The sequence below is a fragment of the Thermoflexus hugenholtzii genome, assembly GCF_018771565.1.
Lineage (GTDB): Bacteria > Chloroflexota > Anaerolineae > Thermoflexales > Thermoflexaceae > Thermoflexus > Thermoflexus hugenholtzii_A.
The window spans coordinates 1-54,750 of sequence record NZ_CP076326.1 but is presented as its reverse complement, the minus strand read 5'-3'; the positions used below and the strand labels follow the sequence as shown (position 1 = coordinate 54,750).

At 68.0% G+C, this 54,750-nt stretch carries 54 protein-coding genes, 1 tRNA gene and 1 riboswitch (1 of these 56 only partly in view); of the genes, 34 read left to right on the top strand and 21 right to left on the bottom strand.

Annotation, left to right across the window (positions count from 1 at the left end; translation table 11 throughout):
- From gcvPB to KNN16_RS00250, 4 genes are all read left to right on the top strand, one after another.
- Positions 1-772: the 3' portion of an aminomethyl-transferring glycine dehydrogenase subunit GcvPB gene (gene gcvPB / locus KNN16_RS00265; RefSeq protein ID WP_299282274.1), read on the top strand. 713 nt of this gene lie to the left of the window's left edge; the window shows 772 of its 1,485 coding nt (coding positions 714-1,485); its start codon lies off the left edge, out of view; its stop codon occupies positions 770-772.
- A 142-nt stretch (positions 773-914) separates the two neighbouring features.
- Positions 915-1,244, top strand: a complete 330-nt coding sequence (locus KNN16_RS00260) for a hypothetical protein (RefSeq protein ID WP_303897991.1) — start codon at positions 915-917, stop codon at positions 1,242-1,244.
- A gap of 16 nt (positions 1,245-1,260) precedes the next feature.
- On the top strand, positions 1,261-2,889 hold the full coding sequence (locus KNN16_RS00255; RefSeq protein ID WP_303897989.1) for a M2 family metallopeptidase: 1,629 nt from the start codon (positions 1,261-1,263) through the stop codon (positions 2,887-2,889).
- Between the two features lie 43 nt (positions 2,890-2,932).
- Complete coding sequence (locus tag KNN16_RS00250) at positions 2,933-3,736, top strand: hypothetical protein (RefSeq protein WP_303897988.1); 804 nt, start codon at positions 2,933-2,935, stop codon at positions 3,734-3,736.
- 9 nt (positions 3,737-3,745) lie between these two features.
- Here KNN16_RS00250 and merA read toward each other — a convergent pair whose 3' ends face one another.
- A complete protein-coding gene (merA, locus tag KNN16_RS00245; protein WP_303897987.1) occupies positions 3,746-5,398 on the bottom strand; it encodes a mercury(II) reductase in 1,653 nt (550 codons plus the stop codon).
- Positions 5,399-5,552: 154 nt separating this feature from the next.
- Here merA and KNN16_RS00240 point away from each other — a divergent pair, with 154 nt between their 5' ends.
- From KNN16_RS00240 to KNN16_RS00230, 3 genes are all read left to right on the top strand, one after another.
- Complete coding sequence (locus KNN16_RS00240) at positions 5,553-7,697, top strand: hypothetical protein (RefSeq protein ID WP_303897986.1); 2,145 nt, start codon at positions 5,553-5,555, stop codon at positions 7,695-7,697.
- A 112-nt stretch (positions 7,698-7,809) separates the two neighbouring features.
- Positions 7,810-8,502, top strand: coding sequence for a metal-dependent transcriptional regulator (locus KNN16_RS00235; protein ID WP_299282261.1), 693 nt, complete (start codon positions 7,810-7,812; stop codon positions 8,500-8,502).
- Positions 8,471-8,860: a metallopeptidase family protein gene (locus KNN16_RS00230; RefSeq protein WP_299282259.1), complete on the top strand. Its 390-nt coding sequence runs from the start codon at positions 8,471-8,473 to the stop codon at positions 8,858-8,860. The genes KNN16_RS00235 and KNN16_RS00230 overlap by 32 nt, the downstream gene beginning before the upstream one ends.
- 1 nt (position 8,861) lies before the next feature.
- Here KNN16_RS00230 and KNN16_RS00225 read toward each other — a convergent pair whose 3' ends face one another.
- From KNN16_RS00225 to KNN16_RS00215, 3 genes are all read right to left on the bottom strand, one after another.
- The gene (locus tag KNN16_RS00225; RefSeq protein ID WP_088571348.1) at positions 8,862-9,434 is read right to left on the bottom strand and encodes an elongation factor P; all 573 of its coding nucleotides are present in this window, start codon (positions 9,432-9,434) and stop codon (positions 8,862-8,864) included.
- 75 nt (positions 9,435-9,509) lie between these two features.
- Positions 9,510-10,193 (bottom strand): response regulator transcription factor, encoded by a 684-nt coding sequence (locus tag KNN16_RS00220; protein WP_299282253.1) that lies wholly within the window; start codon positions 10,191-10,193, stop codon positions 9,510-9,512.
- The gene (locus KNN16_RS00215; RefSeq protein ID WP_303897983.1) at positions 10,162-12,801 is read right to left on the bottom strand and encodes an ATP-binding protein; all 2,640 of its coding nucleotides are present in this window, start codon (positions 12,799-12,801) and stop codon (positions 10,162-10,164) included. The genes KNN16_RS00220 and KNN16_RS00215 overlap by 32 nt, the downstream gene beginning before the upstream one ends.
- Before the next feature lie 136 nt (positions 12,802-12,937).
- Here KNN16_RS00215 and KNN16_RS00210 point away from each other — a divergent pair, with 136 nt between their 5' ends.
- The 9 genes from KNN16_RS00210 (at position 12,938) to KNN16_RS00170 (ending at position 19,234) form a co-directional block, all read left to right on the top strand.
- Positions 12,938-14,272, top strand: a complete 1,335-nt coding sequence (locus KNN16_RS00210; protein WP_303897982.1) for an amino acid ABC transporter substrate-binding protein — start codon at positions 12,938-12,940, stop codon at positions 14,270-14,272.
- 115 nt (positions 14,273-14,387) lie between these two features.
- Positions 14,388-15,248 carry a branched-chain amino acid ABC transporter permease gene (locus KNN16_RS00205; RefSeq protein WP_299282247.1) on the top strand — a complete coding sequence of 287 codons (861 nt, stop codon included), beginning with the start codon at positions 14,388-14,390 and terminating at the stop codon, positions 15,246-15,248.
- 26 nt (positions 15,249-15,274) lie between these two features.
- Positions 15,275-16,243, top strand: a complete 969-nt coding sequence (locus tag KNN16_RS00200; protein WP_299282245.1) for a branched-chain amino acid ABC transporter permease — start codon at positions 15,275-15,277, stop codon at positions 16,241-16,243.
- Entirely contained in the window at positions 16,240-17,001 is a 762-nt protein-coding gene (locus KNN16_RS00195) for an ABC transporter ATP-binding protein (protein WP_303897980.1), read from the top strand. The genes KNN16_RS00200 and KNN16_RS00195 overlap by 4 nt, the downstream gene beginning before the upstream one ends.
- Positions 16,998-17,708 carry an ABC transporter ATP-binding protein gene (locus KNN16_RS00190; RefSeq protein WP_299282241.1) on the top strand — a complete coding sequence of 237 codons (711 nt, stop codon included), beginning with the start codon at positions 16,998-17,000 and terminating at the stop codon, positions 17,706-17,708. The genes KNN16_RS00195 and KNN16_RS00190 overlap by 4 nt, the downstream gene beginning before the upstream one ends.
- 147 nt (positions 17,709-17,855) lie before the next feature.
- Positions 17,856-18,050, top strand: a complete 195-nt coding sequence (locus KNN16_RS00185) for a zinc ribbon domain-containing protein (protein ID WP_299282239.1) — start codon at positions 17,856-17,858, stop codon at positions 18,048-18,050.
- Positions 18,051-18,100: 50 nt separating this feature from the next.
- Positions 18,101-18,370 carry a metal-sensing transcriptional repressor gene (locus KNN16_RS00180; protein WP_299282238.1) on the top strand — a complete coding sequence of 90 codons (270 nt, stop codon included), beginning with the start codon at positions 18,101-18,103 and terminating at the stop codon, positions 18,368-18,370.
- 23 nt (positions 18,371-18,393) lie between these two features.
- Positions 18,394-18,657: a hypothetical protein gene (locus KNN16_RS00175; protein WP_303897976.1), complete on the top strand. Its 264-nt coding sequence runs from the start codon at positions 18,394-18,396 to the stop codon at positions 18,655-18,657.
- A 76-nt stretch (positions 18,658-18,733) separates the two neighbouring features.
- Positions 18,734-19,234 (top strand): OsmC family protein, encoded by a 501-nt coding sequence (locus tag KNN16_RS00170; RefSeq protein WP_303897975.1) that lies wholly within the window; start codon positions 18,734-18,736, stop codon positions 19,232-19,234.
- A gap of 28 nt (positions 19,235-19,262) precedes the next feature.
- Here the strand turns inward: KNN16_RS00170 and cax are convergent, their stop codons facing one another.
- The 4 genes from cax to KNN16_RS00150 all read right to left on the bottom strand — a co-directional run bounded on the left by cax (position 19,263) and on the right by KNN16_RS00150 (position 23,387).
- Entirely contained in the window at positions 19,263-20,297 is a 1,035-nt protein-coding gene (cax, locus tag KNN16_RS00165) for a calcium/proton exchanger (protein ID WP_303897974.1), read from the bottom strand.
- Between the two features lie 236 nt (positions 20,298-20,533).
- Entirely contained in the window at positions 20,534-21,790 is a 1,257-nt protein-coding gene (locus KNN16_RS00160) for a hemolysin family protein (RefSeq protein ID WP_303897973.1), read from the bottom strand.
- A 10-nt stretch (positions 21,791-21,800) separates the two neighbouring features.
- Positions 21,801-22,475 (bottom strand): response regulator transcription factor, encoded by a 675-nt coding sequence (locus KNN16_RS00155; RefSeq protein WP_303897970.1) that lies wholly within the window; start codon positions 22,473-22,475, stop codon positions 21,801-21,803.
- An 18-nt stretch (positions 22,476-22,493) separates the two neighbouring features.
- Complete coding sequence (locus tag KNN16_RS00150; RefSeq protein WP_299287383.1) at positions 22,494-23,387, bottom strand: patatin-like phospholipase family protein; 894 nt, start codon at positions 23,385-23,387, stop codon at positions 22,494-22,496.
- Positions 23,388-23,565: 178 nt separating this feature from the next.
- Here KNN16_RS00150 and KNN16_RS00145 point away from each other — a divergent pair, with 178 nt between their 5' ends.
- Positions 23,566-24,720 (top strand): hypothetical protein, encoded by a 1,155-nt coding sequence (locus KNN16_RS00145; RefSeq protein WP_303897968.1) that lies wholly within the window; start codon positions 23,566-23,568, stop codon positions 24,718-24,720.
- On the top strand, positions 24,717-25,376 hold the full coding sequence (locus KNN16_RS00140; RefSeq protein ID WP_303897966.1) for a nucleoside triphosphate pyrophosphatase: 660 nt from the start codon (positions 24,717-24,719) through the stop codon (positions 25,374-25,376). Before KNN16_RS00145 ends, KNN16_RS00140 begins: the two co-directional genes overlap by 4 nt.
- 103 nt (positions 25,377-25,479) lie before the next feature.
- Here the strand turns inward: KNN16_RS00140 and thiE are convergent, their stop codons facing one another.
- The 7 genes from thiE to KNN16_RS00105 form a co-directional block, all read right to left on the bottom strand.
- Positions 25,480-26,109, bottom strand: a complete 630-nt coding sequence (thiE, locus tag KNN16_RS00135; protein WP_303897964.1) for a thiamine phosphate synthase — start codon at positions 26,107-26,109, stop codon at positions 25,480-25,482.
- Positions 26,106-26,876: a thiazole synthase gene (locus KNN16_RS00130; protein WP_303897963.1), complete on the bottom strand. Its 771-nt coding sequence runs from the start codon at positions 26,874-26,876 to the stop codon at positions 26,106-26,108. The genes thiE and KNN16_RS00130 overlap by 4 nt, the downstream gene beginning before the upstream one ends.
- A gap of 190 nt (positions 26,877-27,066) precedes the next feature.
- Positions 27,067-27,294: a sulfur carrier protein ThiS gene (thiS, locus tag KNN16_RS00125; protein ID WP_299287505.1), complete on the bottom strand. Its 228-nt coding sequence runs from the start codon at positions 27,292-27,294 to the stop codon at positions 27,067-27,069.
- Positions 27,295-27,298: 4 nt separating this feature from the next.
- Entirely contained in the window at positions 27,299-28,450 is a 1,152-nt protein-coding gene (thiO, locus tag KNN16_RS00120) for a glycine oxidase ThiO (RefSeq protein WP_299287507.1), read from the bottom strand.
- Positions 28,451-28,569: 119 nt separating this feature from the next.
- Positions 28,570-28,684: riboswitch (TPP riboswitch) on the bottom strand.
- Positions 28,685-28,725: 41 nt separating this feature from the next.
- On the bottom strand, positions 28,726-29,976 hold the full coding sequence (locus tag KNN16_RS00115; RefSeq protein WP_303897960.1) for a hypothetical protein: 1,251 nt from the start codon (positions 29,974-29,976) through the stop codon (positions 28,726-28,728).
- A 66-nt stretch (positions 29,977-30,042) separates the two neighbouring features.
- Entirely contained in the window at positions 30,043-31,725 is a 1,683-nt protein-coding gene (locus tag KNN16_RS00110; protein ID WP_303897959.1) for a methylmalonyl-CoA mutase, read from the bottom strand.
- A gap of 130 nt (positions 31,726-31,855) precedes the next feature.
- Complete coding sequence (locus tag KNN16_RS00105) at positions 31,856-32,422, bottom strand: nitroreductase (RefSeq protein WP_299287513.1); 567 nt, start codon at positions 32,420-32,422, stop codon at positions 31,856-31,858.
- A gap of 443 nt (positions 32,423-32,865) precedes the next feature.
- Between KNN16_RS00105 and KNN16_RS00100 the strand changes: the two genes are divergently transcribed.
- The 7 genes from KNN16_RS00100 (at position 32,866) to KNN16_RS00070 (ending at position 40,762) form a co-directional block, all read left to right on the top strand.
- A complete protein-coding gene (locus KNN16_RS00100) occupies positions 32,866-33,603 on the top strand; it encodes a metal-sulfur cluster assembly factor (RefSeq protein WP_303897957.1) in 738 nt (245 codons plus the stop codon).
- Positions 33,600-34,631: an amidohydrolase family protein gene (locus KNN16_RS00095; protein ID WP_303897955.1), complete on the top strand. Its 1,032-nt coding sequence runs from the start codon at positions 33,600-33,602 to the stop codon at positions 34,629-34,631. The genes KNN16_RS00100 and KNN16_RS00095 overlap by 4 nt, the downstream gene beginning before the upstream one ends.
- A 102-nt stretch (positions 34,632-34,733) precedes the next feature.
- Positions 34,734-35,777 carry an NAD(P)-dependent alcohol dehydrogenase gene (locus KNN16_RS00090; RefSeq protein ID WP_303897954.1) on the top strand — a complete coding sequence of 348 codons (1,044 nt, stop codon included), beginning with the start codon at positions 34,734-34,736 and terminating at the stop codon, positions 35,775-35,777.
- 15 nt (positions 35,778-35,792) lie between these two features.
- The gene (locus KNN16_RS00085) at positions 35,793-36,677 is read left to right on the top strand and encodes a xanthine dehydrogenase family protein subunit M (protein ID WP_303897952.1); all 885 of its coding nucleotides are present in this window, start codon (positions 35,793-35,795) and stop codon (positions 36,675-36,677) included.
- A gap of 51 nt (positions 36,678-36,728) precedes the next feature.
- A complete protein-coding gene (locus KNN16_RS00080) occupies positions 36,729-37,283 on the top strand; it encodes a (2Fe-2S)-binding protein (protein ID WP_303897950.1) in 555 nt (184 codons plus the stop codon).
- Between the two features lie 28 nt (positions 37,284-37,311).
- A complete protein-coding gene (locus KNN16_RS00075) occupies positions 37,312-39,663 on the top strand; it encodes an aerobic carbon-monoxide dehydrogenase large subunit (RefSeq protein ID WP_303897949.1) in 2,352 nt (783 codons plus the stop codon).
- 109 nt (positions 39,664-39,772) lie between these two features.
- Positions 39,773-40,762 carry an XdhC family protein gene (locus tag KNN16_RS00070; protein ID WP_303897947.1) on the top strand — a complete coding sequence of 330 codons (990 nt, stop codon included), beginning with the start codon at positions 39,773-39,775 and terminating at the stop codon, positions 40,760-40,762.
- A 14-nt stretch (positions 40,763-40,776) separates the two neighbouring features.
- Here KNN16_RS00070 and KNN16_RS00065 read toward each other — a convergent pair whose 3' ends face one another.
- The 5 genes from KNN16_RS00065 to KNN16_RS00045 all read right to left on the bottom strand — a co-directional run bounded on the left by KNN16_RS00065 (position 40,777) and on the right by KNN16_RS00045 (position 46,887).
- Positions 40,777-42,510, bottom strand: a complete 1,734-nt coding sequence (locus KNN16_RS00065) for a Rieske 2Fe-2S domain-containing protein (RefSeq protein WP_303897945.1) — start codon at positions 42,508-42,510, stop codon at positions 40,777-40,779.
- Positions 42,511-43,884 carry a dihydrolipoamide acetyltransferase family protein gene (locus KNN16_RS00060; protein WP_299287516.1) on the bottom strand — a complete coding sequence of 458 codons (1,374 nt, stop codon included), beginning with the start codon at positions 43,882-43,884 and terminating at the stop codon, positions 42,511-42,513.
- Between the two features lie 34 nt (positions 43,885-43,918).
- On the bottom strand, positions 43,919-44,902 hold the full coding sequence (locus KNN16_RS00055; RefSeq protein WP_303897944.1) for an alpha-ketoacid dehydrogenase subunit beta: 984 nt from the start codon (positions 44,900-44,902) through the stop codon (positions 43,919-43,921).
- 71 nt (positions 44,903-44,973) lie between these two features.
- The gene (locus KNN16_RS00050; protein ID WP_303897942.1) at positions 44,974-46,065 is read right to left on the bottom strand and encodes a thiamine pyrophosphate-dependent dehydrogenase E1 component subunit alpha; all 1,092 of its coding nucleotides are present in this window, start codon (positions 46,063-46,065) and stop codon (positions 44,974-44,976) included.
- Between the two features lie 21 nt (positions 46,066-46,086).
- Positions 46,087-46,887 (bottom strand): DUF169 domain-containing protein, encoded by an 801-nt coding sequence (locus KNN16_RS00045; RefSeq protein WP_303897940.1) that lies wholly within the window; start codon positions 46,885-46,887, stop codon positions 46,087-46,089.
- Positions 46,888-47,435: 548 nt separating this feature from the next.
- Here KNN16_RS00045 and KNN16_RS15050 point away from each other — a divergent pair.
- The 9 genes from KNN16_RS15050 to KNN16_RS00010 all read left to right on the top strand — a co-directional run bounded on the left by KNN16_RS15050 (position 47,436) and on the right by KNN16_RS00010 (position 52,104).
- Positions 47,436-47,735 (top strand): DUF6883 domain-containing protein, encoded by a 300-nt coding sequence (locus KNN16_RS15050; RefSeq protein ID WP_369685865.1) that lies wholly within the window; start codon positions 47,436-47,438, stop codon positions 47,733-47,735.
- The gene (locus KNN16_RS15045) at positions 47,662-47,880 is read left to right on the top strand and encodes a DUF6883 domain-containing protein (protein WP_369685864.1); all 219 of its coding nucleotides are present in this window, start codon (positions 47,662-47,664) and stop codon (positions 47,878-47,880) included. The genes KNN16_RS15050 and KNN16_RS15045 overlap by 74 nt, the downstream gene beginning before the upstream one ends.
- 3 nt (positions 47,881-47,883) lie before the next feature.
- A complete protein-coding gene (locus KNN16_RS00040) occupies positions 47,884-48,114 on the top strand; it encodes a DUF4926 domain-containing protein (RefSeq protein WP_088571385.1) in 231 nt (76 codons plus the stop codon).
- A gap of 89 nt (positions 48,115-48,203) precedes the next feature.
- Positions 48,204-49,007: an enoyl-ACP reductase gene (locus tag KNN16_RS00035; protein WP_303897938.1), complete on the top strand. Its 804-nt coding sequence runs from the start codon at positions 48,204-48,206 to the stop codon at positions 49,005-49,007.
- A 130-nt stretch (positions 49,008-49,137) separates the two neighbouring features.
- A complete protein-coding gene (locus tag KNN16_RS00030; RefSeq protein ID WP_303897937.1) occupies positions 49,138-49,539 on the top strand; it encodes a hypothetical protein in 402 nt (133 codons plus the stop codon).
- 8 nt (positions 49,540-49,547) lie between these two features.
- Positions 49,548-49,622: transfer RNA gene (locus KNN16_RS00025), tRNA-Pro, on the top strand.
- A gap of 75 nt (positions 49,623-49,697) precedes the next feature.
- Entirely contained in the window at positions 49,698-50,399 is a 702-nt protein-coding gene (locus tag KNN16_RS00020) for a TVP38/TMEM64 family protein (protein ID WP_303897935.1), read from the top strand.
- A 69-nt stretch (positions 50,400-50,468) separates the two neighbouring features.
- Positions 50,469-51,404, top strand: coding sequence for a malate dehydrogenase (gene mdh / locus KNN16_RS00015; RefSeq protein WP_299288495.1), 936 nt, complete (start codon positions 50,469-50,471; stop codon positions 51,402-51,404).
- A 4-nt stretch (positions 51,405-51,408) separates the two neighbouring features.
- Positions 51,409-52,104 (top strand): hypothetical protein, encoded by a 696-nt coding sequence (locus tag KNN16_RS00010; RefSeq protein WP_303897933.1) that lies wholly within the window; start codon positions 51,409-51,411, stop codon positions 52,102-52,104.
- Between the two features lie 2 nt (positions 52,105-52,106).
- Here the strand turns inward: KNN16_RS00010 and mutS are convergent, their stop codons facing one another.
- Complete coding sequence (gene mutS, locus KNN16_RS00005; RefSeq protein WP_303897931.1) at positions 52,107-54,737, bottom strand: DNA mismatch repair protein MutS; 2,631 nt, start codon at positions 54,735-54,737, stop codon at positions 52,107-52,109.
- Positions 54,738-54,750 lie beyond the last annotated feature (13 nt).

Genomic DNA, 54,750 nt, shown 5'->3' with positions numbered 1-54,750 from the left:
GGACGGGGCCAACATGAACGCCCTGATGGGGATCTGCAAGCCCGGCGCGATGGGCTTCGACGTCATGCACTACAACCTCCACAAAACCTTCAGCACCCCCCACGGCGGCGGCGGCCCCGGGGCCGGCCCCATCGGGGCCAGCGAGCGGCTGGCCCCCTATCTGCCCGGGCCCATCGTGGCCATCGATCGGGAACGAACGGTGCGGCCGGACGAACCCTTCTACACGTTCGTCTGGCCGGAGCGGAGCATCGGCCGGGTGCGGGCCTTCCACGGCCACTTCGGGGTCTTCGTCCGCGCCTACACCTACATTCGGATGCACGGCCCGCGCCTGCGGGAGGTCTCCGAGGCGGCGGTCCTCAACGCCAACTACCTCCTCGCGCGGCTGCGGGGGATCTACCCGGTGCCCTACGACCGGCTCTGCAAGCACGAGTTTGTGATCATGGGGAAGATCCCCGGCACCCCCATCCGGGCCCTCGACATCTCCAAGCGGCTGATGGATTACGGTTTCCACCCGCCGACGAACTACTTCCCGCTGATCGTCCCCGAAGCCCTGATGATCGAGCCGACGGAGACCGAGAGCAAGGCCACCCTGGACGCCTTCGCCGAGGCGATGCGGCGCATCGCCGAGGAAGCCCGGGAGGACCCCGAACGGCTGCAGCGGGCTCCGCACACCACCCCCGTCCGCCGGCTGGACGAGGCCCGGGCGGCCCGGAACCTGGTGCTGCGGTATGCGCCCGCCCCGGCCCCACAGCCCGCCTCCGAGCCGCGATAGGCTGCGGGCGGAGAGGGGGTCCCACGCTCCAGGCACTGAGGTGTTCCCTTCGTCAGAAATGGGCCTGCAGGCCGTGGTAAAATGTTTTAACCGGATATGGAAATCGGAAGATCCGAAAGGGGGTGGGGGAAGGATGCGGTGGATGGAGCCGGAGTGGATCACTGTCGTGGAAGGGCCGGCGCCGCAATTTCAACCTGCCCGGGAGGTCTGGGCGTTCTCGATCTACGAAGGGCCCACGCCCCAGCCGGTGGCGGTGTGCCAGATGCGGACCTTCAACGGGGAGAAGATGCTGGAGCGCTGCCGTCGGGCCTGGGGGGAGGGACGCCCGGTGCAGCTGGATTTCCCCGCCCCGTCCGGAGAACGGCGCTGGGCGGACGTGATCGCCGCCCGGGTGGAGCGCTGGCCGGAGGGCGACGTGCTGGTCCTTTGGGTGCGGCGCCCTCGCCCCATGGAGCATCCGGAGAACGCATAGAAAAGGGAGCGGAACCGTGAGCCATGCGCTGCAAGCGTTCATCGAGGCCCACACCCGGCAGGTGGAGCCGCTGGTCGTCGCCCAGTCGGAAGCCTACTGGCGGTTCACCACCACCGGCCGCAAGGAGGATGAGGAAGAATACGCCCGGCTGACCGCGGCGCTGCGCAAGGTTTACGCCGACCGGGAGGCCTTCGCCCGGCTGCGCCGGCTGATGGAGGAGGCCGGGCTCCTCAAAGACGGCGTCTTCACCCCGAACCCCCAGGTCCCCCCTCTGCTCGCCCGCCAGGCCCGCATCCTCTATGACGACTTCCGCGGCCTGCAGATCGACCCCGCCCTGATCGATGCCATCACCGAGCTGGAGAAAGAGGTCGAGGGCGCCTTCAACACTTTCCGGGCCACCCTGCGGGGGCGGCCGGTCACCGACAACCAGATCCGCCAGATCCTGCGGACCTCCGAGGACCTGGCCCTGCGGCGGGAGGCCTGGGAGGCCAGCAAGCAGATCGGGGCGCAGGTGGCCGAACGGCTGCTCCGCCTGGTGGAGCTGCGCAACGAAGGGGCCCGCCAGGTGGGCTTTGACAACTTCTACACCATGAGCCTGGCCCTGGCCGAGCAGGATGAGGGGGAGCTGTTCCGGCTGCTCGATCAGCTGGATCGGCTGACCCGCCCCCTGTTCGCCGCCTATAAGGCGGAGCTGGACGCGGAGCTGGCCCGGCGGTTCGGCGTGGAGGTCGCCGACCTGCGCCCCTGGCATTACAGCGATCCCTTCTTCCAGGAGCCGCCGGAAGCCGGGGATGGGATCAGCCGCCTGTTCGAGGGCCGCGATCCGGTGGCCCTCTCGCGGGCTTTTTATTCGGCCATCGGGCTGGAGATCGAGGACATCCTGGCCCGCAGCGATCTCTACGAGCGGGAGGGAAAGCAGCAGCACGCCTACTGCATCCACATCGACCGCAAAGGGGACGTGCGGATCCTGGCCAACCTCCAGCCCGACGCCTACTGGGCCGAGACGATGCTCCACGAGCTCGGCCATGCGGTCTACGACAAATACATCGACCGGGACCTCCCCTTCCTGCTGCGCACGCCGGCCCATATCCTCTCCACCGAGGCCATCGCCGTGCTGATGGGCCGCCTGATCCATCACCCGGCCTGGCTGCGGCGCTACCTGGGCCTGGAAGAGGGAACCCTTCGGGAGGTGCTGCCTCAGGCCCTCCGGCGCCACCGGGCCAAGCTGCTGATCTTCACCCGCTGGGTGCTGGTGATGGCTCACTTCGAACGCGCCCTGTATCAGAACCCCCGGCAGGACCTCAACCGCCTGTGGTGGGACCTGGTGGAGGAGTTCCAGATGGTCCGGCGCCCGGAGGGGCGGGATGCGCCCGACTGGGCGGCGAAGATCCACTTCAGCATCGCGCCGGTTTACTACCACAACTATCTGCTGGGGGAGCTGGCGGCCTCCCAGCTGCTGATGACGCTGCGGGCGCGGATCGGGGAAGATGAGGCATGGATCGCCTCGCCGGAGACGGGGGCCTTTTTGATCCGGCGCTACTTCCGGCCCGGACGCTCCGTCGACTGGAACACCCTGATGGTGTTCGCCACCGGTTACCCGCTCTCCCCGGAGCCTTTCGCCCGGGATCTGGAGCCGGCGGCGTGAGGGGAGGACAAGCAGCCCGGATCTCTCCCTCCAAGAGGAGCGGATGAACACAGGGGTCCCTTGGCTTTCGGCGCTGACGGGGATCGGGGTGATCGGGGCGCTGCTGGCCCTGATCGGAGCCGCGTGGGCATGGCGGGAAGCCCGCCGCACCCGCTATCTGATCGTGCGCCGCGCCGCGGAGCGGCGGGCGCGCCGCTGGTTCTGGCTGGCCCTCGGGCTGGCCCTCGGCACGGGCGCCCTGAACGCTTTCGCCCGCTCCGGCTTCCACTTGCCCTTCGAAATCCCTCCGCCGGGATGGCCCGGGCCGGCTTCCCCTTCCCCCACACCCTTCTTGGAGGTCCTTCCTTCTCCATCCCCCACACCTCTTGAAGAGATCCCACCAACACCTACATCCCGGCCGACGCCCTCCCCGTCGCCCACCTCGCCGCCGTCTCCCCTCCCCTCGCCGACGCTGCCGTATCCGCCCACCCTGCTGACCCCGCTCCCCTCCGCCGTCCCGGCGCCGCCGAACGCCCGCTTCACGGATCTGGCGCTCACGGACGCCTGCGACGAGCGCGGGCGGCCCCTCCGGATCCCTGTGCCGCCCCCTACGGTCTTCCCCACCGGGACCACTCGGATCTGCGGGCGGTTCCGCGTGGAGAACATGCCCGTGGGGGCGCCGTGGACGGTGGCCTGGTATCGGGAGGGCGCCCTGGAGGACAGCAGCACGCTGCTCTGGGACGGCCGCCCAGGCCAGCCCGGCTACATCTACAACACCCGGCCGGACGGCTTCCCGCCCGGACGATGGGAGGTCCGCCTCTACATCGAGGACCGCCTGCAGATCCGCCTGGAGTTCGAGGTGCGCTGAGGGATCGGTCTATCCCGCGCAGCAGCTCAACCGGGCTACATCCCGCGTGAAGGACTGGGCGCCCAGCCGCAGGCCCTCCGACCAGGTGAGATACGGGAAGAGGGTGCGACCGAGGTCCTGGACCGTGTATCCCGCCTGGAGGGCGATCACGCCGGCGGCGATGGCCTCCCCCGCCTGGGGCATCACGAGATGGACGCCCAGCAGCCGGTCGGTGTTCGCATCGGCCACCAGCTTGATCACCCCGCGGGTCTCGAAGGCGATGCGCGCCCGGGGCACCGCCTCCAGCGGGAGCAGGACGGCCTTCGGCGTCTCCCCTCGCTCCCGCGCCTGCGCCTCCGTCCATCCCACCGAAGCCACCTCGGGATCGGTGAAGGTCACGCGGGGGACGGCGGTGAGATCCAGCGTCCGGTGGTTGCCCAGCAGGGCGTTCTCCGCCGCCACCGTCCCGCTGGCCGCGGCGACGTAGACGAACATGGGCAGGTCCGCGCAGTCGCCGGCGGCGTAGATCGAAGGGTTCGAGGTTTGCATATAGGGGTTGACCCGGATCTCCCCCCTCGGCCCCACCGCCACCCCGGCCGCCTCCAGCCCCAGGTCCTGGGTGTTCGGACGGCGGCCGGTGGCCATCAACAGCTGCTCCGCGGAGACGATGCGGGTTTCCCCGTCTTTCTCGAAGGACACCTCATAGCGGCCGTCGGATCGAGCCGCCCAGATGATCTTCACGCCGGTGTGGAAGACCATGCCCTCTTCCTCCAGGGCGCGCTGCAACGCCTCGCTGATCTCCGGCTCCTCGAAGGGGACGATGCGGGGGAGGGCCTCGAGGACCGTCACCGCGACGCCGGCACGGGCGAAGACCTGGGCCAGCTCCAGCCCCACCGCGTTGGCGCCGACCACGATCATGGAGCGGGGCAGCTCCCGCAGGGAGAGGGCCTCGGTGCTGGTGAGATAGCCCGCTTCGGCCAGGCCCGGGATGGGCGGAGCCCACGGCCGCGCGCCGGTGGCCAGGATCACCCGTCCCGGCGCGTAGGTCGTGCCGTTCACCACCACCGCCCCGCCTTCGGCCAGGCGGCCACGGCCCTGGACCCGGGTGATCTGGGGATAGGCGGCCAGGACTTCTTCATATTTCTCCCGGCGCAGATCCGCGACCAGCGCTTCCTTCTGGGCGATGAGGGCGGCCCAGTGCAGCGCCCCCCGGGCGGTGCTCACCCCCCGGAAGCCATGGGCACCCGCCCGATGGTAGACCTCCAGGGCGCGGATCAGGAACTTCGACGGAACGCAGCCCACGTTCACGCAGGTCCCCCCCAGGGTCCCTGCCTCGACGAGGGCCACGCGGGCGCCCAGCTCGGCGGCGCGGATGGCCGCGGCGAAGGCCGCCGATCCCCCGCCGATGATCAGGAGATCGAACCGGCCATCGCCCCGCAGGGCTGCGGGAGCCTCCGGGAGCTCCGCCCGGACCACCCGGGCCCGATAGCCGGCGCGGGCGACGGCCTCCTCCATCGCGGAATCAGGGACCTCTCCCTCCACGATGGCCTCGGCCTTCCCGGAGGACCAGTGAGGGACCCGGGCGGAGAGCACCCCGGGCACCGAGCGGAGCGCCCGCTCCACATGCCGGGCGCAATCGTCACACGTCATCCCCTGCACCTCCAGCTCCACGCGAACCCGCATCTGATCCCTCCTTCTCCATATCCCCCTCCCGGGGATGGGGATATGCGCTCTCCAGTATAAACCCGTGGGAGGGGGTTGTCAAGCGGAGGGAGGTCCATCGCGCATCGTGCTATCATGGAGGCGTTCGTGCCCAACCCTGAAAGCGCGCGCCCGTATGGATCCCCGGCTGGGAGCGCTGACCCGGCGCATCGGAGGCTGGCTGATCCCGCTGTGGGTCTGGTTCCTGTGGCTCCACCAGGCCTGGCCTGCCCGGGTCTTCTTCACCCGCGCCCCCGCCGGGGAGGACACCCTGGAGGTGATGTGGGCCCTCGCCTGGTATCGACGGGCCCTCTTCGAGCTGCACACCTCCCCGCTCTTCCATCCGCTGGCCTTCGCCCCTCCAGGCTGGCATGTGGCCAAGCTGCACCATGGCCCTTTCCTGATCGCCCTGATGCTCCCCGCGGCCCTGCTGGGCGGGGACGCCTTTGCGGTCCACTTCTTCGGGTGGCTGGTTTACTCCCTGGCCTTCCTCGGCGCCTTCCGCCTCGCCTATCTGCTCTCCCGGGATCGGGGGCTGGCCACGGCGGCGGGGATCGCCTACGCCCTGTTCCACGGCAGCCACGCCGCCATGCGGATCTACGGGGATTACCTGCCGGTCGCGTGGGGTGCCGCCAGCCTTGCTTGGATGGCCTGGGCCTTAGAGCGGGCCCGGGCGATGGGATGGTCCCCCCGGGCGCTGCGTCGGGCCGGGATCCTCTGGGGGCTGGGGATCGCCGGCACCCCTTACCTCATGCTCCTGGGCGGGGCGCTGGCGCTGGTTTACATATGGGGAGCCTGGCGGCGGAAACGCCTCGGGCGCTTTCTGCTCTATGGGGTCGGAACCGCCGTGGCCATCGGCGGCCCGTGGGTGGGCCTCTGGGTTCACGCCATCCGCCAGGATCAGATGCTGGGCCAGACCCTGGAGACCGCCCGGGGCAACGGATATCCGTGGGCCGATGCCCTGACCTGGAACCCCTACCATCCCGGTTCCAGACACCTCCCCCGAACCGATCGCCCCGTTCTCACCCTGGGGCTCGTGCCGGCCGGGAGCAGCCTGATCGGCCTGGGGTGGAGCCAGCTCGCGGGCCGGCGGCTGCGGAGCCGCCGGCTGCTGCGGGCGGCGGCCCTTGGGGCGCTGCTGGCCACCGGGATCGCCCTTCGGGCCGACGCGCCCCTTTCGATCCCCGAGATCCCTGCGGTGCGAAGCGTTTACGAGGGGATCTGGCGCATCGGCCACATCCGCAAACCCGAGCTCTTCCGGGAGCCCTCCCTCCCGGAGGAATGGGCCCGTCAGGCCCTCACCCCGCTGCTGTTGCTGTGGGCCGTGGTGCCGTTCTACGAGGCGGCGGGGACCGTGTGGCGGTTCATCGCCCTCACCGCCCTGGGGCTGTTCATCGGCGGCGCGGAGGCCTGGTCCCGCATCGCCCCGCGGGGGTTCCGGTGGGGATGGGCGGCCCTCTGGCTGGGGGAGGCGCTGATGCGTCCGATCCCCACCCTCCCCTGGCCCTACGCCGTCCATCCTGCCTTCGAGTGGTTGCGGCGGAACCCGGAGCCGGGGGCGGTGATCGACGTCTTCGCCGATCACACGCCGGGGCTTCACCTTTCGCGGGTGACGGTGATGGCCACGGAGTATCACCGGCGCCCGACCCTTTCCGGCTTTCCCCCCTTCCATCCCCGCTGGATCGAGGCGCTGCAACGGGGGCGCGGGCTGCTGTTCCGGCATCGGCCGGACTGGCTGGGCCGCCATGGTTTCCGGTTCCTGGTGGTCCATCGTCCCCCGCCGGACTGGCGGAAGTGGGGCTGGCCCTTTTCCCTGGAAGGATGCTTCGAGCCGCCGTCGGTCCCCTCGCCGTGGGACTATCCGATCTGCATCTTCCGCATCCCGGGCCGCGGGGAGCCGGAGATCACCAACCTCCTGTTGCTCGGCGGCTGGTCGGGTCCGGAGGCGTGGGGGATCTGGGCCGAGGGGACGGAGGCGGAGGCGCTGTATCTGGCGGAAGCGGGGGGAGGGCCGGCCACGCTGGAGCTGGAGGCCTTCCCCCTGTGCCGGGCCGGGGAGCCTCAGCGGCTGGAGGTCCTCTTCAACGGACGGCGTCTGGGGGAGGAATCGTTCCCCGATTGTGGGGAGCGGCGGATCCGCTGGGAGATCCCGGCGGGGGCGATCCGGCGGGGCGTCAACGAGGTGCGCTTCCGGTTCGCCTACGCGGCGCCTCCGCCCGCCGGGGATGCCCGATGGCTGGCGGTGGGGTTCCGGCGGATCTGGATCGCTCAAGGGCCATAGCCGTTCGAGGGAAGACACACAGGGCTTCACAGCTGGAGCTGGCTTTTATGTTAAGATGAAGAGGGGATTCTATAAGGGGGCCGAACGGGGCATGCCCCGGTTGAGCGCTTCGATGGAGGATTATCTGCGGGCGATCTACATCCTGGCCGAGCGGGAGGGGGCGGTGAGCACCACCCGGCTGGCCGAATACCTGAACGTCTCCCCCCCTTCCGTGACCGGGATGCTGAAGAAGCTGGCCCGGCTCCGCCTGGTCCACTACACCCCCTATCGCGGAGTGGCCCTCACGCGCGCCGGCCGCCGCATCGCCCTGGAGGTGATCCGGCACCATCGCCTCCTGGAGCTCTTCCTGATGGAGGCCCTGGGCTACGATTGGGACGAGGTCCACGCGGAGGCGGACCGGCTGGAGCACGCCATCAGCGAGGCGCTGGAGGAGCGCATCGCCGCCTTGCTGGGCCACCCCGCCTACGACCCCCACGGCGATCCCATCCCCACCCGCTCCGGCGAGATCCCCGCTCCCCTCGCCTGCCGCCTGAGCGAGGCACCCCTCGGGGTGGCCTGTGAGGTGCTGCGGGTGACGGATGAGGTGTCCACGCTGCGCCAGGCCGCCCGGGTCGGCCTGCGGCCCGGAACCCGGGTGACCGTCGAGGAACAGGAGCCCGGGGCCGGCCTGCGGATCCGAGTGGGGGATCAGACCCACCGCATCCGACGCCGCCTGGCCGACCGGATCTTCGTCCGCGTGCCGATCCCCGAACCCTTGGAGGAACCCCCACCGGATGCGGCGGCGACGCCTTCGGATCACCCCTGAGCTGGTGGAGCGGATCTGGACGGAGGTGCTGGAGAGCCTCCCGGCGGACCTGCGGGAGGCGGTGGATAACGTGGCGGTGCTGCTGGAGGAGGAGCCCTCCCCGGCGCAGCGGGCGGCGCTGGGGTTGCCCCCCGGGGAGAACCTCTACGGGATGTTCGAAGGGCCCACCCGCGGGGAACGGGAGCGCATGCACATCGCCTGGCCCTCCCGCATTCGGTTGTTCCGCCGCCCCTTAGAGGCCGACTTCGGCCACGACCCCTTCCGGCTGCGGGCGGAGATCCGCCGCACCCTCCTGCACGAGCTGGGGCATTACTTCGGGCTGAGCGAGGAGGACCTGCGCCGGCTGGGGATGGAATAGATCAGGCCCCCCGCTTCCCCACGCGGTCCACGTAGGCCCGGGTGTAGACGTTGATCCGGACGATGTCCCCTTCCGCGATGAATTGGGGGACCAGCACCTCCAGGCCGTTCTCCAGGATGGCAGGTTTGTAGACATGGCTCTCCCGTTCGCGCAGGGGCTGGGAGGTGTGGACCACCCGCAGGTCCACGGTCTCGGGGAAGGCCACGGCGACGGGACGGCCTTCGTGGAACTCCACGGGGATCCGCTGGTTGGGCTGGAGGAAGACCTCCAGGTCGCCGATCATCGCCGCCGGGACGGGGACCTGGTCGTAGGTCTCGGGGTCCATGAAGTAGAACATCTCGCCGTCGTTGTAGAGGTATTCCATCACCCGGCGCTCCAGGGCGACCTCCTCCACCCGCTCCTCGGGCCGGAAGCGCCGGTCCACCACCACGCCGGTGCGCAGGTTGCGCAGCTTCGCGTGGACCACCCCTTTCTGCTGGGCGGTGCCCGAGTGGTAAACCGCCTCGATCACGCGGAACAGGTTCCCTTCCAGCGCAACGGTCATCCCCGGTCGAAGCTCGCTGGCCGCCGGCATCCTTCCCTCCTGACTGCCCGGATGGGAGGCAAGGATCTCTTAATGGATTTTAATCGAAACCGCATCCCCTGGGCCCTATCCCTCCAGCCGGTAGCCGAAGCCGGGCTCGGTGAAGAGGTGCCGGTGATCCCCCGTTTCCCCGAGCTTGCGCCGCAGCCGCCCGATGTAGACCCGAAGGTATTCCACCTCATCCACATACTCCGGCCCCCAGACCCGCTGGAGCAGGAAGCGGTGGGAGAGGGTGCGCCCGGCGTGGCGGGCCAGGAGATAAAGCAGATCGAACTCCTTTCCGGTCAGCCGCAGGGGCTCCCCTCGATGCCAGGCCCGTCGCTGGTCCCCATCCAGCTCCAGATCGCCCACCCGCAGGATCCCGGGCCCGCCGGTTCCCTCACTCCAGCGCATCCGGCGCAGGGCCGCCCGCACCCGGGCGAGCAGCTCCCCCACCCCAAAGGGCTTGGTGAGGTAATCATCCGCCCCCAGGTCCAGCGCCGTGACCTTGTCCGCCTCCTGGTCCAGCGCCGTGAGCACCAGGATCGGGACCAGGGAGGCCTGGCGGATCCGCCGGAGGACCTCCAGCCCGTTCAGCCCCGGCAACAGGATGTCCAGGATCACCAGATCCGGGGCCTGCTCCTCGAACCGCCGCAGCGCCTCGTAGCCGTCCGAGGCCGTCTGCACCTCGTATCCGCGGGCGGACAGGTTGCGGGCGATGAACCGCCGGAGCGGTTCCTCATCCTCCACCACCAGGATCCGCTCGGCCATCGTCGCCCCTCCAGATCGGGAGGGTGAATACGAAGGTTGCACCCGGGCCCTCATCGGCCAGCCAGATCCGACCCCCGTGGGCCTCGATGAAGCCCTTGCAGATGGCTAAGCCCAGGCCGGCACCGGAGGATCGAACCTGGCCGGGGATGCGGTAGAAGCGATCGAACAGGCGCCCTCGATGCTCGGGCAGGATACCCGGGCCCTCATCGCGCACGCGGACGACCACCACCCCGTCCGCGACGCCGGCGGAGACGGTGATGGGCGTGCCCGGAGGCGTGTAGCGGAGGGCGTTGTCCAGGAGGTTCCGAAAGACCACCTCGATGCGCGCCGCGTCCACGTCGACAGGAGGCAGATCCGGCGGCAGCTGCACGAAGATGGGATGGGTGTTCGCCCGGAGGCCCCGGCGGGCCCGGGCGATGAGGGCCTCCAGGGGGTAGGGCTGCCGGTTAAGGGTCAAGGCCCCCGCCTCCAGGCGCGAGAGATCCAGCAGATTGCTCACCAGATGGGCCAGCCGCTCCGTCTCCTCCAGGATGATCTGAAGGAACTCCCGGCGCGCCGCCGGATCCCACTCCACATCCTCCGCCAGGAGGGTGGTGGTGTAGCCCTGGATGGCCGCCAGGGGGGTGCGCAGCTCGTGGGAGACGGCGGAGAGCAGGGCCGATTTCGCCCGATCCAGCTCCCGCTCCACCGTGATGTCCCGGAGGACCAGGATGCGCCCCAGGCGCTCCTCTCCTTCCCCGCGGACCGGCAGGCTCTGGATGCGGAGCTCCCGAGCCCGGGCGTCCCTCTGCCAGCGCACTTCTACTGTTCCCTCATCGGTCCCCTCCAGCAGCCGGGCGGCCTCTTCCGAAGGGGAGAGATGCGGGAGCAAGGCCGCGTAGGCGATGTCGGCGGGGCATCCCGGCGCGCACGGCTCCTCCAGGCCGCACCATTCGGCCGCCCGCCGGTTCATATACAGGATCTCCCGCTCCCGGCTTTCCATGATCAGTCCGTCATGGAGATGCTCGATCAGGGTTTCCAGCCGGCGGGTCTGTTGCTGGAGGAGCATGTCGCTGCGGGCGTAGAGGACGGCGTGCTCCAGGGCGAAGGCGGCCAGGTTGGCGAAGTTCCAGGCCAGGGAGACCTCGTCCTCCGAGAAGGGATGGGGGTCCGGCCGGTAGATCACCAGGGCGGCGGGAGGAACGTGGCGGGCCTGAAGCGGCACCGCCAGGAGCGAACGGAACCCCTCCCGGCGCGCCCGCTCTCGCAGCTCCGGATAACCCTCGACCTCGATATCGGCGATCTGGACGGGGCGGCCGGTCCGGATGGCGCGCATGGTGGGCGAGCGCGGATCATCCGGATGGAAGGAGAGCCCGCGGGCGTAATCCGGGCTCAGCCCGCGCACCGCGCGCACCCGATACCGCCCCGTGCGCTCATCCAGGGTGAAGAGGGCGCAGGTGGGGACGCGGAGCAGGCGCTGGATTTGCTCCAGGATGGTGGCGATCACCGCCTCGGTTTCCAGCGAGGACAGGACGACGCGCCCGGTGTCGAGGAGGGTGCGCAGTTCGCTCAGGCGTCGTTCGATCGCCGCCTGCATCCAGAGCAGCGAGCGGGCGAGGTGCCCGATCTGATCCCCGCGGGCGGTCAGGCGGAGGATGGGCGCGGCGCTGGCCGATCCCGGATGCTCGCCGAGCTCCCGGCTGAAGCGGGCGATGGCCTCCAGCGGGCGCAGCGCCTGATGGGTGAGGAGATACCAGAAGCCGAAGCCGCTGATCAGCACCAGCGTGAGCAGGAGGAGCAGCCCCCGCCGGAACATATAGAGGGTGGCCAGGGCCTCATCGGCGGGGCGGCGCACCAGGATGCGCCATCCGGTTCGGGGAAGAAACAGGGAGGTCGCCACCCAGGCCCGCCCTTCGGGACCCCGGAATAGGCCCGGGGGGACGGCTTCCCCCGGATCCAGCCGGTAGGTCGGATCCAGAGGGATCAAGGGGCCGGAGGCGGCGATCAGCTGCCCGGTGGCGTCATACAGGCGGAGATCCAGATGGTCCCCGGCGATGGTCCGCAGGACCGTGCTGAGGCGTTCCAGGGAGAGATTGAGGGCCACCACTCCGTTGAAGTCGCCCCGCTCATCCTTCAGGGGCATGGCGATCGTCACCACGGGCTTCCCGGTGGTGGGGGAGAGCCATCCCTTGGAGAGCACCGGGCCGTTCCCCTGAGCGGCGGCCTGGAAATAATTCCAGAAGCTGAAATCCCAGCCCACCGTGCTCCCGGGTCCCTCCGGGTAGTGATAGCGCATCAGGCCGCGGCGATCCAGGAGGAAGAGCATCAGGGCGTCCGGGCGGGCGGAGAAGGCGGGGGCGAAGAGGGTTGGGAGGGCGCGGAGGTCATGCCGGCGCACCGCCTCCATCCGGGCGAGGGCCTCCACGGCCTGGATCGCGTCCTGGAGCCAGGCTTCGGTCTCCAGCCCCACCGCCTGGGCCAGAGCCCGATTGGAGGCCTCGGCGTCCCGGAGCAGCCGGTCGGCGCTCCAGAAATGGAACAGGAGGCCCAGGGCGATCATCCAGCCGATCAGCAGACCATAAGCGGCCAGCAACGTGGTCCGCAGATCATGCGGATGCCCCCTCCCCATGGGTCCCCCCTCTCCGATCCGGGGTGTTTACGCGGCGTTTATGCGCGGCGAACGATCGTTTGTGGACATTTTATCCCGACCGCCTAACCTAAGGGATGACGGGCATGCCCCGAACTCCAGTGCGCAGGAGGTTGCGATGGTGCGCGGGCTGAAGTGGATCGGGATCCTGATCGGCCTGGCGCTGCTGGCCGCGTGCGCCACTCCCACGCCCCCGGCGCCCACGGCGACGCCGGCGGGGCCGGCTCAGCCGGCAGCCCAACCCAGCCCCACCCCAGCCGCCTCCCCCACCCCCGCCGTGAAGAAGATCATCCTGGGCTTCACCGCCTCCCAGACCGGCAAGCTGACCAAGGAGTCCAAGGAACAGGTCCAGGGCCTGCAGCTCTGGCTGGAGGACCTCCAGCGGGCGGGGGGCATCCGGCTGCCCGATGGCACGGTGCTCCAGGTCGAGCTCAAGTTCTACGACGACGAGAGCGCTAAGGAACGGGTCCAACAGCTTTACGTCCGGCTGATCAACGAGGACAAGGCGGACTTCCTGATCAGCCCCTACAGCAGCGGCCTGGCTGACGCCGCGGCGGTGATCGCCGAGCAATACGGCAAGATCATGATCACCACGGGGGCTGCCTCCGACAGCACCTATGAGAAAGGCTACCAGCACATCTTCCAGATCTACACCCCGGCCAGCCGTTATCTGACGGGGGCCATCGATTTCCTCAAGAAGATGGATCCGAACGCCAAGCGGATCGCCATCGTTTATGAGAACGAGAAGTTCTCCACCGACGTGGTGAACGCCGCCAAGCCGTATGCGGAGAGCCAGGGCTTCGAGGTGGTGCTCTTCGAGGGCTACGAGACCGGGACCACCGACTTCGGGCCCTTCATCAACAAGATCATGGCGGCTAAGCCGGACGCCATCATCGGCGGCGGTCACTTCCAGGACGGCTCCACGCTGGCCAAGCAGCTGTTCGAGAAGAAGGTGCCGGTGAAGATGATCGCCCTGCTGGTGGCCCCAGCGGTGCCGGAGTTCGCGCAGCTGGGCGACGCGGCGGTGGGTGTGATCGGCCCCAGCCAGTGGGAGCCCGGCGCGAAATACTCGCCGGATTCGGCGAAGGCGGCGGGGCTGCCCTGGTATGGCCCGACGGTGGATCAGTTCGTCAGCGCCTACAAGGCCAAATACGGCTACGAGCCCGGCTATCACGCCGCCGGAGGCTACGCCGCCGGCCTGGTCCTTCAGAAGGCCATCGAGGACGCCGGCTCCACGGACACGGAGAAGGTGAAGGCGGCCCTCGAGAAGATGGACATCATGACCTTCTACGGCCGCATCAAGTTCGACACCGGGAAGGCCCACGGCAAGCAGATCGGCCACGAGATGGTCTATCTCCAGTGGCAGAAGGACGCCTCGGGGAACTTGATCCGTCCCATCGTCTGGCCGGAGGCCGCCCAGGCGGCGACGCCGCTCTATCCCCTGAGCCGGTGAAGCGGCGCGGGCCGGGGGGAGAAGGATCCCCCCGGCCCCGAATCGTTGGGGCGGTGTCGGATCATCGGGTTATGCCATCTGAGGAACTTCGCCATTGATCCGGGAGGAGGCTCGGGTGGATCCGGGAGTGTTGCTGGCCTCGCTCATCGATGGGCTGTTGCTGGGCTTCGTTTACGGCCTGGCCGCCATGGGGCTCACCTTGATCTGGGGCGTGATGCGGGTGATCAACCTGGCCCACGGCCCGATCATCGCCCTGGGGATGTTCGGCGTCTATCTCCTCTTCGCCCAGGCCGGGGTGCATCCTTACGTAGGGCTGTTCGTCGTGGCCCTCCTGGGCCTGCTCTCCGGCGTCCTGATCTACGCCGTCGCCGTCCACCGGGTGCTCAACGCTCCTCACCTCTCGACCTTGCTGGCGACCTTCTCAGTCAACATGATGATCATCGGGGTGGGCACGGCCCTGTTCACCACCACTCCCCGTAACGTCAACCTCTCCCTGGGGAGCCTGACCCTGGGCCCGGTGGTCCTGTTGGGCACCCGGCTGGTGGCCGCCCTGGCGGCGTTGCTGATCGCCGCGGCCCTTTATCTGTTCCTCTACCGGACCACGCTCGGGAAGATGGTGCGGGCGGTGGCCAGCAACCGGGCCGCCGCTGAGCTGATGGGCATCCCCTCCACGCGGATCCTGGCCCTGAGCTTCGGGCTGGGGACGATGCTGGCGGCGACGGCGGGGGGACTGATCGCCACCTTCTTCCCGTTCACGATCCTGTCCGGCGGGACCTACGAGCTGAAGAGCTTCGTAATCTGCGTGCTGGGCGGGCTGGGGAACCCCACCGGGGCCTTGCTGGGCGGCCTGATCCTGGGCGTCCTGGAAGGGCTCATCCCGGTCTTCCTGCCCACCGGCTGGGTCCCCGTCATCGAGTTCGCGATGTTCGTCCTGCTGCTGCTGGTGCGCCCCCAGGGATTGCTGGGAGAGCGATAGGGATCCTTTTGCCCGGGTGAAGGACGATGGAGTTCTGGCGCTCGCGTTCCCTGTGGATCACGCTGATCGTCCTGCTGGGGGTGGGCCTGTGGCCGGTGGCCACCGGCTCGGCCACCCTGCGGGAGGATCTGTTCCTGATTTTCATGCTGATCGTGCTGGCCTCCAGCCTGAACATCCTGCTGGGCTACACCGGATACGTCAACTTCGGCCACATCGTCTTCTTCGGGCTGGGGGGCTACATCGGGTTCTACCTGATGCACCGCCACGGATGGGGGTTGTGGCCGGCGATGGCGGCGGCGGGGGTGGCGACGGCCGCCATGGCCCTGGGCCTGGGCGCGATCATCCTCCGGTTGCGGGGGGCTTACTTCGCCCTGGCCACCATCGGGATCAACGAGGCCGTCCGGGCCTTCGTGACCAACTTCGAGCCCTTCGGCGGCCCCACCGGCATGTCGCTGAACTTCGCCGTTTACAACGCCTACGGCGGGCCCGCCCGCGCCCTCTGGCTCAGCTACGGCACGCTGCTGGCCCTTGCCCTGCTCACGGTGGGGGTGAGCTTTGCAGTGAAGAGCTCCAAATTCGGGCTGGGGTTGATGGCCATCCGGGAGGACGAGGACGCGGCCCTGGTCCTGGGCGTGCGGGCCCCTCGCTGGAAGACCCTGGCCTACGCCCTCTCGGCGCTGTTCCCGGGCATGGTGGGGGTGCTGTTCTTCTTCAAGAACGGGAACATCGAGCCGGGGGATGCCTTCCGGCTTCACCTTTCCATTGAGACCATCGTGATGGTGATGCTGGGTGGACAGGGGACGGTGTGGGGGCCGATCCTGGGGGCCGCGCTCTACGAGCGGCTCCGGGGTTATCTGCTGACCAGCCCCCTGTTCAAGAACCTGCACTTAGCCCTGGCGGGGGCCTTCCTGCTGCTGATCATCCTGTTCATACCGGCAGGCCTGATCGGCTGGCTGCGGGCCCGTTTCCCGGCTCTCCGGAGGATGCTGGCATGAACCTGCTCGAGGTTCAGGGGGTCTCCAAACGGTTCGGCGGGCTGCAGGCGCTGAACCGGGTCTCCCTCCACCTGCGGGAGGGGGAGATCCTGGGGCTGATCGGCCCCAACGGCGCCGGCAAGACCACGCTCTTCAACGTGATCAACGGCGTGTATCGGCCCGAGGAGGGACGGGTGATCTTCTGCGGGCGGGACATCACCGGGCGTCCCCCCTACGAGATCGCCCGCCAGGGGATCGCCCGGGCCCATCAGATCGTGCGCCCGCTGAACGAGCTGACGGTCCTGGAGAACGTGATGGTCGGCGCCTGCTTCGGCCGGGAGAACCGCTCCCTTCGCGAGGCCCGGGAGATCGCCCTGGCCGTCCTGGAACAGGTGGGCCTGGCGGACAAACGGGATGTGGAGGCGGCAAAGCTGAACGTGGCCGAGAAGAAACGCCTGGAGCTGGCCCGCGCCCTGGCCGCCCGGCCGCGCCTGCTTTTGCTGGACGAGGTGCTGGCGGGGCTGAACCCAACGGAGGTCGCCGCCATGGTGGGGGTGATCCGCGCCATCCGGGAGACCGGGATCACCATCCTGATGATCGAACACCTGATGCACGCGATCATGAACGTCTCCGATCGCATCGTGGTGCTGGATTACGGGGAGGTGATCGCGGAGGGCACGCCGCAGGAGATCGCCCACCATCCCCGGGTGATCGAAGCCTACCTGGGCGACCCCCGCCTCTCCCAGAGCCTGCTGGAAGCCAACGGAGGAGCGGGATGACCCTTCTGGAGGTCCGGGACCTGACATCCGGCTACGGAGAGGTGCAGATCCTGTGGGGTCTTTCGTTCCGGCTGGAAGCCGGGCGGCTGACCACGCTCATCGGCGCCAACGGGTCCGGCAAGACCACCACCCTGCGCGCCGTGATGGGGTTGATCCGGCCGTGGCGGGGGGCGATCTTCTTCGACGGCCAGGACATCACGTTGCTTCCCCCACACCGGAAAGCGGCCATGGGGCTGATCCTGGTCCCCGAGGGCCGGCAGCTCTTCACCGATATGACGGTCCAGGAGAACCTGGAGATGGGAGCGGTGACCGGCCGGGCGCGCGCCCGCTTCCGCCAGAACCTGGATTACGTCTTCGATCTCTTCCCCCGCCTGAAGGAACGCCGCCACCAGAAGGCGGGGACCCTCAGCGGGGGCGAGCAGCAGATGCTGGCCATCGCCCGGGCCCTCATGGCCGAACCCCGCGTGCTGTTCCTGGATGAGCCCTCCCTGGGCCTCTCCCCGCTTCTGGTGCTGAACCTTTTCGAGGTCATCCGGCGCCTGAAAGCCCAGGGGCTGACCATGCTCCTGGTGGAGCAGAACGTGCACCTGGCCCTGGCCGTCAGCGATTACGCCTATGTCCTCAGCGGCGGGCGCATCGAGCTGGAGGGCCCCGCCCGCCAGATCGCCCGCGACGACCGGGTCCGTCAGGCCTACCTGGGTCTGTAGGGCTTTGCCTCGCGTTTGACACACCGGCCCCTCCGGTTTATCCTTCTATACGGGTAGGGGGTAACCCGGTTATCGCCCCCTTACCGCCCGGGATCCGGGGAGGATCCCTCGCCGCGGGATTCCGCGTCGAAGGAGGTGAGGCGAGCGATGCCGCTTTACGAGTATCGCTGTCGCGCCTGCGGCGCCGAGTTCGAGCGGCTGGTGCGGTGGAACACCCCGACGGAGGAGATCGAATGCCCCCGCTGCGGCCGGCGGGAGGCGGAGAAGCGTCTCTCCCTTTTCGCCACGGCGGGGACCGGGAGCGAGTCCCGGCGGGGGCCCGCCTGCGGGCCGGTCACCTGAGGGATCCGGTGATCGGGGCCGGTGGCCCCGCTCGATCGAAGGAGCATCCAATGATCCATCTCCCTCCAGATGCGGAACAGCGCCTCATCCGCCGCCTCCGGCGCATCCAGGGGCAGGCCCGGGGGATTGAGCGGATGATCCAGGAGGGGCGGGATTGCCGGGAGGTGCTGGAGCAGCTGGCCGCCCTGCAGGCCGCCGCCCGCCAGGCCTTCCTGTTCGCCTCCCGGTCTTATCTGCAGGCCTGCGCCCAGGAGGATCCGGCCCGCGCGGCCCCGGCGCTGCACGACCTCCTGGAGACCTTGAAACGGTTACCCTCCTGACCCATTCGGCTTCGAGGTCCTCCATGGGGAACTACTGGTGGGAAACGGAAGGCTCGCCGTCGAAGCCTCGGGCGAAGAAGCGCCGGGCGTCCCAAGCGCCGGCCGAAGGCCCCTCCTTGACCTTCTCCCTGCACCCCCCGCAGGAAGCGGAGCAGGCCGTGGAGATCCACCGGGCGGGCGATCCCTGCCCCAACTGCGGGTTCGCCCGTCTGGAATACGACGGGTATTTCAACCTCCACTGCCCGATCTGCGGCTTCCGCACCGGCGCCCGCGGCGCCTGCACCTGATAACCGGACCCACCGGGGGCGGCGCCCCCGCGAACGCAAGGCTCTTTCCCGATCACCCATATCCGGGAGGTTTTCGATGGCCACCGAGATCCGTCTCGATCTGCTGGACCCTCAAGGGATGAAGATGGAGGCCCGCACGCCGAGCGGCCACGCGGTGATCATGGACGCGGCCCCGGACGTAGGGGGGACCAACGAGGGGCCGCGTCCCATGGAGCTGGTGCTGGTCGCCCTGGCCGGGTGCACGGCCATGGACGTCCTCTCCATCCTCCGGAAGAAGCGCCAGCCCCTCGAAGGGTTCGCCATGGAGGTGCGGGCCGAGCGCGCCCCGGAGCACCCCAAGGTCTACACGGATATCGATCTCCTCTACATCGTGCGGGGGAACGTGGATCCTCAGGCGGTGGTCCGGGCGATCGAGCTGTCGGCCACCAAATATTGCTCGGTCAGCGCCATGCTCCGGAAGACCGCCCGTATCCGTTACCGCTACCGCATCGAGCCGAGCAGGCCGGAAGCCTCGCCCGTCGAGGGCGAATACCGGATGGGGGAGGAAGCCCCCGCCCCGGCCGGCACCGCGGATTGATGCGATAGGCGGGGCTTCCTCCCCCGGCTCAAACAAAGAAGAAGGCGATCCCCAGCATGCCGTAGACCGTGAGCAGCTGGGCGCCCTCCAGCCAGTTGGTCTCCCCATCCAGGGCGATGAAGGCCGCGATGGCCCCCGCCATCATCAGCGCCACCAGCTCCAGGGGATGGAAGACCAGGTCCATCGGCCGCCCCAGGGCCAGGCTGGCGAAGACCAGGACGGGGGCCACCAGCAGGGCGATCTGCAGGCTGGAGCCTACCGCGATCTCCAGGGAGAGGTCCATCTGGTTCTCGGCCGCCATCTGGACGGCCACCAGGTGCTCCGCCGCATTGCCGACCAGAGGGATGAGGATGATCCCGACGAAGAACTCCGTCAGGCCCAGGGCGTGCAGGGCCGGCTCCAGGGCGTGAACCAGGATCTCGCTCATGATCACCACGCCCAGGGTAGCCAGGGCCAGGATCCCCAGGGCCTGGGAGAGCGTCCAGCGGGCGTGGGCGATGGCATGCCCTCCCAGAGGCTCCCGGGCGCGCAGGGTGTAGAGCACGCTGAGGATATAAAGGGCCAGCATCAGCCCGGCCACCCCCAGGCTCAGCGTCTCCACCGCTTCCGGATGATGGGCAGCGATGGTGTGGCTGAACAGGGAGGGGATCCCCAGGGCGATGAAGGCGAGGACGGTCATGGTCGTCAGCACCCCCGCCCGCTGGCGGGAGAACCGCTGGACCCCGTGGCGCCATCCTCCGACCAGGAGGCTCAGCCCCATCACCAGCAACATGTTCCCCAGGATGGACCCGGTGATGGAGGCTTTCACCAGGTCCAGCAATCCGGCTCGGATGCCGGCCAGGGCGATGATCAGCTCCGCAGCGTTGCCCAGGGTAGCGTTCAGCAACCCTCCGATGACCGGGCCGGTGCGCGCGGCCAGCTCCTCCGTGGCCTCTCCGATCAGGGCCGCCAGCGGGATCAGGGCCAGGGCGCTGAGGGCCAGTTCAGGGACCGGCCCCGCCCGGAGGAGGGCCGCCCCCAGGGCGAGGGGAACCGCGAGCAGCATCACTCTGGACCACTTCATCGTTGATAACCTCCCGGATGGAATTCCCTCAGGGTCGCGGCGGAAGCCGCTCCTACAGGGAGCGATTTCCCCTGTCCAGCGACGGACGCTTGTTTTCCCGTGCGGGTCGGATGCGCTCCGCTGTAAGGGACCGGGATGATCCTGGGAAACGCCTTCGCTCGACCTGCGAGGGCTTCGCTCCCGTGGCGGAGACCGGCCGAAATTCATTTCGACCTGCGAGGGCAAGCGATCCGCCTTCAGCCTTCAACGGCGGTCTCCAGGCGGCGGACCCGGAGCTTGCGGATGCGGCGCCCGAGGACCTCCTCCACCCGGAACTCCAGGCCCTGATCCGTGAAGACCTCGCCCGCCGCCGGGATGCGACCCAGGCGCTCGTAGACGTAACCGGCCAGGGTGTCAGCGCCCTCGGAGGGCAATGATACGCCCAGCACCCGCTCGGCTTCCTCCAGATCCACCCGGCCATCGAAGAGATAGGTCCGCTCGTCCAGGGGAAGGACCAGGGGCTCCTCGGAACGATCGAATTCGTCCTGGATCTCGCCGACGATCTCCTCCAGGATGTCCTCGATGGTGACCAGCCCGGCCACGCCGCCGTATTCGTCCACCACGATGGCCATATGGACCCGGCGCTGCTGCATCTCGCGGAGGAGGTCCACGATCCGCTTGCCTTCGGGGACGAAATAGGGAGGGCGCAGGAGCTCCCGGAGGGAAGCCTCCCGGATCCCATCCCGGAGCAGCCGGAGGAGATCCTTGGCGTAGAGCACGCCGACGATGTGATCGATGGTGCCTTCGTAGACGGGGATGCGGGAATAACCGGCCTGGAGGATCACGTTGAGGGCCTCCGAGAGGGAGGCGGTCACCGGGATGGCCACCATGTCCGGCCGCGGCACCATGATCTCCCCGACGACGGTGTCGTGCAGCTCGAAGATCGAGACGATCATCTCCTTCTCAGTGGCCTCGATGGCCCCGCCCTCCTCCCCGGCATCCACCAGGGTCCGGAGCCCGGCTTCATCCACCAGGGGGGCCGCCCGCCCATCGGCGCGCGGGCTCAGGCGCGCCGCCAGGCGGCGCAGCGGGGCGAAGAGGCCGCGCAGGGCCAGGAGGGTGAAGGCGGCCGGGATGGCCAGGGATCGAGCGTAGCGGCTTCCCAGGGCTCGGGGCCAGGCCTCGCCGGGACCGTGCAGCCCCCAGGCCAGAGCGAGCCAGAAAAGGAGGATCAGGGCCATTGACGCCCGGCTCTGGAACAGCCCCAGCGTCCCCCACCCGGCCACCGCGAGATCCAGGAAGAGAAGGGTCAGCCGCAGCGTCTGCAGCCGGATGGTGCTGTCCTCAGCCAGGCGGTTCAGCCATGCGGCGAGGAAACGACCCTCTTGCGCCCAGGCCTGACGCTGGGCTTCCGGGAGGGCGAGGATCGCCGCTTCCGAGGCCAGCACCCACGCCCGCAGCGTCAAGCCGACCAGCACCCCCCATCCGAAGACCCAGCCACTCCTGCCTTCCATACGCCTCCTCTTAGGCCGATCCCAACCCCTCGTCCAGGTAGGCTTTGATGTTGTGCTCCACGGCGTAAGCCGCCGCCTCGGCGCGGTTGGAGAGCCCCAGCTTGCTGAGGATGCTGCTCACGTAGTTGCGGACGGTGCCCTCGCTGAGGAAGAGGATCTGGGCGATCTCCCGGTTGGTCTTCCCCTCGGCGATCAGGGCAAGCACGCGCAGCTCCTGCTCGGTGAGGTCCTTGAAGGCGGAGGCCAGGGCGCTGCGGCGGGCGGCCCGCACGTGCCGGAGCAGACGAGGGGTTATGGAAGGATCAATGAGGGCCTCCCCCCGGGCCACTCGTTCGATGGCCATGATGAGCTCGTCGCTGCCGATCTGCTTGAGCACATAGCCGGAGGCCCCGGCCTCGATGGCCTCCAGGAGGAGCTCGTCCTCCGCATAGGAGGTCAGCATGATCACCCGGGTCTCCGGGAGGGCTTCGACGATCCGCCGCGTCGCCTCGATGCCGTTGCCGCCGGGGAGGCGGATATCCATCACCACCACATCCGGACGGTGATCCAGGGCCTTCTGAACCGCTTCGTCCGCCGAGCCCGCCTCCGCTACCACCCGGAAATCCGGGCGCCGCTCCAGCAACGCCCGCAGGCCCACCCGCACCACTTCGTGGTCATCGACGATCATGATCCGGATCGTGCGCATTTGGGAACGACCCTCCGTTCAGGCCGCTTGAGGAAGAAGACGACGCAACCAGCGGGGCTGGCTCATCGCCCGTTCCAGCCCGGCCAGGGCAGCCCGCGCCGCCCGCTCTCCCCGCTCCAGGATCTCCGGCGCCTGGTCCAGGGCGAACACCGGGATGTCCCCGGTGGGGACCCGGATCAGCCAGTCCGGGGGCGTCCGGGCCAGGCGGGCCTCTGTGATCCACCGGGCCATGATGCCCACCGAGCCGAAGACCACCTCCAGCGTCCGGCTCCAGCGCGCCCGCCGGGTCAGCCAGCGGATCAGCAGCGGGCCCGGCAGCTCCTCGGGCAGGCGGCGATCGCCGCCGGACCTCATCGGTCCGGAGAGATCCACTCCGATGACGAAGGTGGCCCCCAGGCCTCGGGCCACATCCACCGGCAACGGGTTGAGGACCCCGCCGTCGATCAGGCGCCGGCCCTGCCAGAGAACCGGCGGGAAGACGCCCGGGAAGGCGCTGGTCGCCAGCATGGCCTCCACCAGCGGACCTCGATCCAGCCAGATCTCCTCTCCGGTGTCCAGGTCCACCGCCACCGCTGCGAAGCGAATGGGCAGCTCCTCGATCCGCACATCCCCTACCGCTTCCCGCAGGAGGCGGGCCAGCCCCCGCGTGCTGACCAGCGCCGTCCCATCGGGATCCAGGCGCATGAACATCCGCCAGTGGATGCGCCGGGCCAGGGCCTCGATGGCCTCCGGGGAGAGCCCGGCTGCGAACAGGCCGCCCACGATGCCCCCCGCGCTGGTGCCGGTGACCACCGCGGGCCGCCAGCCCGCCTCCACCAGCACCCGGAGCACCCGGATATGAGCGAAGCCCCGGGCGCCCCCGCCGCTCAGGGCGATCCCCAGCCGATGCCGCCGTCCGAGCTCCCAGCGCATCGTGGGGCCTCCTCCGTCCGAATTTTCGATCTCCCAGGGGAATTATACGGATCCCGAGGAAGTCTTGCGAAAGCCGGGAGGCCGGATGGGCACGAGCGGATCCGCGCCGTGCCTTTTCTTCTGCTATGATCCCCAGGTTCGGGTTACAATTTCGGAAAACCCGTGGGAGGGGAGGACGATGCCCTTGTGGACCCGTCGACGGTTGCTGCGGCAACTCGGGGGGCTGGGCCTGGGCCTGGTGGCCGGGGCCTGCGGGCGGATGCTGGAGACGCTCACCCCCCCTTCCTCCCCTACACCCCGTCCGTTCCCCAGCCCGACGCCCTGGCCCTCGCCCACGGCCACGGCGATCCCGACTGACACGCCCATCCCGCCCTCTCCCACCCCGGCCCCCACGCCGACCAAGACCCCGTGGCCGCCCTTCCCCCGGCCCAGCAAGCTGGGGATCGTCGTCCAGTGGTTCCGGGACGTCCACATCGTGAACCTGATCGTGAACACCCGGATGCGGGTGGTGAAGATCATCGACGATTTCGGGCGGGCACCGGAGATCAAAGCGGCCTCCCCCAACACCGTCCTCATCGGTCGCATCACCCACAACCATAACTTCGGCTTTGAGGAGCATCTCCGGGACGGCCGGACGGATATGCGGGCGGCGGCGGAGTGGTATGTCAACCGGTTCATGGAAATCTATCTGGCGAACCCGCTGATCGACTACTGGGAGGGGCACAACGAGCCCCGTCCCCACAACCATGAAGTCATGCGCCTCTTCGCCCAGTTCGAGATCGAGCGAATGCAATTGATGGCCCAGCGGGGCCTCAAGTGCGCCATCGGGAACTTCCCCAACGGCTCGCCGGATCTGGAGCTGTGGGTGGATTTCCTTCCGGCCCTCCGGACCGCCCGGCAGCTCGGCGGGATCCTGGCCCTTCACGAATACGCCTCCCCCACCCTCGACGCCGGGGTGGATCCCCAGACCGGGGAGGGCTGGTTCACCCTGCGCTACCGCAAGGTCTATCGCTATATGGTCCCCCGGGAATATCAGATCCCCATCGTGATCACAGAGCTGGGGATCGACGACGTCCCCACTTTTCAGGGGCCGCCCTCCCGAGGCTGGCGCAATTACCTGAGCTACTGGGCCCAGCGAGGCTTCGGGGATCCCCATTACTTTTACCTGCGCCAGCTCTGGTGGTATGACGAAGAGCTTCAGAAGGACGATTACGTGCTGGGGGCGACGGTTTACATCGCAGGGGCTTTCGAGGACCAGGCCTCTTACGAGATCATGGTGGAGCCTTTCCGGGAGATGTTCGAAGACTACCTGCGGGCGCATCCGAACCCATGATCCCGGAGCGCTGGGTCCTGGCTTCCGCCTCGCCGCGGCGTCGCGCGCTCATCACGCTCCTCGGGCATCCCGTGGAGATCCTCCCGGTGGAAATCGATGAAAGCCCGCAGCCGGGCGAGGGGCCGCCTGCCTGCGCCGCCCGGCTGGCCCGGGCCAAGGTCGAGGCGGCCCGCCTTCAGGCCCCCGAGGCCCTGATCCTGGCGGCGGACACCGTGGTGGATCTGGAGGGGCAGATCCTGGGCAAGCCGGCCGACGCTGAGGAGGCCCGGGGGATGCTGCGCGCCCTGCGCGGGCGCGCCCATCTCGTCCACACCGCCGTCGCCGTCCATCACCCGCCTTGGGGCGAGACGCGGGTGGAGGTGGCCACGGCCCGGGTGATCATGCGCGCTTACGCCGACGAGGAGATCGAGGCCTACCTGGCCACGGGGGATCCCTTCGACAAGGCGGGGGCCTACGCCGTTCAGCATCCGACCTTCCGGCCGGCGGCGGCCGTCGAGGGGTGCTACGCCGCGGTGGTCGGCCTTCCCCTCTGCCACCTGACGCGGATCCTGCGACGCTGGGGCTGGACGCCGCCCGCCGACCTCCCCGATCGCTGCCAGGCTGCCCTCGCCCACCGTTGCTCCGTTTACCCGGAGATCCTGAACGCCTCTGGATAGCGGGTCGTTGCATTCACAATCCGCCGGCGGGGGTCCCTTGAACGGAGGTATATCCGCGGAAAAGATGGGGCGAACTTCTCTGATCCGCTCTGGAAGGAGAAGGTCATCTCTGTTTCCCTTGAAGGACTTCCAAATACGCCCTCGCGGCCTCCTGAGGATCCGTTGCCTCCATGAGGCCGCCCAGCACGGCGATCCCGGCGGCCCCGGCCTCCAGGCAGGATCGGGCATTCGCCGGGGTGATTCCCCCCAGGGCGATGACCGGGATGGGCACCGCACGCGCCACCTGCCGGAGGGCCTCCAGGCCCAGCGGCGGCCCGTAGTCCGGCTTGCTGACGGGCGTGAAGATCGGGCTCAGGGTGATATAATCCGCCCCCGCCGCCGCCGCCCGCTGCGCCTCCTCCAGGTTGTGCGCGGACACCCCCACCCAGCGGTCCGGGCCGACGAGGCGGCGGGCCTCCGCCACCGAGAACCCCTGGGGCAGGTGCACGCCATCCGCCCCACACGCCGCAGCCACCCCGGCGTGGCCGTTCACCACCACGGCGGCCCCCCATGCCCGCGCCCGCCGCACCACCTCCTCCACCAGCGCGACCAGCTCCGTCTCCGGGAGATCCTTCTCCCGCACCATCACCCAGCGCACCCCCGCCGCGAACAGCTCCTCCAGGAGCTCCAGGAGCGGCCGCCGGGCCCGACGGCGATCGGTGATCACCAGCAGGGGGGGCTGGGGCAGCCTCATATCTCGATGCGATCCTCCATCGGGCTGGACGGCACGGCGTAAAGGCGGCGCGGGATGCGCCCCGCTTCATAGGCCAGCCGCCCGGCCTCAACCGCCAGGCGCATCGCCCGGGCCATCTTCACCGGATCCCGAGCCTGAGCCACCGCCGTGTTCAGCAACACCCCATCACACCCCAGCTCCATGGCGATGGCCACATCCGAGGCCGTCCCCACCCCGGCGTCCACGATCACCGGCACGGTGCACATCTGACGGATCAGCCGGATGTTGTAGGGGTTCAGGATCCCCATCCCGGAGCCGATGGGCGCCCCCAGAGGCATCACCGCCGCGCAACCGATGTCCTCCAGCTTCTTGCAAACCACCGGATCGTCGTTGCAATAAGGCAGGACGACGAAGCCGTCCCTCACCAGCTCGGCAGCCGCCTGCAACAGCTGCTCCGTGTCCGGATACAGAGTCTCCTCGTCCCCGATCACCTCCAGCTTGATCCAGTTCGTCCCCAGGGCCTCCCGGGCCAGATGGGCCGTGAGGATGGCATCCCGGGCGGTGAAGCAGCCGGCGGTGTTGGGCAGGATGAAATAACGGCCCCGGAGCAGCTCATACAGGTTCTCCCCGTCGGCCCCCGGACGCACCCGCCGGATGGCCACGGTGACGATCTCCGTCCCGCTCGCCTCCAGGGCATCCAGCATCACCTGGAGATTGGGATAGCGGGCGGTCCCCAGGATCAGACGCGAACGGAACGCCCGCCCCGCGATCACCAGCGGCTCGCTCATCCCTCACCCCCTCGCTCAGAATGTGCCGCCGCAGAAGCAAAGGCCGCGGCGAAAGATGTTCCTGCAGGCATAGATGCCGAAATGAAGCTCGGCTTACGTAAGGGGCTTCAGCCCCACATCTTCGCCTTCGATAGCCCAAAGTCGCGGCGCAAGCCGCTCTTGCCCCGACAGGCCCACGGTTTACGGGGCCTCATCCGCCGGCCACCGCGTGGACAATCTCCACACGGTCCCCCGGCTGAAGGGCGACGCGCTCCCATTCGGAACGCGGGATCACCGTGGCGTTGACCGCCACCGCGATCCCCGGCCGGTCCGGGTCCAGGCCCAGGCGGGCCAGCAGGTCCCGGATGGTCCCCGGCTGATAGGGATAGCGCTGCCCGTTGACGGTCAGGATCGCCTCCGACGTCCCCGTGCGCTCCATCGCTTCACCTCCCGGATCCCGAAGGGGCAACCGGCGCCCTGGATCGAAACCGCTCCAGGGTGAAGGGCCTGGCGATGTCGGGGAGCTCCCCCCGGGCGATCAGATGGTGGATCGCATAGGCGGTGATGGGAGCCAGCAGGATGCCGTTGCGGTAGTGCCCGGTAGCCAGGATCAGGCCCTCCACCGCCGTCGGCCCCAGGATGGGCGCGTCATCCCGGCTCCCCGGCCGGAAGCCCACCCACATCTCCACGATGGGCAGCTCGTCGATGCCTGGCAGGATCTCCCAGGCCCCCCGCAACAACCGGAAGATGCCCCCCGCCGTCAGATTCGCGTCGAACCCTTTCTCCTCCACCGTGGCCCCGATGAGCAGCCGCCCATCCCGTCGAGGCACCAGGTAGGCGTCCGGCCCCCAGATGACGTGCCGGATCAGCGGGGCCTCCGGGGGCATCTGCACGGCCAGCATCTGGCCTTTGACGGGGCGGACCGGCGGGCGGACCTCCTCGGGGAGACCGGGGATCTGGGCGGACCACGCCCCGGCGGCCAGGATGACGGTGCGGGCCTCCAGGAACCCCCGGGCCAGGCGCACGCCCAGGACCCGGTTCTCATCGATCACGATCCCGGTGACCTCCGTGTGCTCCCGCAGGCGCCCCCCGGCGCGCCGGAAGGCTTCGATCAGCGCCCGGGCGACCTTCCGGTTGTCCACCTGATGATCCTGCGGGCTGTAGATGGCGGCCACCACAGATCGGGAGAGGTGCGGCTCCATCCGCCGCGCCTCGTAGCCGGAGAGCCACTCCGTAGGCAACCCCTGGCTCCGCTGGAATTCATAGAGGAACTTCAATCGTTCCGCGTCGTCCCGATCCAGGGCCACCACCAGGGTGCCTTCGTCCCGGTAATCCACCGGGATACCGGAGGCGGCCTCCAGCTCCCGGGCGAAGTCCGCCCACATGTCGCGGCTGGCCCGCAGCAGGGGCAACAGCCCCTCCTCGCCGGGCTCCGCCTCGGCATAGGGGGCCAGCATCCCGGCCGCCGCCCAGGTCGCCCCCAGGCCCGCGCCCCCGCGCTCCAGGAGGGTGACCGGATGCCCGGAGCGGGCCAGGAACCAGCCAATGGAGAGCCCGCAGATGCCGCCTCCGACGATCACAATCTCCTCGGTCATCGCTTCGCTCCTATCCTTCGTAAGGACAGAGCCCTGTAAAGTCGCTTTCCCGTTGCGGATCTCCGGGCGAAGTCCGGGCGAAGGGAGCAAGGGAGCCGAAGGAGGCAGAAGGGGTGGGATCTGCGGCGCGCCCGCTTTCCCTCCGCCGGCATGATCCGGATCAGGTTCGAGGGGTCGGCGGCGGATTCGGCCGCCCTCTCAGCCCGGCTCACCCGGACTCCCCCAACGGACCCGCGCCCATGCGGAGTTCTAACCCCTTCCGCCCGCGACGTCAACTATTGAAGGGGCTCCCCCAGGGCGCGGCGCAGGCCGGCAAGGTCGGTGATGAACAGCATGCGGAAGAGGAAAGCGCGCAGGGAGGGGCTCTGGGCCCACAGCCGGCGGACCCGCGGGCCGATGGGGTCCTCGGCGCCGGCCGCCCCCTCCTCCGCGGCGTAGGCCCCGTAGAAGGCGAAGTAGGCCTGGTTCAGCTTCCGCAGGGCGTAACCGTGGGCGACGAAAACCCGCCGACGGGCTTCCATATAGAGCTCCGCCCGGCGGACCTCGCCCTGGGCCAGCAGGCGTTCCACCACGGTGCGGGTCTTCGCCAGCTCCCGGCCGAAATCGAAGGCCGGCCGTTCCGGGGGAGCCGGCGCGGGGGCCGCGTCCGCCGGCGGAGACGGGAGATCCTCGGGGTAGAAGCGGGCCAGCCAGGCGCGGCCCATGGCCTTCCCGGCCAGATCGGCGACGGTCTCGTTGATGGTGCGGGCCTCCGGACGATCGTAAAACCACCCCAACGGCCCCATGAAGAGCCAGTGATGGGTCCACTCGTGCGCGATGATCTCCGTGAGCTCGGGCAGCCCGGTGGCCTCCATGATCATCGCCGGGTAGAAGGCCAGGCCGCCCAGGGGCACCACCAGGGAGGAGAGGTTGAGCTGCCCATCCACCCGCCGCTCTAGGCGATCCATCTCGTCGGCGGTGAGGTCGGCCCGCAGGGGGAAGGAGGTGGTGAGGGCGATGCGCTCCCGCGGGGAGAGGACCAGCAGGTTCGGCATGGCCGTCAGGCGGATCTGAACGGGGGGGATCGGCTGGCCCAGGAGGGCCAGCCCCTCCTGGGCCAGGATCACGCCGAGCTGTTCGGAGAGGATGGCCTCGGCCAGAGGACGGAGGGCCTGGGCCCGCCCGTGGGCCGCTTCCCACTGCCTCCGGAGCGCGGCGATCGCCTCCGGTTCCGGCGGGGTCGGCGCGGACACCTCCCGTTCCAGGGCGGCCGCCGCCTCCCGGGCCTCCGACAGGCGCTGGAGGTAGCGCCGCACCGCCCGGCGCTGGGTCTCGTCGTCCAGGAAGGCCTGAGGGTTCGCTACGGAGAGAAGCAGCTTCTCCGCCCAGGCCTGAAGGGCCCATTCCGGGAAGTAAAAGCTTTCCCCCTGAAGCAGGAGGGTCAGACGGGTCTCCAGGGAACGGGAGGGCTCGGAGGCCGGGAGGCTCAAGGTGAGGAGGGCGACCAGCCCCAGGCTTAGTCCGATGCGGAGCCAGCGAACGCCCATAAAGGCATCCCCGATGGTCGCGGATCCTTCCCCCGGCCGGCGCTTCCCCGCTCTGCGGGATCCGGCTCAGATGATCAGCGGCTCCTGCCAGGTCCCCCAGACGGCCTTGAGGGCGCGGGTGATCTCCCCGAGGGTGGCGTAGGCCTTCACCGCCTCCAGGATGTAGGGCATCAGGTTCTCGTTCTCCTTGCGGGCGGCCTCCTGGAGGGCAGCCAGGGTTTGCCCCACCCGCTCGTTGTCCCGCTCCATGCGCAGCTTCTGCAGGCGCGCCCGCTGCCGGCGCTCCCCCTCGGGATCCATCTGGAGGATGGGCGGCTTGACCTCCTCCTCCTCCACGAACTCGTTCACCCCCACGATGATGCGGCGCTTCTCGTCGATCTCCTTCTGGTAGCGATAGGCGGCCTCGGCGATCTCCCGCTGGAAGAAGCCCGCCTCGATGGCGGGGATCACCCCGCCCAGCTCCTCGATCTTGCGGAAGTATTCGTAGGCCTGCTGCTCCAGGCGGTTGGTCAAATATTCCACGTAGTAGCTGCCCCCCAGGGGGTCGACGGTGTTCGTCACCCCGCTCTCGTAGGCGATGACCTGCTGGGTGCGCAGGGCGAGCTTGGCGGCGAACTCGCTGGGCAGGGCCAGGGCCTCATCCAGAGAGTTGGTGTGAAGGGACTGAGTGCCCCCCAGCACGGCGGCCAGGGCCTGAATGGCCACCCGGATCACGTTCACGTAGGGTTGCTGGGCGGTGAGGGTGCAGCCGGCGGTCTGGGTGTGGAAGCGCAGCCACCAGGAGCGCGGGTTTTTGGCCCCGAAGGTCTCCCGCATCTCCCGGGCCCAGATCCGGCGGGCGGCCCGGAACTTGGCGATCTCTTCGAAGAAATCGTTGTGGCAGTTGAAGAAGAACGAGAGGCGGGGCGCGAAGGAATCGATGTCCAGCCCTCGCCGCAGGCACCAGCGGACGTATTCGAAGCCGTCGGCCAGGGTGAAGGCCAGCTCCTGGGCCGCCGTGGCCCCCGCCTCCCGGATGTGGTAGCCGCTGATGCTGATGGGGTTCCACTTCGGCACGTATTTGGAGCCGAACTCGATCATGTCCACGACCAGGCGCATGGAGGGCTCCGGCGGGAAGATCCACTCCTTCTGGGCGATGTATTCCTTGAGGATGTCGGTCTGGGTGGTCCCTCCGATCTGATCCCATGGGATGCCCCGCTTCTCCGCCACGGCCAGATACATCGCCCAGATGATGGCCGCCGGCCCGTTGATGGTCATGGAGGTTGTGATCTGATCCAGGGGGATGCCGTCCAGGAGGATCTCCATGTCCAGCAGGGAGGAGACGGCGACCCCGCACTTGCCGAACTCCCCTTCGGCCATCGGGTCATCGGTGTCGTAGCCGTAAAGGGTGGGGAGATCGAAGGCGATGGAGAGGCCGGTCTGGCCGTGCTCCAGCAGATATTTGAACCGGGCGTTGGTCTCCTCGGCGGTGCCGTAGCCGGCGAAGAGGCGCATGGTCCAGAGACGGCCCCGATACATGGTGGCGTGGATGCCACGGGTGAAGGGGTATTCGCCGGGGAACCCCAGGTCGCGCAGGTAGTCGAAGTCGGGGATGTCGAGGGGCGTGTAGAGGCGGTTCACCGGCTCCCCGGAGACGGTGGTGAAGGTCTCCTGGCGCTCGGGCATGCGGGCCAGCCATTGCTGAAGCGTGGTTTCCTCCCAGCGGTCCCGCGCGGCCGCCAGCTCCCGGAGCTTCTCCCGATCGAACATGGCGCCCTCCTGCCCGGAATCTCTTGCGGCGAGGCTTATCGCCATTATAAGCGGAGGAGAGAGAGGCAACAAACGATCGTCCGGTCTCCCCTCCGGATGGGAGGCGGTGGGGGCGAAGGGGCTCCGACGCTCAGGGCCATCCCCGCCACTCGGTCACCTCCTCGATGGGGCGGCGGGGGGTCTGGCGGGGCGGCGCATCGGGGGCCGGGTAGCCCAGATAGATGAAACCCATGAACTGGGCGTCCTCAGGGAGGCCCAGCCAGCGCAACAGCGAGGGGTGATAGGCAGTCTCTCCGGTGCGCAGATAGGCTCCCAGGCCCATCCCGTGGGCGGCGAGCAGGATGTTCTGGATAGCGGCGGCGGTGGCCACGATGTTCTCGTGGGTCTCGATGGGGTCGCGGCCCTTGAGGCAGGCCACGGCGATGATCACCGGCGCGCGATGGGGCTTGGCCCGCTCCCGGTTCAGCTCCTCCTCGGTGGCCTCCGGCTTGACCGTGCGGAGGATCTGCGCGAAGACCTCGCCCAGCTCGTCCAGGGCGGGGCCGGTCAGCACCACGAACCGCCAGGGCTCGGTCAGGCGGTGGTTGGGCGCGCGCACCGCAGCCCGCAGCAACGTCTCGATCTCCTCTCGACGCGGCCGCTCCGGCCGCACCTTCCCGACCATGCGACGGGTCATGATCGCTTCCAGGACGTCCATCACCGCCTCCCTCCATGGAAGGGCTTTCCAGCGCCCGGCCTCGCCCCAGGGGGACCTGCGGCCGGAACCCTGGAGCGGCGAGCGCCCTCCTTGATCATCCCCGCATTCCGGATTTCTGTCGAAAAGCGGCATAAGCGGCGCGCTCCGGAGCGCCCGGGGCCTTTTCGCCCCTGTTCGCGAAACCCACCATCTGGATCCGATGGACCTCATTTTGCTCTAAACTTTACAAAGTTGTTATAAATTTCACAGATAAATTTCCTTAAACCTTGACAAATTGTATTGATTTGCTTTATCATAATAGTGTCTGTGGTTCCCTTTTTGGGGCTCCGTGGGGCTTCCAAGGTCAGCGTCCTCGACGGCTCCTCCCTGCCGGTCTCTACGGGTCTACAGGTAGTCCCCACGGTCTCGATAGGAGGGGTCCCAACAGGTTGAAGGAGGGGCCCATGGTGGAGCCGGCGCAGGCCCAGCTCTGGCGAGCGCTGGATCGTGTTCTCGATCCTGAGCTGGATCGATCCATCGTCCGGCTTGGGTTTGTGGAGGCGGTGGCGGTGGAGGGCTCATGCGCCCTCGTGACCCTCCGTCTGCCCACGTTCTGGTGCGCCCCCAACTTCGTGTTCATGATGGTGGAGGACATCCGGCGCGCGCTCCTCGAAGTGGAAGGCATCCACACGGTTCGGATCCGGCTGCTGGATCACTTCGCTTCGGAGACCATCGAGGCTGCCGTTCAGGATGGGCGTTCCTTTGAAGAGGCTTTCCCCGGAGAGGCGCAGGGCTCGCTGGATGAGCTTCGCCAGTTCTTCCGACGCAAGAGCTATCTGAGCCGTCATTTCGCCCTCCTGCGCGCGCTGCGCGCCGCGGGTTTCTCTCCTGCGGAGATCTGCGCGATGCGGCTGGCGGACCTCCTTCAGAGGGAGGGGACTTGGTGGGCCCGCCGGGCAGATGGGACGCTGGCGCAGATCGAACCCGGGGAGGTGGTCTCCCGCTATTTGGAACGCCGACAGGAGCTGGGCCTTGACAGCCGCCCGGAAGCCCCCTTGATGCTGGATCCCGAGGGAACCCCGATCCCCATGGAGTCCCTGGAGGACTACCTGCGGCGTAGCCGCGCCAGCTTTTTAAATTTCAGGTCCAATGCATTCCTCTGCCAGGCCTTGCTGGCCAGCCGGAAAGGAGGTGCTCCATGATCCGCGTGAATGGACAGGAGATCTTCGTGATCGACGGACACATGCACTTCTGGGATGGGAGCCCGGAGAACTGGCGAAACAAATACGGGGAAGGCTGGATGCTATGTTTCTACGATTACCACAAGGCCCTCAGCCCCGCCGATTACGTCTGGCCCTTCGATAAATACTGCAAATACGATGAGGAGACGTTGATCCGGGACCTCTTCCTCGAAGGCTATGTGGACATGGGGATCTTTAACTCCACCTATCTCACCGAGTTCTTTAAGAACGGTTTTAATACCCATGTCCAGAACTACGTCCTCAAGCAGAAGTATCCCGAGCGCTTCATCCTGTGCGGCACCTTTGATCCCCGCTGGGGGGAGAAGGGACTGGATGAGTTCCGGCGGATGATCGAGGAATACCCGATCCAGGGCCTGAAGCTCTACACGGCGGAGTGGCGCGGGGAGTCCCGGGGCTGGCGGCTGACGGACCCGATGGCCTATCGCTATCTGGAGCTCTGCCGGGAGCTGGGAATCCGTAACATCCACGTCCATAAGGGCCCGACGATTTATCCGCTGAACAAGGACGCCTTCGACGTGCACGATGTGGATCAGGCAGCCTCCGATTTCCCGGATCTGAATTTCATCGTGGAACACTGTGGTCTGCCGCGCCTGGACGACTTCTGCTGGATCGCGACGCAGGACAAGAACGTCTACGCGGGCTTGGCGGTGGCCATCGCCTTCATTCATTCCCGCCCGCGTTACTTCGCCGAGATCATCGCGAACCTCCTCTACTGGCTGGGACCGGATCGGATCCTCTTCGGCAGCGATTACGCCCTCTGGTCGCCCCGCTGGATCATCGAGAAGTTCATCGCCTTCGAACTGCCCCCGGATATCAAGGAGGAATACGGTGTCGATCTGACGCTGGAGACCAAGCGCAAGATCCTGGGGGAGAACGCGGCGCGCCTTTACGGGATCGACATCGCTGCCCAGCGGGAAAAGCTCCAGCGCGATCCCATCGGCCAGCGGCTGGCTGCTCAGGTGGCGTAAACCCGGATGGATGGAAGGCCCCCAAAAGGAATTCAGGGCCCAAGGCATGATCCGCAAGGATATCCTTGGGCCCTTTAAGATCATTCATCTCGGAGGTCAGCCATGAAAGCGGCCCGCCTCTACCAGTATGACCCGCATTTGAACGTCCAGCTGCAGATCGAGGAAGTTCCGGAGCCGAAGATCACCCATCCCAACGAGGTCATCGTCCGCATCGGGGCCGCCGGCCTCTGCCGAACCGACCTGCATATCATCGAAGGGGTCTGGCGGAGCATTCTGGATCCGGATGGCAAACTGCTCCCTTACATCCCTGGCCATGAGAACGCCGGCTGGGTGGAGGAGGTGGGAAGTGCGGTCACCTCTGTGAAGCCAGGGGATGCGGTGATCTGTCACCCATTGCGCACATGCGGGGTGTGCCTGGCCTGTCGCCAAGGCGAGGACATGTATTGCGAGAACAGCACCTTCCCCGGCCTGAACGCCGATGGCGGGTTCGCGGAGTATCTGGTGACCAATGAGCGGGCCCTGGTGAAACTCCCCGAGGGCGTGACCCCCGCGGATGTGGCTCCCCTGGCCGACGCCGGCCTGACCGCCTATCGGGTAGCCAGGCGGGCCGCCAAACAGCTCCCGCCGGGGACGTTCTGTGTGATCGTGGGGATCGGCGGGCTGGGCCACATCGCCCTTCAGGCGCTGCGCGCCCTCTGCAGCGCCCGCATCATCGCCGTGGACATCTCCGAGGCCGCCCGCCAGCTGGCCCAGGAGCTGGGGGCGGATCACGTCCTCCCCGGCGGCCCGGACCTGGTGGCCGAGGTCCGGGAGCTCACCAAAGGAGGGGCCCACGTGGTCATCGACTTCGTGGGGGAGGCCGGGGTTGAGCAGCAGAGCTGGCAGATGCTGCGGCGGGGCGGGACCCACTTCGTGGTGGGCTACGGCGGCAAGCTCGAAGTCCCCACGGTCCAGATGATTTTCAACGAAATGACCATCGCCGGGAGCCTGGTGGGGAACTACACGGAGCTGGTGGAGCTGATGGACCTCAACGCCCGCGGGCTGGTCCGGGTGCACACCCGCACCTACCGCCTGGACCAGATCAACCAGGCCATCGATGACTTCAAGAACCGCCGCTACATCGGCCGCGCGGTGATCATCCCATAGGAAAGGGGGTCAACGATGTTCCCGGCACCTTTCGAGTATGTTGCCCCATCCACCCTCGATCAGGCCATTCGCCTCCTGCAACAACACGGTCCGGACGCCCGGCTTCTCGCCGGGGGGCAGAGCCTGATCCCCATGATGCGCTTCCGGCTGGCCAACCCGAGGGTCCTCATCGATCTCCATCGCATCCCCGGCCTGGACTTCCTGGAAGAGGCACAGGGGGTCCTCCGCATCGGGGCCATGGTGCGCCATCGCACGGTGGAGCGAGCCCCTCTGATCCAGCAACGCTACCCGCTCCTGGCGGACGCGGCACGGGTCATCGCTGACCCCATTGTGCGCAATCGGGGCACCCTCGGGGGCTCCATCGCCCACGCGGATCCAGCAGGAGATTGGGGGGCAGCCCTCCTGGCGGCGAAGGCGGAGGTGGTGATCACCGGCCCCCGGGGCCGCCGGATCCGCCAGCGCGCCATGCCGCTGGAGGAGTTCTTCGTCGGGCCTTTCATGACGGCTTTGGAACCCGGCGAGATCGTGACGGAGATCCGGGTTCCGGCTCCCGGGCCGCGGGAGGCAGGCGCTTATCTCAAAATCGAGCGCAAGGTGGGCGATTTCGCTGTGGTCGCTGTGGGAGTCCAGATCGCCCTCGATGCGGACGGGATCTGCCGGAAAGCAGGCATTGGGTTGTGCGCGGTCGGGCCGACCTCGTTGCGGGCGCAGGAGGCGGAGGAGTGGTTGGTCGGCAAGCGGTTGGATGAGGCTGTGATCGCCCGCGCGGGGGAGCTGGCCGCCGCAGCCTCTCAACCCAACAGCGATACCCGGGGGCCTGCGGAATACAAACGGGACATGGTGCGCGTCCTGACGATCCGGGCCCTCCGGAAAGCCCTGGAGCGCATCCCGGGGGCGTGAGGGGAAGAAGACGGGAACCTGCTCCATCTCGTTGAGATTCGGGAGGGAACGATGCCGGCTCGCAAAGGAAAGCGGACGACCGGAGCGCCGCGAGTGCCCACACGCAAGGCTGCGGAGGCCGTCCGGCCCGCAGCCCGCCAGCGGATTCGTGTGACTGTCAATGGCCGTCCCTACGAAGCGGAGGTGGAGGCGCGCACACTCCTGGTGTATTTCATCCGGGACACGCTGGGGCTCACAGGAACCCATGTGGGCTGTGATACGACCACCTGTGGGGCGTGCACGGTCCTCTTGAACGGGGAGGCAGTCAAAAGCTGCACCATGTTCGCCGTCCAGGCCGACGGGGCAGAGATCATGACCGTGGAAGGCTTGGCGAAAGACGGCGAGCTGCACCCCCTGCAGAAGGCATTTTGGGAACACCATGGCCTCCAGTGTGGGTTCTGCACGCCCGGTATGCTGATGGCCGCCTACGCCTTCCTGAAAGAGAACCCTCGCCCCAGCGAGGAGGAGATCCGCATCGCCATCTCCGGCAACCTGTGCCGATGCACAGGATACATGAACATCGTCAAAGCCATCCAGCACGCCGCGCAGGAGATGGCCGCCCGCTGAACATCATCCTGTCGCTCAGGAGGTCGTCATGACGACCACAGGGCAAGCTCACGCCGTTCTGGGCCATCCAGTTCGACGGAAGGAGGACATTCGGTTCATCCAGGGCCGTGGACGCTACCTGGATGATATCGTGCTGCCCCGCATGGCCTACTTGGCCCTGGTGCGCAGTCCCCACGCTCACGCCCGTATTCGATCCATCCGCACGGATGCCGCGAAAGCGATCCCCGGCGTGCTGGCGGTGATCACCGGGGAGGATTTGGAGGAGCTCGGCCTGGCCTGGATGCCCACCCTGGCCGGGGATAAGCAGATGGTCCTGGCGGTGGGCAAGGTGCTCTTCCAGTATCAGGAGGTCGCCGCGGTGGTGGGGGAGACCCGGGAGGCAGCGGTGGATGGGGCCCAGGCGGTGGAGGTGGATTACGACCCCCTCCCGGTGGTGGTGGATCCCTTCCGGGCGCTGGAGCCGGACGCGCCGGTTCTGCGAGAGGACCGGGAGCAGAAAACCAACCACATCTGGCACTGGGAGGTGGGAGATCGGGAAGCTACCGAAGAGGCCCTGCGGCGCTCCGATGTGGTGATCCGGGAACGCATCCGGTTCCAACGGGTCCATCCGGCCCCGCTGGAGCCATGCGGCTGCATTGCGGACTTCGATCGGATCACCGGCCGCCTGACCCTTTATGTAACCTCCCAGGCTCCTCATGCTTACCGGACGTTGCTGGCCCTGGTGACCAAGCTCCCCGAGCACATGATCCGGGTGATCTCACCGGACATCGGTGGGGGATTTGGAAACAAGGTGGCGGTCTACCCGGGCTATGTGTGCGCCGTGGTAGCCTCGATGATGCTGGGACGCCCGGTGAAATGGGTGGAGACACGCACGGAGAACCTGACCTCCACTTCCTTCGCTCGGGATTACCATATGATGGTGGAGCTGGGAGCCACCCGGGAGGGGAAGGTGACGGCCTTGCGAGTGAAGACCATCGCAGACCATGGCGCCTTCGACGCCTCGGCAAACCCCAGCCGTTTCCCCGCCGGGCTGTTCAGCATCTGCACGGGCTCGTATGACTTCCCGGTGGCCTTCGCCGAGGTGGATGCCGTCTACACCAACAAGGCCCCTGGCGGGATCTCCTACCGCTGCTCGTTCCGGGTGACCGAGGCCTCTTACCTGATCGAGCGGGCGATGGACATCCTGGCGGATGAGCTGGGGATGGACCCGGCGGAGCTGCGGCGGCGGAACTTCATCCCGCCGGAGAAGTTCCCTTATCGCTCGGCTCTGGGCTGGACCTACGACAGCGGCAATTACATAGCGGCCCTGGACCGGGCCCTGGCGCTGATCGGCTATGAGGAGCTCCGGCGGGAACAGGAGGAGCGTCGGCGTCGGGGCGAGCTGATGGGCATCGGCATCTCCTCCTACACGGAGATCGTGGGGGCCGGGCCGAGCCATACCTTCGACATCGCCGGCCTGAAGATGTTCGATAGCTGCGAGATCCGGGTCCATCCCACCGGCAAGATCCTGGCCCGCTTCGGCACCCGTCATCAGGGGCAGGGCCATGAGACGACCTACGCCCAGATCGTCGCCCATGAGCTGGGGGTCTCAGTGGAGGATGTGCTGGTCGAGGAAGGGGACACCGACACCGCCCCCTACGGCCTGGGGACCTATGCCAGCCGCAGCACCCCCACGGCAGGGGCAGCGGCAGCCATGTGCGCCCGCCGCATCCGCGAGAAGGCCCGTAAGATCGCCGCTCATCTGCTGGAGGCGGCGGAAGAGGACATCGTCTGGGAGGAAGGGCGCTTCATCGTCCGGGGCGTCCCCGGAAAGTCCGTGACCTTCCCTCAGGTGGCCTTCGCCGCCTACACCAACCCACCTCCGGGGATGGAACCGGGTCTGGAAGCTGTTTACTACTACGACCCCCCGAACCTCACCTTCCCCTTCGGAACCTATGTTTGTGTGGTGGACATCGATAAGGGGACCGGACAGGTGAAGGTCCGGCGGTTTGTGGGCGTTGACGATTGTGGGACGGTGATCAACCCGATGATCGTGGAGGGCCAGATCCACGGCGGTCTCACGGAGGGCTTCGCCATCGCCTTCATGCAGGAGATCGCCTACGATGAGAACGGCAACTGCCTCTCCTCGAACTTCACGGAATACCTGATCCCCACCGCCGTGGAGACGCCGCGGTGGGAGCTGGACCGCACAGTGACGCCGTCCCCGCATCACCCGCTGGGGGCCAAGGGGGTGGGCGAGTCGGCCAACGTGGGCTCCCCGGCCGCCTTCGTCAACGCCGTGGTCGACGCACTATCCCATATGGGGGTGCGTCACATCGACATGCCGATCACCCCGTGGAAGATCTGGAAGATCCTACGGGAACATGGGATCACCGAATGAATATAGAAAGCGCGGGGGTGGGGCGGATGCTTCAGACGCCTGCCCCATCCCCGGCCGGATAGGCAGGGTAACCTATTCCACTTCCACTAAGGATTGAGGATGACGTCCGATGAGCTGGCGTCTGAGCGGGGGGCTTCGGCTGGATGAGCTGATCCGGGATCTGGAGGCGCGTGGGGAGGCGTTCGTGATCGCCACAGTGGTGCGCCGGCAGCCTCCGGTATCGGCGCGCGTAGGGGATCGAGCGGTGATCACCGCCGATGGACGGATCTACGGTTGGGTGGGCGGGGGCTGCGCTCATGATCTGATCCTCCGGGAGGCCCAGGCCGTGCTGGCGAGCCGCCGACCGCGCCTGCTGCGCATCACACCGGAGGCGAGCGGGGAGGACATCGAAGAAGAAGCCCGCACCGTGGCGACCATGGCCTGCCCCAGCCAGGGGGAGTTGGAGGTCTTCCTGGAGCCATGGGTCCGGGAGCCGCAGCTGTTGATCTTCGGGGAATCCCCCCTGGCCCAGGCCCTGGCCGTGTTCGGCCAGGCTTTGGGATACGAAGTCACCCGGGTGGTCCAGCGAATGTCCTCTCCGGAGGAGACATCGGGGATCCGGCTCACGCCTCTGGAGGCCATGCCTGCTTTCGCCCCGAACGACGAGCTCTATGTGGTGGTGGCCTCGATGGGCCACTACGACGAGGAAGCCTTGGCGGCCGCCCTGCGCACCCCTGCCCGCTACATCGGCCTGGTGGCCAGCCGCCGTCGGGCCCAGGCGCTCCTTAACTTCCTGCAACAGTCCGGGTGGTCCGAAGCGGACCTGGGGCGGATCCGGGCGCCGGCCGGCCTGAACTTGGGGGCCGTGACCCAGGAGGAGATCGCCCTCTCGGTGATGGCGGAGATCATGCAGGTGCGCCGGCAAGCCATGGCTGAGCCGATCACGCTTCCGGAACCCAGCCCAGCACGGGCCCGGGACCCGGTTTGCGGGATGGAGGTGGAGATCCCTACGGCTCGCCACGCAACGGATTGGGAAGGGCAACGTTTCTACTTCTGTTGTGCTTCCTGCCGGCAGGCCTTCCTGGCCGACCCCACCCGCTACCTAGCGGCAATGGGATAAGAGGGAGGGCACCCCTACGCCTCCTCGTAGAGGCGCTCGCCCCGGTGGAGGCGCTCGGCGATGCGGTAGATCTGCTCCTGGGCCCGCCGCGTGGGGGCGTGGGCAGCCAGATAGCGGGCAGCGGCGATCAGGAGGAAGGGCTCCCATCGGGTCCCTCGCCAGATCGCGGATTCCCGGAAGGCTGCCTCCACCATCTGGATCGTGTGGAAGTCCCGGTCCTCCCGCAACAACGCATGCCCTAAGGCGGCCCGCACCGGGCTGGCCTCCCCTCCTGCCTGCAGGCAACCGGCCACCACGGAGGCGGCCTCCTGCACCGCCCCCTGCCGATCCAGGAGGGCGGCGAGGGTTGCCGTCACGCGATTGGGCATCCCTGCAGGGGCACGGGGCTCCGGGAGAGGGACCGACGGGACGTTCAGGAACCGATCCAGGTAGACGCTCATAGCCGCGTCAAAGACTCCCCGCAGGAGGGCAGGGGAGGGGAACCGGCGCATCGCTTGGTGGACCGCGTGAGCGAAGCTGAAGGTGTGCAGGGCGGTGTCCCAATCGCCGTGTTCGTTGTGCAGGGAGAAGTGAACGATCCGGAGCGCCGCCGCCAGGGCGACCGTCCCGGCCACCTCCGCCCAGGGCGCTCCCTCTCGAAGCGCCCCGAGCAGGGCGTCGACGATGGCTTCGGGATCCTCCCCCAGCAGCACCGGGATCAGCGCCTCCGGCCCGGCCCAACGCCCCTCTGGGGATGGACGGAGGGCCGGCAGCGCCTCGAAGGCCCGCTCCAGGAGCCCCACCAAGTCCACCGGATGGCGCCAGGCGACGCTCTCCTCCATCCGCTCCCCCCGCACCAGGACCGGGACGAGGCTGGTCAGCACCAGGTCTGCGTCCGCCCACCCCGCGATCTCCAGAGCCTCGAAGGCCTTATTCGCGAAGTCCAGGGCGTGGCCGACAGCCAAGTAACGGTGATCTGTGGCCGCGGCGAAGATCATCTCAGCGATGATAGCCGGGGGCAGGCCGGCTGCAATGGCAGAGGCCAGGCAGCGCTCTGCCCCCTCCGCATCCCGCACCTCCACGAACTGCTGGAACCACCGATGGAGGCGATCCGGATCGGCAGCGCCTGGGAGGGGGCGGACTGGGAGACGTGGAGGGGAGTCCTCCGCATCCGTGGCCACCGCCGCCAGGCCGTGGTAGAGCGCCCGCGGCCGGTCCGAAGGGTCCAGGTCGGAGAGCAGATTCATCATCGCCGTGAGGATCGTCAGCCCGGGCCCCCAGCCGTCCCGCCGGTGGCGCACGCCGAAGTTCAATCCGATTCGGAAGATCTCAACCGGGTCCTCCCCGAGCTCCAGAAGGCGCAGGACCGTCTTGGCCAGGACCAGGGGCAACCCGTGTTTCAATCCATCTTCCAGCCGGACCCGGGCGCGCTCCCGTGCATCCCCCGAAGGGGATAGGTTCACCCACACTTCATCGCCCCGGATCTCCACCGGGAACACCGTCAGATCATCGGCCCACAGATCGAAGGTCCCTCCCGTCTGCAGGTCGAAGCGGGCGTGATGCCAGTGACAGGTGAGCAGGCCATCCCGCAAGGTTCCCCGGTGAAGGGGGAAGCCCATATGGGGGCACCGGTTGTCCACGGCGTAGATGCGATCCCCTTCGGCGAAGAGGGCGATGGTGTAGCGACCGGCCTGGACAACATAGACGCCTGCGGCCCGCACCTCTGGGACGCGCGCGACCTGAACCCATACCTCCCGGGGAGCGCCCATTTACGCCCAGCCCTCCAGCACCGCCTTCACTTTGCTCATAAAAGCATCCGCCTGGGCGCCGTCGATGATGCGATGGTCAAAGGTCAGGGTGAGGTAGACCATGGGGCGGATGGCCAGGGCATCCCCCTGAGGGGTCTCCACGACCACCGGGCGCTTATGGACGCGCCCCACGCCCAGGATGGCGCAGTTGGGCTGGTTGATGATGGGGGTGGCGAACAGGCTGCCCGATACGCCGTGGTTGGTGATGGTGAAGGTGCTGCCCTGGACCTCGTCGGGCTTCAGCTGACGCTTGCGGGCCCGCTCCGCCAGATCGTTGACCGCCCGGGCCAGCCCGATCAGGCTATAGGTGTCCGCGTTCTTGATCACCGGCACGATCAGCCCTTCCTCCCCCAGGGAGACCGCCACCCCGATGTGGTAAACCTTGTAGACCCGGATCCCCTCCTCGGTCCACGTGCTGTTGAGGATCGGGTAGGCTTTGAGGGCAGCCAGGGCGGCCATGATGAAATACGGCGTGAGCGTCAGGCGCACCCCCTCCCGCTCGAAGGCCGCCCGGTTGGCCTCATAATGGGCCATCACCCGGCTCATGTCGACCTCGAAGACGGTGGTGACATGGGGAGAGGTGTGCTTGGAGCGGACCATGTGCTCGGCGATGGCCCGACGTATCGAGGTGAGCGGGAGGATCTCATAGGGCATCGCCGGGGCAGCGGGCGGGGGCGGCGGGGCCGCGGGCGCAGGAGGCGCGGCCGGGGCCGGAGCGGCCCGCAACACCTCCTCGGTAGGCCGGAACAGCTCCCCGGTCCCCGGCTGCTCCCAGGGCGGCAGCTCCGCCTCCCGAGGGGCTGTCGGAGCGCCGACGGGTTGGAGCTTCATCCGCTCAATGTAAGCCAGGAGATCTTTCTTGGTGACGCGGCCGCCCTCCCCGGTGCCCGGGACCTTGGAGAGATCGATCCCGTATTCGGCGGCCATCTTCGCCACCACCGGGGAGATGCGCGGACCACCCTCCCGGCGGCCCGCCGGGGCCGGCTCCGGGGCGGGCGGGAGACCAGCGGCTGCGGGCGCGACGGCCGGGGCCTCCTCCAGGGGCTCGATCTCCCCACCGTGGCCCACCCGGTAGGGCCGCTCGGGGACCGGCTCCCCCGGCTGTCCCACCATGGCGATCAGCGTCCCCGCCCGCACAGTGACGCCCTCGGGGAAATAGATCTTGAGCAGCACCCCATCCGCCGGCGCCGTCACCTCGGTGGTCACCTTCTCCGTCTCCACCTCCAGCAGGGGCTCGAACTGACGGACCGGCTCCCCCTCCCGCTTCAGCCAGCGGAGGATCTTCCCCTCCACCACGCTCTCTCCCAGCTGGGGCATGATCACCTGGGTCGGCATCGGAAGGCCTCCTGAGGAGGATGGCGGGCGTCCCTCAATATCGAGCCAGGCGCCGGATGGCCTCGGCGATCTTCTGGGGGCTGGGCATAAAGAAGTCCTGCATGGGCGGGCTGAAGGGCACCCCCGGCACATCCGGCCCCGCCAGCCGCATCACCGGGCCGTCCAGGTATTCGAAACCTTCCTCGGCCAGGATGGCCGCCACCTCCGCCCCATAGCCCAGGGTCAGGTTGTCCTCGTAGACGATGAGGGCCTTCCCCGTCTTCTTCACCGAGTTGAGGATCGTCGTCTTGTCCACCGGGGCCAGGGTCCGCAGATCCACCACCTCCACGTCGATCCCCTCCTTGGCCACCATCTCGGCCGCCTGGAGGGCGTAGTAATGCATCATCCCGTAGGCGAAGACGGTGAGGTCGCTCCCCTCCCGGGTCACCTTCGCCGGGCCGATGGGGACGATGTAGTCGCCCTCAGGGACCTCCCCCTTGATCAATCGATAGCCTTTCTTGGGCTCAAAGAAGAGCACGGGGTTCGGATCGCGGATGGCCGCCTTCAGCAGCCCCTTGGCGTCGTAGGGGTTGGAGGGGATGACCACCTTCAGGCCGGGCACATGGGCGAAGAAGGCCTCCACGCTCTGGCTGTGGTAGAGACCGCCGCTGATCCCACCCCCGTAAGGAGCGCGGATGACCATGGGGACGTTGTAGACGCCCCCGGAGCGGTAAAAGAAGCGGGCGGCCTCGTTGACGATCTGGTTGAAGGCGGGATGGATGAAATCGGCGAACTGGATCTCACAGATCGGGCGGAAGCCGTTGAGGGCGGCCCCGATGCCGATGGCCACGATGGAGAGCTCCGCCAGCGGGGAGTCGATCACCCGCCACTCCCCGTATTTCTGCCACAGGCCCATGGTGGCCCGGAACACCCCGCCCCGCGGACCCACATCCTCCCCGACCACGAAGACCCGCGGATCCCGGGCCATCTCCTCATCTATGGCCTCCCGGATCGCCTCGATCAGCGTCTTCTCCGGCATGTTCTTCCCTCCAAACGTTCGTTCGAGAAAAAGAACGACCTATCCGGGTTCGACGAAGACGCGGGGCGCTTTCACTCCCCCCACCAGCCGGAGCGGTCCTCCGTGGCGAAGACAGGGGCCAGGGCCTCCTCAGGGGCCGGATAAGGGGCTTCCTCCGCCTGCCGCTGGGCCTCGTCCACCTCCGCCCGAACCCGCTCCTCCAGCTCGTCCTCCTCCCGCTGGGTGAGCAAGCCCCGCCGGTAGAGATAGTCCCGCAGCCGCGGCAGCGGATCCCGCAGCTTGCCCTGCTCCACCTCCTCCCGCGTCCGGTAGGTCCGGTCGTCATCATCGGACGAGTGAGGCGTCCACCGGTAGGTCACCGCCTCGATGAGGGTTGCCCCCTCCCCCGCCCGCGCCCGGTCCACCGCCTCCTTGACCACCTGATAGACCTCCAGGACGTTTCCGCCGTCTGCGACGGCCCCATGGATCCCGTAGGCGGCGGCCCGGTCGGCGACGCGCTTCACAGCCATCTGCTTCCAGACCGGGACGGAGATCGCATACTGGTTGTTGTGGACCAGGACGACGAGGGGGAGCCTGTAGATGCCGGCCCAGTTCAGGGCCTCGTGGAAGTCGCCCTCGCTGGTGCTGCCCTCACCGGTGGAGGTGAGGACCACCCGCATCTCCCGGCTCACCCGGAACCCGGCGGCCTCCAGCTGGGGCCGGAGCTTCTGCTTGAGGATCTCCGCGAAGGCGATGCCGGCGGCCTGAGGGAGCTGGGTGGCGACGGGGCTGGAGCCGGAGATGATGTTCAGGTGGCAGAGGCTGAAGTGGGAGGGCATCTGGCGGGCGGCGCTGTGGGGATCGCCTTTCTTCCCGTAGAGGGCGAGCATGAACTCCACCGGCTTCATCCCTAGGGCGATGGAGAGGGCGAGGTCCCGATAGTAAGGGTGCACGATGTCGAACCCTTTGCGCAGGGCGTAGGCGGCCCCCACCCCGATGCCTTCGTGGGCGATGCCGGAGATGTGGAAGGGGACGCGGCCCTGGCGCTGAAGAACCCAACAGCGCTCGTCGAGCCGGCGGGAGAGGAGGAGGTGGTAATACATCCGGAGGACGGTCTCATCGGAGAGCCCGAGGTCCTCATGGCGCTGGGTGATCGGAAGGAACTCTTTTACCTCGACCGCCATCGCTGCCTCCTGAGCGGTTGTTCATCCTGAGGCTGCCGCTTCTTTCTTTTCCCTCCACTGGCGCTCCATCTCCATGTAATGATCGGGGTAGATCCCGGTGTAGCGGAGGAACCTGGGGATGGGATAGCGGATGCCGCCCTTGTGGGTGCCCTCCAGCCCCTCGACGATCCACTCGATCTTGCTGTTCGGGATGGTGAAGGCCATCTCGTCGTCCTGGGCCTGGCCGAAGACCCGATCGCCGTAGCAGGGGAGGATGACCTGGCACTCATCGGTCTTCATGGCGGTGATCACCGCGTCGGCGCAGTCGATGCGCCCGGAGAAAGAGGAGGTGAGACGCCCTCCCGTCTTCCAGAGACGGGCGACCACCAGGCGCATGACTTGGGCGGAGTTCCCGTAGATGAGGATCACATGGGGCTCGAAGGTGGTGCGATGGAGGGGAGCGGCGACGACGCCTTCCCACTGGCGGTATTCCCATTTGTCGACCTGGGCCTCGCTCACCGCTCCGGCGGCCGGGGTTTCCGTATACATCCCGGCGCAGGTCATGCCGTTGAGGTAGTAATCGAGCAACGGTTCAAAGCCCCACACGGCTTTGGCGAGGGGGCAGGAGAGGTCCTCCCCTCGCATCCCGATGATCCAACCGTAATGACGGGCGATGGCGAAGCCCTGACAGATGGCGATCTGCTGGCCGAAATCCCGTTTGGGGAAGCGGGTCTTCTCCGGCCACGGCTCCCCCGGGGCGATCATCCGGATCGCCACCGGGAAGGTGGCCGGGCGCACGTGAGCCTGAAGGGCCTCCTGCAGGCGTTGAAGCCTGTCCAGCATCCCGGCCTCCTGTGAATGGAAAGGTGCCCCTCCCGCGCCACGGCTGGAGCCGGACGCCCCGGCCGCCCGATTTCGATCTCAGGGTTCATTGTAACTCAAGGGGGAACCCGATGACAAGGCCCGCGACATGTGAGGGATGTCCCGGGTTGCTGGTGCGGTCGGCCTGGGCGCCGAATGAATTCGGCCTGGGGAGGCCTTCAGCCGATGGTCGGCCTGCGCCGACCGGAAAGCCCCCCTTGCGTCGGCGGAGGCCGACGCCCGGCGCGCCAGCGCCTTGAGAGGCCGATTTCAATCGGCGCGAAAGGCCTTTCGGCCAACGGTCGGCCTGCGCCGACCGAAAACACCCTTCGCGTCGGCGGAGGCCGACGCCCGGCGCGCCAGCGCCCCGGAAGGCCGATTTCCAATCGGCGTGAGATCGAAAACACATCCCTCGCATCGGCAGAGGCCGCTCTCCGGGTAAGCCCCGATGAAGGCGGAAGGACCTGTCCGGGCATCCGCGCCTCGATTCGTGGACGCCATTGGCCCGCCGAATCAGTGGCTTGGTTAAAATGAAGAGCGGGCGCCTCCTTCATCGGGCTATGGGTTCATCCGGTGGGGTGCCGCGCCCCCGGATCGCCGCGAGAGACAGCCATCGCCATTTGTGGAGCCTTCCAATGCCGCTCCCGAATGCCGGAAACGCCTACGTCCCTTTGTCCAAGATCACTCGATATCTGCTGTCGGAAACACACAGCGTCGGCAGGGCAAAGGCCAGGTTCTTCCGTGCCCTTGGGTTCAATGAAAGACCCAGAGCTTCTGCAGGAGGCGCTCCTGGAAGTTGCTCGGGAGGGCCTCGGGAGAGGCATCCTTGAGACGCCATACGGCAGCAAATATGTCGTGGATGGTCAGCTGCGGACACCAAAAGGGGAATTGGTGTGGATTCGAACGATATGGATTGTGGAAGCGGGTCAAGATCAGCCGCGGCTGGTTACCGCCTATCCTCGAGAGGAGGAATGAGCGATGATCCGAGAACTAGACAGTGTGGTACTGATGCGGGATCTGCCGGAGCACGGCTTACGGGCCGGAGATGTAGGAGTCGTGGTGCACGTTTACGGGGAGGGGATCGGATTCGAGGTGGAGTTCGTGACGGGCGACGGGAAGACGGTGGCGGTGGTTACCCTGAGCCGGGATGAGGTTCGGCCGATCGGAAAGGAGGAGATCCTGCACGTGCGGACCCTGACCTCCACCTAAGGGAGGGACGCCTGGCCGGCCGCCGGCGGCCGCGCTGCCGTCAGGGCCTCTATAATTGGATGCGCATCACCTCTTCGAGGGAGGCCTCCATGGGGCTGCTGGATGGGAAGATCGCCTTGATCTTCGGGGTGGCGAACGATCACTCCATCGCCTGGGGCATCGCCAAGGCGATGCATGCGGAGGGGGCCACCCTGGCCTTCTCCTACGCCGGGCCGGCCCTGGAGCGGCGGGTGCGTCCCCTGGCGGAGAGCGTGGGGGCGTCCTTCATCGAGCCGTGCGATCTGAGCGATGACGAACAGATCGCCGCCCTCTTCGAGAAATACCGCCAGGCCTACGACCGGCTGGACATCCTGGTCCACGCCGTGGCCTTCGCGAAGCGGGAGGAGCTGAGCGGACCGTATTACCTGACCTCCCGCGAAGGGTTCCGCATCGCGATGGACGTGAGCGTGTATTCCTTCACCGCCCTGGCCCGGGAGGCCGCGCCCCTGATGAAGAACGGCGGGGCGCTGCTCACCCTGACCTACTACGGCTCGGAGAAGGTGGTCCCGCACTACAACGTGATGGGCGTGGCCAAGGCCGCCCTGGAGGCCTCGGTCCGTTACCTGGCCTATGACCTGGGGCCGAAGGGCATCCGGGTCAACGCCATCTCCGCCGGCCCCATCCGGACCCTCGCGGCCACCGGCATCCCGGGGTTCCGTTCCCTTTACAGCCTGTTCCGGGAGATCGTCCCCCTGCGGCGCAACGTCACCATCGAGGACGTGGGGGCACTGGCCGCCTGGCTGTGCAGCGACCGGGCGGCCGCCATCACCGGCGAGGTGATCTTCGTCGACGCCGGGTATCACATCCTCGGCGTCACCGAGCGCCTGGTGGAGGAGCCGGCGGAGGCCCGTTGACGTGGGTGTGTCCCAATTTGGTCGGGCCTGGCCGCTTTGTAGGACAACTGCGAGCAGTTGTCCTACGATTCTGGGACACACCCGTTGACGGATCACCACCGCCCGGAGGCGAAGCGGAGGGAACGATCCCATGGGTTTCTGGAAGCGTTCGACAGCTTCTCGGGAAGCGCCTCTCTCCCCGGAGGCCCGGCGCCAGCGGTTGTGGGAGCGGGCGATGGGCCGCCTCCGGCCGACCCTGCCGTCGGATTCCCCCTCCTGGGTCCTGGGCGAGGCCTTCGACGTGGAGAACGCCCTGGTCTGGTTCGACGTGGTGATGCGGGTCGGCCCGGGGTGGGTGCGGCGGCGCTATCGCTACGACGGCGAGGTGGATGTGCTCTACTTCAGCGGCGAGGTCCCCTTCCCGGAGGGTGAACTGGACCGGCTGCCACCGGAGCGGATGGTCTGGCCCACTGGTTCCCTCCTCCGCCCGGCTTCCGCCAGCATCGAAGAGCGCCCCAGGCTTGCCGGATCCCAGGGAGAGGGCTATAATTGAAAACGGATCGGGACGTGGCGCAGCCAGGTTAGCGCACTGCAATGGGGTTGCAGGGGTCGGCGGTTCAAATCCGCCCGTCCCGACTGCGGGGGGTGGTCCGAGGGGGCCACCCCCCGCGTGTTCCCAGCCCCCGTCCCTTGCCCGTGTGGAGGATTCGAGTGTCCCGCCTGCTTCCTCGCGGACCCCGAGTCGGCCTGTGGTTGCGGGGCGCAGGGCTCATCGCCCTGGCCGCCGGCGGCCTCCTCCTCTTCCCCCATCTGTGGCCCCTGGTGGCCGAGCGGGAGCGGCTGGAGGCATGGCTGGCGGCCAACCGGGCGACGGGCGTCATCCTCCTCATCGGGTTGAACGCCCTGCAGGTGATCCTCGCGCCGTTGCCGGGGGCGTTGCTGGGGTGGATCAGCGGCTACTGGTTCGGGCCCTGGTGGGGCTCCCTGATCACCTGGATCGGGGTCAGCCTGGGCAACGGACTCACCATGGCCGTGGCCCGTGTCCTGGGCCGCCCGTTGCTCATGGCCGGGCTTCCGGCCCATCGGCTGGAACGGATGGATCGTCTGCTCCGGCGCTACGGATTGGTCCTCATCCTGATCGTCTTCCTGTTGCCCTTCACGCCGGACGATCTCCTGGCGTGGGCCGTCGGGCTTTCTCCGCTCCCCCTCGGCCCCGCCTTCGCCGTGAGCACCCTCGCCCGTCTGGTCCACGTGCTGATCGCCAACGCCGTCGGGGCCTATCTGCGCTCCGGGGATCCGCTCTGGCTGGGGATGGCCGCCGCCCTCAGCCTCGGGGCCCTCGCCCTGGCATGGCGGCTGGCGACGGCTTCCCGTCTCCCCCTCTCCGCCCTCTACGATGATCGCTCGGGATGACGATCCCCAGATCCCGGAATTCGGCTATAATCTTCGTGAAGGGTTTTACAATCCGAAGGAGGAATCCCCATGCGCCCCAAGATCACGATTGTCGGTGCGGGGAACGTGGGCGCCACGACGGCCCACTGGCTGGCGGAGCGGGAGCTCGGGGACATCGTGCTGGTGGACATCCCCCAGACCGAAGGCATGCCGAAAGGGAAAGCCCTTGACCTCATGCAGGCCGGTCCCATCGTCGGCTACAACACCCGCCTCATCGGGACCACGGACTACGAGCCGACGGCGAACTCCGACATCGTGGTCATCACCGCCGGTGTTCCCCGCAAACCCGGGATGAGCCGGGAGGACCTGGTCAACGTCAACGCCAACATCATCCGGGACGTGATCAGCAAAGCGGTCCCTCTCTCCCCGAACGCGATCTACATCGTGGTGACCAACCCGCTGGACACCATGACCTACCTGGCCTACAAGCTCTCCGGCCTCCCCCGGGAGCGGGTCATCGGGCAGGCCGGGATCCTGGACAGCGCCCGCATGCGCACCTTCATCGCCATGGAGCTGGACGTGGCGGTGGAGAACGTCCAGGCCATGGTGCTGGGCGGACACGGGGACGAGATGGTCCCGATGGTGCGCTTCACCACCGTGGCCGGCATCCCCATCTCCATGCTGCTCCCCAAGGAGAAGATCGACGCCATCGTTGACCGCACCCGCAAGGGCGGCGGGGAGATCGTGAGCTTGCTCAAGACGGGGAGCGCCTACTACGCCCCCGGCGCGGCGGTGGCCCAGATGGTGGAGGCCATCCTCAAGGACCAGAAGCTGATCGTCCCCTGCTCGGTGTATCTGCAGGGCGAATACGGCCTCCACGACATCTGCTTCGGGGTCCCGGTGAAGCTGGGCCGCAAGGGCGTGGAGCAGATCATCGAGCTGCCCCTCAACGAGGAGGAGCGCGCCATGCTCGAGCGGTCGGTCCAGCTCATCCGCAGCACCATGGCCGCCCTCCAGCCCGCCTGAGGCGATGCTCCGGCTGCCGGCCTTTGCCACCCTTCGGGCGGGGCGGATCCTCCTGTGGGGGGTCGCCCCGCCTTTCTCCTCAGAAGCGCTTCGGGGGATCCTTTCACGCCGCGGGGAGGAGATCCTCGCCCCCGGCCCCGTGGAGGTCGCTTTGGCTTTCCCCGAGTGGACTCAGCCCCGGCGGGTGATCCCCCATCAGGTCCGTATGGAACGCGGCGGGGTGATCCGGGCCCCGTGGGTGACCCTCTGGCTGGCCCGCTTCGGCTATGAGGAGCCCCGGGCCGAGCTGGCGGGGATGACGCCGGAAGGGGAGCGGGTGGAGCTCCTGGTGCGGGACCTGGACCTGGATGCGATGGAGGCCTACGTCGCGGCGCCGACCTGGCAACGTTGCGCAGGGGGAGTGTGGGTGGAGGCCGGGCCCGCTCTGCAGATCCGCCCGGATTCGGAAGAGGACTGGGCGGCCGCCTGGCTGGAGCGGATGCTCCCCCCGCCTGTCGCCCAGGTCCTGGAGGGGCTGCGCCAGGAGGCCGCCCGGCGGGGGATGCCCTGGCCGGTCCTGTATCGGGCCCGGGAGAACCGCTTTGACGGGGAGAGCCGTCGGCAGATTGAGGAGATGCTCCTTCTGGCCCGCGCCCTGCGCCGGCACCGGCTGACCCTTCCCCAGCTGGAGGCCCTCGCGGAGGCGCCACTGGATCTGTAAGATCAGCGAGGCTCCCCCCGGAGGGACAGGAGCTGGCGCCACCGCGTCTGGAACTCGTTCAGGACCAGGAGGGCCTGCAACGGGGTCATGTTGACCAGATCCAGCCCGAGGAGCTCCTGCAGCAGGCGGTAGGCCTCCTCGAACTCCCGGGGGAGGGCCGGGGGCTGCTCCGGTCGGGCGGCTGGAAGCTCCGGGCCGCGCCGGGCGCCCTCGAGCTCCGCCAGGATCTGCTGCGCCCGCCGGATCACCCAGTCCGGCAGGCCGGCCAGGCGGGCCACATGGATCCCATAGGATTTGTCGGCTGCCCCCGGCACCACCCGCCGCAGGAACACCACCTGATCCCCCACCTCCCGCACCGCCATGGTCAGGTTGCAGGCCCCTTCCAGCTGCTCCGCCAGCCGGGTCAGCTCATGGTAATGCGTCGCGAAGAGGGTCCGGGCCTGCACCTCATCGTGGAGGGCCTCGGCCACCGCCCAGGCCAGGCTCATCCCGTCATAGGTGCTGGTCCCCCGCCCCACTTCGTCCAGGATCACCAGGGAGCGGGGGGTGGCGTGGTGGAGGATGTAGGCGGTCTCCATCATCTCCGCCATGAAGGTGGAGATCCCGGCGGTGATGTCGTCGCTGGCCCCCACCCGGGCGAAGAGACGATCCACCACCCCGATGCGGGCGGAGCGGGCGGGCACGAAGGAGCCCATCTGGGCCATGAGGGCGATGAGGGCCACCTGCCGGATATAGACGGATTTGCCGCTCAGGTTGGGGCCGGTGAGGATGATCAGGCGGCGGGCGTGGCTGAGCTCTGCATCGTTGGGCACGAAGGGCTCGCCGGGCGGGAGGCAACGCTCGACCATGGGATGGCGGCCCTCCCGGATCTCAATGCGGTCGCTCTCCTCAACGATGGGGCGCGTGTAGCCGTAGCGGGCGGCGGCTTCCGCCAGGGCCTGGTAGACGTCCAGCTCGGCCAGGTGGCGGGCCACCCCCTGCAGGCGCTCGATGTGCTCGGCGACCTTGCCGCGCACCTCCACGAAGAGCTCGTATTCCAGGTCCTCGATCCGCTCCCGGGTCGCCAGGATCTCCGTCTCCCGGGCCTTGAGCTCCGGGGTGACGAACCGCTCGGCGTGGGTGATGGTCGCCCGCCGCTCGTAGTCGGCGGGCACCTGGTTGGCCTTCGATCGAGGGACTTCGATGAAGAACCCGAAGATCTCGTTGTAACGGACGCGGAGGCTTTCGATGCCGGTGCGGGCTCGTTCCCGCTGCTCCAGCTCCGCCAGCCAGCGCCGGCCCTCCTCCTCCGCGCGGCGCAGCCGGTCCAGCTCCTCGTGGTAGCCGGGCTTGATCAGGCCGCCCTCCCGGAGCAGGATGGGGGGATCATCCACAATGGCCCGGTCGATCAGCGAGACCACCTCCACGCATGGATCCAGGGCGTCCCGCAGGGCCTGCAGGCGAGCCGATTGAACCCACAGCAGCCGGCTTCGGATCTGCGGGATCCGCTGCAGCGTCCGCTTGAGGGCCACCAGGTCCCGGGCGTTGGCGTTGCCGAAGCCGATGCGGCCTACCAGCCGCTCCACGTCGTAAAGGCCGTCCAGCAGCCGCCGCAGATCCTGGCGGAGCAGGGCGTCGCGGACCAGCTCCTCCACCGCATCCAGGCGCATCCGGATGGCCTCAATGTCCACCAGGGGCTGGAGGAGCCAGCGGCGCAGCAGCCGTGCCCCCATGGCGGTCACCGTATGGTTGAGGACGGCGAACAGGCTCCCCTCCGTCCGGCGCTCCCGGATGGTCTCGGTGAGCTCCAGGTTGCGCCGGGTGATGGGATCCAGCCCCATGAAGGCATCCCGATGATAGGTGCTGAGGTGGCGCAGGTGGCGGAGGTCGGAGATCTGGGAGGATTTCACGTAGTGGAGGGCGGCGCCGGCGGCGGCGATGGCCCAGGGCAACCCCTCGCAGCCGAAGGGCTGCAGGGAGGCCGCCCCGAAATGTTCCAGGAGGGATCGACGGGCCTGCTCCGGGTCGAAGGCCGCGTCGGCCACCGGGGAGATGCGGACGGTGCGCTCCCCTTTCAGGCGGGCGATCCAGGCCTCCTCCCGCGCGCGGGATTCCGGGAGCACCAGCTCGGCCGGGCTCAGGCGGGCCAGTTCCTCCATCAGAGCCTGCTCCGCCTCCGGACCCTCCAGCTGAGTGGTGAAGAACTCCCCGGTGGAGAGATCCATGGCCGCCAGGCCGAAGGCCTGGCCGTCGGGGGATGGGGCGACGGCCGCGAGGTAGTTCTCCAGCCGGTCCCGGAGCAGCGCCTCCTCCACCACCGTGCCCGGGGTGATCACCCGCACCACATCCCGCTTGACCAGGCGCTTGACCTTCTTGGGATCCTCGAGCTGCTCGACGACGGCAACCTTATAGCCCTTGGCGATGAGCTTGCCGATATACGAGGTGACGTGGTGGGCCGGGACCCCGGCCATGGGGAGGCGGACGTCCTTGGAGAAGGCACGGGAGGTGAGGGCCAGCTCCAGCTCCCGGGCGGCGATCTTCGCGTCCTCCTCGAACATCTCGTAGAAATCGCCCAGCCGGAACATGACGATGGCGTCGGGGAAGCGGGCCTTGATGCGGCGATATTGGGCCAGCATGGGGGTCTCCGCGCTCATCCCTCCTCACCTC

What these genes read in the sequence shown, in the direction of transcription:
- KNN16_RS00260 (WP_303897991.1), top strand. Translation starts at nt 915, where the DNA reads ATGGAGCCGGAGTGGATCACTGTCGTGGAAGGGCCGGCGCCGCAATTT.
- KNN16_RS00250 (WP_303897988.1), top strand. Translation starts at nt 2,933, where the DNA reads ATGAACACAGGGGTCCCTTGGCTTTCGGCGCTGACGGGGATCGGGGTG.
- merA (WP_303897987.1), bottom strand. Translation starts at nt 5,398, where the DNA reads ATGCGGGTTCGCGTGGAGCTGGAGGTGCAGGGGATGACGTGTGACGAT.
- KNN16_RS00240 (WP_303897986.1), top strand. Translation starts at nt 5,553, where the DNA reads ATGGATCCCCGGCTGGGAGCGCTGACCCGGCGCATCGGAGGCTGGCTG.
- KNN16_RS00235 (WP_299282261.1), top strand. Translation starts at nt 7,810, where the DNA reads ATGGAGGATTATCTGCGGGCGATCTACATCCTGGCCGAGCGGGAGGGG.
- KNN16_RS00230 (WP_299282259.1), top strand. Translation starts at nt 8,471, where the DNA reads ATGCGGCGGCGACGCCTTCGGATCACCCCTGAGCTGGTGGAGCGGATC.
- KNN16_RS00225 (WP_088571348.1), bottom strand. Translation starts at nt 9,434, where the DNA reads ATGCCGGCGGCCAGCGAGCTTCGACCGGGGATGACCGTTGCGCTGGAA.
- KNN16_RS00220 (WP_299282253.1), bottom strand. Translation starts at nt 10,193, where the DNA reads ATGGCCGAGCGGATCCTGGTGGTGGAGGATGAGGAACCGCTCCGGCGG.
- KNN16_RS00215 (WP_303897983.1), bottom strand. Translation starts at nt 12,801, where the DNA reads ATGGGGAGGGGGCATCCGCATGATCTGCGGACCACGTTGCTGGCCGCT.
- KNN16_RS00210 (WP_303897982.1), top strand. Translation starts at nt 12,938, where the DNA reads ATGGTGCGCGGGCTGAAGTGGATCGGGATCCTGATCGGCCTGGCGCTG.
- KNN16_RS00200 (WP_299282245.1), top strand. Translation starts at nt 15,275, where the DNA reads ATGGAGTTCTGGCGCTCGCGTTCCCTGTGGATCACGCTGATCGTCCTG.
- KNN16_RS00195 (WP_303897980.1), top strand. Translation starts at nt 16,240, where the DNA reads ATGAACCTGCTCGAGGTTCAGGGGGTCTCCAAACGGTTCGGCGGGCTG.
- KNN16_RS00190 (WP_299282241.1), top strand. Translation starts at nt 16,998, where the DNA reads ATGACCCTTCTGGAGGTCCGGGACCTGACATCCGGCTACGGAGAGGTG.
- KNN16_RS00185 (WP_299282239.1), top strand. Translation starts at nt 17,856, where the DNA reads ATGCCGCTTTACGAGTATCGCTGTCGCGCCTGCGGCGCCGAGTTCGAG.
- KNN16_RS00180 (WP_299282238.1), top strand. Translation starts at nt 18,101, where the DNA reads ATGATCCATCTCCCTCCAGATGCGGAACAGCGCCTCATCCGCCGCCTC.
- KNN16_RS00175 (WP_303897976.1), top strand. Translation starts at nt 18,394, where the DNA reads ATGGGGAACTACTGGTGGGAAACGGAAGGCTCGCCGTCGAAGCCTCGG.
- KNN16_RS00170 (WP_303897975.1), top strand. Translation starts at nt 18,734, where the DNA reads ATGGCCACCGAGATCCGTCTCGATCTGCTGGACCCTCAAGGGATGAAG.
- cax (WP_303897974.1), bottom strand. Translation starts at nt 20,297, where the DNA reads ATGAAGTGGTCCAGAGTGATGCTGCTCGCGGTTCCCCTCGCCCTGGGG.
- KNN16_RS00160 (WP_303897973.1), bottom strand. Translation starts at nt 21,790, where the DNA reads ATGGAAGGCAGGAGTGGCTGGGTCTTCGGATGGGGGGTGCTGGTCGGC.
- KNN16_RS00155 (WP_303897970.1), bottom strand. Translation starts at nt 22,475, where the DNA reads ATGCGCACGATCCGGATCATGATCGTCGATGACCACGAAGTGGTGCGG.
- KNN16_RS00150 (WP_299287383.1), bottom strand. Translation starts at nt 23,387, where the DNA reads ATGCGCTGGGAGCTCGGACGGCGGCATCGGCTGGGGATCGCCCTGAGC.
- KNN16_RS00145 (WP_303897968.1), top strand. Translation starts at nt 23,566, where the DNA reads ATGCCCTTGTGGACCCGTCGACGGTTGCTGCGGCAACTCGGGGGGCTG.
- KNN16_RS00140 (WP_303897966.1), top strand. Translation starts at nt 24,717, where the DNA reads ATGATCCCGGAGCGCTGGGTCCTGGCTTCCGCCTCGCCGCGGCGTCGC.
- thiE (WP_303897964.1), bottom strand. Translation starts at nt 26,109, where the DNA reads ATGAGGCTGCCCCAGCCCCCCCTGCTGGTGATCACCGATCGCCGTCGG.
- KNN16_RS00130 (WP_303897963.1), bottom strand. Translation starts at nt 26,876, where the DNA reads ATGAGCGAGCCGCTGGTGATCGCGGGGCGGGCGTTCCGTTCGCGTCTG.
- thiS (WP_299287505.1), bottom strand. Translation starts at nt 27,294, where the DNA reads ATGGAGCGCACGGGGACGTCGGAGGCGATCCTGACCGTCAACGGGCAG.
- thiO (WP_299287507.1), bottom strand. Translation starts at nt 28,450, where the DNA reads ATGACCGAGGAGATTGTGATCGTCGGAGGCGGCATCTGCGGGCTCTCC.
- KNN16_RS00115 (WP_303897960.1), bottom strand. Translation starts at nt 29,976, where the DNA reads ATGGGCGTTCGCTGGCTCCGCATCGGACTAAGCCTGGGGCTGGTCGCC.
- KNN16_RS00110 (WP_303897959.1), bottom strand. Translation starts at nt 31,725, where the DNA reads ATGTTCGATCGGGAGAAGCTCCGGGAGCTGGCGGCCGCGCGGGACCGC.
- KNN16_RS00105 (WP_299287513.1), bottom strand. Translation starts at nt 32,422, where the DNA reads ATGGACGTCCTGGAAGCGATCATGACCCGTCGCATGGTCGGGAAGGTG.
- KNN16_RS00100 (WP_303897957.1), top strand. Translation starts at nt 32,866, where the DNA reads ATGGTGGAGCCGGCGCAGGCCCAGCTCTGGCGAGCGCTGGATCGTGTT.
- KNN16_RS00095 (WP_303897955.1), top strand. Translation starts at nt 33,600, where the DNA reads ATGATCCGCGTGAATGGACAGGAGATCTTCGTGATCGACGGACACATG.
- KNN16_RS00090 (WP_303897954.1), top strand. Translation starts at nt 34,734, where the DNA reads ATGAAAGCGGCCCGCCTCTACCAGTATGACCCGCATTTGAACGTCCAG.
- KNN16_RS00085 (WP_303897952.1), top strand. Translation starts at nt 35,793, where the DNA reads ATGTTCCCGGCACCTTTCGAGTATGTTGCCCCATCCACCCTCGATCAG.
- KNN16_RS00080 (WP_303897950.1), top strand. Translation starts at nt 36,729, where the DNA reads ATGCCGGCTCGCAAAGGAAAGCGGACGACCGGAGCGCCGCGAGTGCCC.
- KNN16_RS00075 (WP_303897949.1), top strand. Translation starts at nt 37,312, where the DNA reads ATGACGACCACAGGGCAAGCTCACGCCGTTCTGGGCCATCCAGTTCGA.
- KNN16_RS00070 (WP_303897947.1), top strand. Translation starts at nt 39,773, where the DNA reads ATGAGCTGGCGTCTGAGCGGGGGGCTTCGGCTGGATGAGCTGATCCGG.
- KNN16_RS00065 (WP_303897945.1), bottom strand. Translation starts at nt 42,510, where the DNA reads ATGGGCGCTCCCCGGGAGGTATGGGTTCAGGTCGCGCGCGTCCCAGAG.
- KNN16_RS00060 (WP_299287516.1), bottom strand. Translation starts at nt 43,884, where the DNA reads ATGCCGACCCAGGTGATCATGCCCCAGCTGGGAGAGAGCGTGGTGGAG.
- KNN16_RS00055 (WP_303897944.1), bottom strand. Translation starts at nt 44,902, where the DNA reads ATGCCGGAGAAGACGCTGATCGAGGCGATCCGGGAGGCCATAGATGAG.
- KNN16_RS00050 (WP_303897942.1), bottom strand. Translation starts at nt 46,065, where the DNA reads ATGGCGGTCGAGGTAAAAGAGTTCCTTCCGATCACCCAGCGCCATGAG.
- KNN16_RS00045 (WP_303897940.1), bottom strand. Translation starts at nt 46,887, where the DNA reads ATGCTGGACAGGCTTCAACGCCTGCAGGAGGCCCTTCAGGCTCACGTG.
- KNN16_RS15050 (WP_369685865.1), top strand. Translation starts at nt 47,436, where the DNA reads ATGAAGAGCGGGCGCCTCCTTCATCGGGCTATGGGTTCATCCGGTGGG.
- KNN16_RS15045 (WP_369685864.1), top strand. Translation starts at nt 47,662, where the DNA reads ATGAAAGACCCAGAGCTTCTGCAGGAGGCGCTCCTGGAAGTTGCTCGG.
- KNN16_RS00040 (WP_088571385.1), top strand. Translation starts at nt 47,884, where the DNA reads ATGATCCGAGAACTAGACAGTGTGGTACTGATGCGGGATCTGCCGGAG.
- KNN16_RS00035 (WP_303897938.1), top strand. Translation starts at nt 48,204, where the DNA reads ATGGGGCTGCTGGATGGGAAGATCGCCTTGATCTTCGGGGTGGCGAAC.
- KNN16_RS00030 (WP_303897937.1), top strand. Translation starts at nt 49,138, where the DNA reads ATGGGTTTCTGGAAGCGTTCGACAGCTTCTCGGGAAGCGCCTCTCTCC.
- mdh (WP_299288495.1), top strand. Translation starts at nt 50,469, where the DNA reads ATGCGCCCCAAGATCACGATTGTCGGTGCGGGGAACGTGGGCGCCACG.
- KNN16_RS00010 (WP_303897933.1), top strand. Translation starts at nt 51,409, where the DNA reads ATGCTCCGGCTGCCGGCCTTTGCCACCCTTCGGGCGGGGCGGATCCTC.
- mutS (WP_303897931.1), bottom strand. Translation starts at nt 54,737, where the DNA reads ATGAGCGCGGAGACCCCCATGCTGGCCCAATATCGCCGCATCAAGGCC.